Origin of the sequence: Citrobacter sp. CK189 (genome assembly GCF_030333505.1) — a bacterium.
Classification (GTDB): domain Bacteria; phylum Pseudomonadota; class Gammaproteobacteria; order Enterobacterales; family Enterobacteriaceae; genus Citrobacter_B; species Citrobacter_B koseri.
In genome coordinates this window covers 115,344-173,014 of sequence record NZ_JAOWFV010000038.1, presented here as the reverse complement: position 1 = coordinate 173,014, position 57,671 = coordinate 115,344, and the positions used below count along the sequence as shown (strand labels likewise).

Genomic DNA, 57,671 nt, shown 5'->3' with positions numbered 1-57,671 from the left:
GATGGCGGAACTCGAGTAAGTTCCCGGGTTCTTTTAAAAATCAGTCACAAGTAAGGTAGGGTTATGATTTCAGGCATTTTAGCATCCCCGGGTATCGCTTTCGGCAAAGCACTGCTGCTGAAAGAAGACGAAATCGTCATTGACCGGAAAAAAATTTCTGCCGACAAGGTTGATCAGGAAGTTGAACGTTTTCTGAGCGGTCGTGCCAAGGCATCTGCGCAACTGGAAGCGATCAAAACGAAAGCTGGTGAAACGTTCGGTGAAGAAAAAGAAGCCATCTTTGAAGGGCATATCATGCTGCTCGAAGATGAGGAGCTGGAGCAGGAAATCATAGCCCTGATTAAAGATAAGAACATGACAGCTGACGCAGCTGCGCATGAAGTTATCGAAGGTCAGGCCACTGCCCTGGAAGAACTGGATGATGAATACCTGAAAGAACGTGCGGCTGACGTGCGTGACATTGGTAAGCGCCTGCTGCGCAACATCCTGGGTCTGGCAATCATCGACCTGAGCGCAATCAAGGACGAAGTCATCCTGGTTGCCGCTGACCTGACCCCGTCAGAAACCGCACAGCTGAACCTGCAAAAGGTGCTGGGTTTCATCACTGACGCAGGCGGCCGTACCTCCCACACCTCTATCATGGCGCGTTCTCTGGAACTGCCGGCCATCGTGGGCACCGGTAACGTCACCTCTCAGGTGAAAAACGACGACTATCTGATTCTGGATGCCGTAAACAATCAGGTTTACGTCAACCCAACCAACGAAGAAATTGAAAAACTGCGCGCCGTTCAGGAGCAGGTTGCAACCGAGAAAGCGGAACTCGCTAAACTGAAAGATCTGCCGGCTATCACGCTGGACGGTCATCAGGTAGAAGTTTGCGCCAACATCGGTACCGTTCGTGACGTTGAAGGCGCAGAGCGCAATGGCGCGGAAGGCGTTGGTCTGTATCGTACTGAATTCCTGTTCATGGACCGTGACGCGCTGCCGACTGAAGAAGAACAGTTTGCGGCGTACAAAGCCGTCGCTGAAGCCTGCGGCTCTCAGGCGGTTATCGTCCGTACTATGGATATCGGCGGCGACAAAGAACTGCCGTACATGAACTTCCCGAAAGAAGAGAACCCGTTCCTGGGCTGGCGTGCGGTACGTATCGCTATGGATCGCAAAGAGATCCTGCGTGATCAGGTTCGTGCCATTCTGCGCGCCTCTGCGTTCGGTAAACTGCGCATCATGTTCCCGATGATCATCTCTGTTGAAGAAGTTCGCGCGCTGCGCAAAGAGATTGAAATCTACAAACAGGAACTGCGCGACGAAGGTAAAGCATTTGATGAAAGCATTGAGATTGGCGTGATGGTGGAAACACCGGCTGCGGCAACCATTGCTCGTCATTTAGCCAAAGAAGTTGATTTCTTTAGTATCGGCACCAATGATTTAACGCAGTACACCCTGGCAGTTGACCGTGGTAATGATATGATTTCACATCTTTACCAGCCAATGTCACCGTCCGTGCTGAACTTGATCAAGCAAGTTATTGATGCTTCTCATGCTGAAGGTAAATGGACTGGCATGTGTGGTGAGCTTGCAGGCGACGAACGTGCTACACTTCTGTTGCTGGGGATGGGTCTGGACGAATTCTCTATGAGCGCCATTTCTATCCCGCGCATTAAGAAGATTATCCGTAACACGAACTTCGAAGATGCGAAGGTGTTAGCAGAGCAGGCTCTTGCTCAACCGACAACGGACGAGTTAATGACGCTGGTTAACAAGTTCATTGAAGAAAAAACAATCTGCTAATCCACGAGATGCGGCCCAATTTACTGCTTAGGAGAAGATCATGGGTTTGTTCGATAAACTAAAATCTCTGGTTTCTGATGATAAGAAAGACACCGGAACTATTGAGATTGTTGCTCCGCTCTCTGGCGAGATCGTCAACATCGAAGACGTGCCGGATGTAGTTTTTGCCGAGAAAATCGTTGGCGATGGCATTGCTATCAAACCAACCGGTAACAAAATGGTCGCGCCAGTAGACGGCACCATCGGCAAAATCTTTGAAACCAACCATGCGTTCTCTATCGAATCGGATAGCGGCATTGAGCTGTTCGTTCACTTCGGTATCGACACCGTTGAACTGAAAGGCGAAGGCTTCAAGCGTATTGCTGAAGAAGGTCAACGCGTTAAAGTTGGCGATCCGGTAATTGAGTTCGATCTGCCGCTGCTGGAAGAAAAAGCCAAGTCTACCCTGACTCCGGTTGTTATCTCCAACATGGACGAAATCAAAGAACTGATCAAACTGTCCGGTAGCGTGACTGTGGGTGAAACCCCGGTTATCCGCATCAAGAAGTAATTCTTGCCGCAGGGAAAAATGGCGCCGACTGGCGCCATTTTTTTATCCTGGTTACGGTAAAACCGCGCCTGATGGCGCTTCGCTTATCAGGCCTACAACAAAATATCGTAGGCCGGATAAGGCGATGTTTGTTTGATGGCGCTGCGCTTATCAGGCCTACAATAAAAGATCGTAGGCCGGATAAGGCGATGATTGCCTGATGGCGCTGCGCTTATCAGGCCTACAACAAAATATCGTAGGCCGGATAAGGCGATGATTGCCTGATGGCGCTTCGCTTATCAGGCCTACAATAAAATGTCGTATGCCGAATAAGGCGATGTTTGCCTGATGGCGCTGCGCTTATCAGGCCTACAATAAAAGATCGTAGGCCGGATAAGGCGTTTTTCGCCGCCATCCGGCATAGTTACGCACTCACAACAGCGAGGTGACCGGACGATAGCACTTCTCGCGCATCAGGATCTTCATCCCTTCCGGCCCGCTTTCCAGCATCCGCTTCTCCGAGTCCGACACCAGCAATTCACACTGATAGCCGCCCGCAATGCCGAACATCGCGCGCGCCACGCAGATATCCTCCAGCGCATCAAGCCCGCTCGTTTCAAAGTGACCAACCACACGCCCCTGCTGGCGAACCACCAGCCGATAGCTCTTCATCGCGCCTCCCCTGCCGGTGGCAGAATCAACTCATCACACCCGCAGCGCTGCGTCCAGGTCATCACCTCCAGCACACGCTCTGCGGCATGTCGCGTCGCCGCCGTCAGCGCTTTCCCCTGCACAATACCGCTCACCAGTTCGGCGCAGAACAGATCGCCCGTCCCTTTTAAATCGGTTTCCACACGCGGGTGTTCAATCACATCCACGCCGCCGCTCGTCACCACCGCCACATTGATGGTATCCGCCGTCTGGCCTGGCGCACTGGTGATCACAATCCACTTCAGCGTGTCGGAGAGCAGCGATTTCGCCGCTGCAACCGCTTCATCCAGCGTGCCGCACGGTTTGCCGCTGAGCATCTCCAGCTCGAACACATTCGGCGTCAGCCCCTGCGCCAGCGGCAGCAGATAATGACGATACGCCTGCGGGATTTCCGCTTTCACATACATTCCGCTGTCCGTATCGCCAATCACCGGATCAACCAGAATACACACCTCAGGATGCGCGATCCGCACCGTTTCCAGCCATTTCGCCAGCAGAACGATTTGTTCCGCACTGCCCATATAGCCTGTCGTGACCGCTTTAAGCTCACGCAGCGCATCCCGCTCATTTAAGGCCTGAAGATAACCGCTGAACCAGTCGGCAGGAATAATGCCACCGTAAAACGTTTCATAATGCGGCGTATTGCTGAACAGCACCGTGGGCACCGCCGTCACCCGCAAGCCCTGCGCTTTAATCGCCGGTACGGCAATACTGTTGCCTACGCTGCCGTACACCACCTGTGACTGAACGGCGACAATGTCGGTCTGTAAAGCCCGATGCTTATCGTCGAAGAGCACTGACTGTATTTCACTATCCTGCCCCATTTACCTCTCCTCTCACTGGACAGCGGGCTAACGCCTCACTATTATCGTCATATGCTAAAATTCATTTTGTCATAGGTCAATAATGATCGACGGAAAAACCGCCAGCGAAATCTTTGACAGTATTCGTCAGCATGTCACCACCGGCGCACTGGCGCCAGGGGAAACGCTGCCGCCAGTGCGGGAACTGGCATCGGAATTAAACGTGAACCGCAATACTGTCGCGGCGGCTTACAAACGGCTGGTGACATCCGGCCTGGCCCTGAGCCAGGGACGTAACGGTACGGTCATTAAAGGTGCGCCTTCTCCGCTCGCGCTGGAAGGAAGCAGCCCCAATACGCCGCTGACCGATCTTTCCGGCGGCAATCCCGATCCCCAACGGCTGCCCGATCTCAGCAGTTATTTTTCGACAATAAATAAGTTACCGCGTCTTTACGGCGATGCGGCCGTTTCTCCCGCCCTTCACGCGTGGGCGAAGCAGTGGATGCAGGATGCCGTACCTGACGAAGGCGAGATTGATATCACCAGTGGGGCGATTGACGCCATCGAGCGTCTGCTGTGCGCCCATTTACTGCCGGGTGACAGCGTGGCGGTGGAAGATCCCTGCTTTTTAAGCAGCATCAGTATGCTGCGCTACGCCGGTTTTTCCGCCATCCCCGTCGGCGTCGATAGCGAAGGTATGCAGCCTGAGATGCTGGAACAGGCGCTGAAAAATGGCGCCCGCGCCGTCATTTTAACCCCGCGCGCCCACAATCCTACGGGGTGCAGTTTGAGCGCCTCCCGCGCCGCCGCGCTACAGAACATTGTGGCGAAATACCCGCAAGCGCTGGTTATTATCGACGACCACTTTGCCCTGCTCTCTTCATCTCCCTGGCACCCGGTGATCGCCCCGGAGACGCTACACTGGTCAGTGGTTCGCTCGATGTCAAAGACGCTGGGGCCGGATCTGCGCCTCGCCATTGTCGCCAGCGATCCCGCCACCTCAGCCAGACTGCGCCTGCGCCTTAATTCCGGCAGTCAGTGGGTCAGCCATCTGTTGCAAGATTTAGTGCATGCCTGTCTGAGTGACAAAAACTATCAGCGAACGCTGGCGCAGACCCGGCAATTTTATGCTTCGCAGCAGCAGAAGCTGGCCTGCGCGCTCCAGCGAACCGGGCTTACACACGCCCCCGGCGATGGGCTGAATGCGTGGTTGCCGTTGAAAAGCCACAGCCAGGGCATCGCGTTTATGCTGGCGAAAGCGGGCTGGCTGGTACGGGAAGGCGAAGCATTTGGCGTCAACGCGCCCGCCCACGGCCTGCGCATTACGCTGTCGACGCTGGGCGACGGCGATATCAACAAACTGGCGGCTGATATCCATCAGGCGTTAAAACGTTAACAGGAGAGAAAAAGTGCGAGTTCATTTTGTCGTTCATGAGTCTTTCGAATCTGCCGGAGCCTATCTGCAATGGGCTGAGGATCGCGGTTATCCCCTCTCCTGGTCCCGCGTGTATGCCGGTGAACCTGTCCCCGCCAATGCGGATGGTTTCGATATGCTGGTGGTGTTTGGCGGCCCGCAGTCACCGCGTACTACGCTCGAAGAGTGCCCATATTTTGACTCTTTAGCGGAGCAGCGGCTTATTAATCAGGCGATCTCTGCGCGTCGTATTGTGATCGGCATCTGTCTTGGTTCCCAGTTGATTGGTGAGGCGCTGGGCGCAAAAGTACGCCAGAGCCCGGAAAAGGAGATCGGCCACTACCCGATTACGCTAACGGAAGCCGGGAAACAGAATCCGCTGCTCGCTCATTTCGGCTCTCCGCTTGTGGTCGGGCACTGGCACAACGATATGCCAGGGTTAACCGATCAGTCGGTCGTTCTCGCGACAAGCGAAGGATGTCCGCGCCAGATCGTGCAATACGGTAACGCCGTTTACGGTTTTCAGTGCCATATGGAGTTTACCGCCGAGGCGGTAGAAGGGCTGATCCAGCATTCAGAACAGGAACTGGCTGCGGCAAAAGGGAAGCGCTTTATTCGCTCGAACGCCGAAATGCGCGAGTGGAATTATCAGGAGATGAACGAGAAACTGTGGCGCTTCCTCGACCTGCTGGTTGAGAAACGTAACGCTTGACGTTGCAGGCCGGATAAGACGCTTTGCGTCGTCATCCGGCGATCGTACTTTACGGTTGCCGGATGGCGCTACGCTTATCAGGCCTACAGGCTAAATCCCTGCCCCCTGGCTGAAGTGTTCTTCGCCAAAGACGCCGGTAGAAAGATAACGATCGCCGCGATCGCAGATGATCGCCACCACCACGGCCCCCGGCGTCGCGTGGGCAACGCGTAACGCACCGGCAACCGCGCCGCCGGAACTCACGCCGCAGAAAATACCTTCGCGTACCGCCAGTTCGCGCATGGTGTTTTCCGCCTCGCTCTGGTGAATATCCAGCACCTGATCCACAAGCTGAGCATTAAAAATACCCGGCATATATTCTGCGGGCCAGCGACGAATCCCCGGAATGCTGCTGCCCTCTTCCGGTTGCAGGCCAACAATCGTTACCGGTTTTTCCTGTTCGCGCAGGAAGCGCGACACACCGGTAATCGTACCGGTTGTTCCCATACTAGAGACAAAGTGGGTGATGCGACCTGAGGTTTGCTGCCAGATTTCCGGCCCGGTCGTGGTGTAGTGCGCGTAAGGGTTGTCGGGATTGTTAAACTGATCGAGCAGCTTACCTTCGCCGCGTTCGGCCATTTCCAGCGCCAAATCGCGCGCGCCTTCCATCCCTTGCTCTTTAGACACCAGAATCAGATCCGCGCCATAGGCGCGCATCGCCGCGCGGCGCTCCTGGCTCATGTTGTCCGGCATCAGCAGTTTCATGCGATAGCCTTTCAGTGCGGCAATCATCGCCAGCGCAATACCGGTATTGCCGCTGGTCGCTTCAATCAGCACATCGCCGGGCTTAATTTCCCCGCGCTTTTCCGCCTGGACGATCATCGATAGCGCCGCCCGGTCTTTCACTGACCCGGCAGGGTTATTGCCTTCCAGCTTGACCCAAATTTCACTGCCGTTATCCGGCGCCATCCGCTGCAATTTCACCAGAGGCGTATTGCCAATTGTTTGTTCTAATGTGTTCACTTCTCTGTCCAGTAAAAAGCCCGGTGGCGCTTCGCTTACCGGGCCTACGCAGATCATATTTGTAGGCCGGGTCAGCGCAGCGCCACCCGGCAAAACTACGTGATATTAACCTATCAGGCCGATTCTGCCAGAGCAAGCTCCTCTTCGCGCGTCTCAATGCGCTGGTTGCCGTTGTACAACCGCGCATTTTGCAGCCCGACAAACAGCCGCTCGCCGCGCTGTGGGGGATTATCCCCCTGCATCACCACCGTCAGCGGTTCGTTATACCACCCCAGAGGCTGCACGACTAATTGGGTGTAGTGACCTTTCGGACTGGCCTCCAGCACCTGTACCGGCAGCGGGGAATCCAGACTGGTGCGGCGGCTGACATCCACCTCCCACGGACGCAGGAACAGATCGACCGCCCCCTGGTACGCTGGCGTATACCCCAGCGGCCAGCGATGCGCGCCAACGTGGAACTGACCGCCGCGAATCGTTCCCTGCAAACGGTTCACTTCGCCCATAAACTCCAGCACAAAGCGGGTGGCGGGTTCACGCCACACCTGATCCGGCGCATCGGCCTGTTCAATGTTGCCCTGGCTCATCACCACCACGCGATCCGCCACTTCCGTAGCCTCTTCCTGATCGTGGGTGACAAACACGCTGGTGAATTTCAACTCTTCATGCAGCTGACGCAGCCAGCGGCGCAGCTCTTTACGCACCTGCGCATCAAGCGCGCCAAACGGTTCATCCAGCAGCAGGATCTGCGGCTCAACCGCTAACGCGCGCGCCAGCGCCACGCGCTGTTTCTGCCCGCCGGAAAGCTGTGCCGGAAAACGCTCCGCCAGATGGGCCAGTTGCACCATTTCCAGCAGTTTCGTCACTTTCGCTTTAATGGCCGCCGCATTCGGACGTTCGCGACGCGGCAGCACCGTCAGGCCAAAGGCGATATTGTCGAACACCGTCATATGACGAAACAGCGCATAGTGCTGAAAAACAAAGCCGACTTTACGATCGCGCGCGTGCAGACGGCTTACGTCTGTACCGTGAAAACGAATGTGCCCGCTGGTCTGATGCTCCAGCCCGGCAATAATACGCAGCAGCGTGGTTTTACCGGAACCGGACGGCCCCAGCAAGGCAACCATCTGACCTGAAGGAATATCCAGCGAGATATCGTTCAGCACCTGGGTGCGACCAAAAGACTTCTTAATATTGGCAATCTCAATGCTCATGATTTTCCTCCTGTTGCGCGCGTTTCTCCTGATTTTCCAGGCGCCATTGCAACATACTCTTCAAAAACAGGGTAATAATCGCCATCAACGTCAGCAGCGCGGCGGCGGTAAAGGAGCCGACGGTGTTGTAGTCCTGCTCCAGTAATTCAATCTGTAACGGCAGCGACAGGGTTTCGCCGCGAATCGAGCCGGAAACCACCGACACCGCGCCGAACTCGCCAATGGCGCGCGCGTTGGTCAGCACCACGCCGTACAGCAGCGCCCAGCGAATATTAGGCAACGTAACGCGACGGAACATTTGCCAGCCGGAAGCGCCAAGCAGAATCGCCGCTTCATCTTCCTGACTGCCCTGGCTCAGCATAACCGGCACCAGTTCACGCACCACAAACGGACAGGTGACGAAAATAGTGACCAGCACCATCCCCGGCCAGGCGAACATAATTTGCAGGTTGTGCTCATCCAGCCAGTCGCCCAACGGGCCGTTCGAGCCGTAAAACAGCAGGTAGACCAGACCGGCCACCACCGGCGAGACGGCAAACGGAATATCCAGCAGCGTCAGCAGCAGCTGGCGACCGGGAAAATTAAAGCGCGTCACCAGCCACGCCAGCAGAACGCCAAACACCAGGTTTACCGGTACGGCAATCAGCGCAATCAACACCGTCAGCCAGATCGCGTGCAGCATGTCCGGGTCGGCCAGGTTCTGTAAGACCGGCATCAGCCCTTTGCTGAAGGCCTGTACGAAGATATAAATCATCGGCACCAGCAAAATAAACGCCGAAACCAGCATCCCGGTGCCAATCAGAAACCATTTTCCCCAGTTAATGCGGGGAGCGTCATAACGCTTCAATTGGGTAACTTCCGCCATTAGTGACCTACCACACGTCGACCAAAGCGACTTTGCAGGGTGTTAATCGAGAACAGCAGCAACAGCGACGCCGCGAGGATCACCGACGCAATCGCGCTGGCCGCCGGATAGTCAAACTCCTGCAAACGAACAAAAATCATCAGCGAGGTCACTTCGGTTTTCCACGCGATGTTCCCGGCAATAAAAATCACCGCGCCAAACTCGCCGAGGCTTCGGGTAAACGAGAGCGCAATACCCGCCACCAGCGCAGGAGACAGCTCCGGCAACACCACTTTGCGGAAACTTTGCAGGCGCGTTGCGCCGAGCGTTTCCGCCGCTTCTTCATATTCCGGGCCTAACTCTTCCAGTACCGGCTGCACCGTGCGCACCACAAACGGGATGCTGGTAAAAGCCATCGCTACCGCGATGCCAAGCCAGGTGTAAGTCACTTTGATATCAAACTTCGCCAGCCATTCGCCGTAAAAACCGTTCACGGAAAATAATGACGCCAGCGTCAGACCCGCCACCGCCGTCGGCAGGGCAAACGGCAGATCCATCAGCGCATCCAGCAGAGTACGTCCTGGAAAGCGATAGCGGGTTAAGATCCACGCCATCAGCAGGCCAAATACGCCGTTGAAGATTGATGCCACAAACGCCGACAACAGCGTGACTTTGTAGGCCGCTACCACCTGCGGGTTGGTGATAACCTCCCAGTATTGCGCCCAGCTCATTTGCGCCAGCTGCATCACCAGCGCGCTCAACGGAAGCAGCAATATCAGGCAGACGAACAACAGGCTGGTTCCGAGGCTTAAGGTAAAGCCGGGCAGCACACGTCTTGTCGATACTGCGAACATTACTTACGCCCCGCCGCCAACAGTTTGTCCAGCTCGCCGCCGCTGCCGAAGTGGGTTTTCATCACTTCCGGCCAAGAGCCAAACTGGTCTTCCACGCGGAACAGTTCGGTCTGCGGGAATTTATCTTTCAGTTTGTCCATCACTTCCGGGTTATTCACGCGGTAGTAGAAGTCGGTGATGATGGTCTGCGCCTGCGGGCTGTAGAGCCAGTTCAGGTAAGCCTTCGCCGCTTTTTCAGTACCGTTGGCCTGTACGTTTTTATCCACCCATGCCACCGGGAATTCGGCCAGAATATTGGTTTTCGGGATAACGACTTCAAATCCCTGCGCTTCATACTGTTTACGGATGTTATTCACTTCCGATTCAAAGCTAATCAGCACATCGCCCAGGCCGCGTTCCGCAAAGGTGGTGGTCGCGCCGCGACCGCCGGTGTCAAACACTTCGACGTTCTTCAGGAACTGGGTCATAAACTGCTCGGTTTTGGCTTTATCGCCACCGTCAGCTTTATCCGCCGCGCCCCATGCAGCCAGATAGGTGTAACGGGCGTTGCCTGAGGTTTTCGGGTTCGGGAAAATCAGTTTTACATCGGAACGCACAAGGTCATTCCAGTCATGGATATTTTTCGGATTCCCTTTGCGCACCAGGAATCCCATCGTGGAATAGAACGGTGAACTGTTATTCGGCAAACGGCTTTGCCAGTCGGCAGGGATCAGCTTGCCTTTGTCATGCAGGATCTGCACATCCGTGACCTGGTTATAGGTCACTACGTCAGCTTTCAGCCCTTGCAGGATCGCCAGCGCTTGTTTTGACGAACCGGCGTGAGACTGTTTGATGGTCAGCTTATCGCCGCCGTTATCTTTCGCCCACTGCTGTTCAAACGGCGGATTAAGGGCGGCAAACAGTTCGCGAGAAACGTCGTATGAGCTGTTCAGCAGCTCTGTTGCCTGCGCCTGCGTGGCCAACAACAGCATCGCGCTCAGCGCCAGGTATCTTTTTTTCAGTAAGTTAACAGCCATTGCGCACCCTTATAAATTTGATGACTTTCTTATGGTCATAATATTTATAACGGGTACGAAAGGAGTAACGGTTTTATATACCGTTTGATGATTTGAAAGTCGAAAAGGGAATAAGAGAATCCCTCCCCACATGCGTGAGGAGGAAAGCGGCGTTAATCAGACGCCCACGCTCACGCTTTCAGGCAGCGTGCTGCCGCCATCAATCACGTTTTGCGTCCCGGTCAAATAGCTGGACTCATCCGACGCCAGGAAGGCCGCCAGTTCACCCACTTCGAGCGGACAGGCCAGACGGCGCATCGGGATCGCTTTCGCCATTTCGGTGAGTACCGATTCAGGATCGTCAGGATTAGACTGACGGGCAATATTTTCCGCCATCGGCGTGCGGACATAACCCGGACAGATTGCGTTCACACGAACGCCGGACTGCGCATACTCCACGGCCAGGGACTTGGTGAGTCCGATAATCGCCGCTTTAGACAGGGCATAAGCCGTTTCGCCTGGATCGGCCACCATATCCCCGGTCACGGAGGACATCATGACGATACGCCCATCTTTGCGTTCAACCATTTCCGGCAGAACGGCTTTTGTGACGTTCCAGACGCCTTTGATATTAATATCGATATGGAAATCGCGATCTTCTTCGCTCATGTCGAGGAAGTTGCCCAACCGGCAAACACCCGCATTGTTGACCAGAATATCAATTTTACCTTCTATCTTTTTCGCGCGCGCCACTGCCGCCGCGACCGATGCAAAATCCCTGACATCCGCTTTGATGGCGGTACAACGATGACCGCGTCCGCCCAGCTCATCCGCCAGTTTTTCCGCCTCATCGGAGATATCCAGCAAAATTAAATTCGCGCCGTGGCGAGCAAACACTCTGGCGATCCCCTCGCCAATGCCCTGTGACGCGCCGGTAATCAATGCCGTTTTGCCCGTGAGTTTACCCATTTCAATGTTCTCCTTTTCAGTCTGTTGCAGCGCATAAGCGGTGCGTCTTATGCGCTACTCTCGTCTCCAGCGAAACTACGATGAAGCCTTACACTCCATTAACATTGAAAATACAGAAAAAACAAATAAGTGCTGCGGAACAGCTCACTAATTAGGGTAAATCTTACGTAAAAGTCCCTAGCTCTTGCCTAAAAGATTAATCAGTTCGCTGCTGCGCTCAATCATACGAAGCGACTCAACATCATTGAGCTGCACCATGCCAACAAACAGCAGATCGGTCACCGAGTTCTGCGCGGTTCGGGTGGACATAGACGAACTGCGCCATTCGGTCTCACCGGATACGGTATCCAGCGTGTAATCGGCCAGCCGCCGCAGCGGAGAGTCCGTCAAAGAGGTGATCGCAATCACCGTCGCCCCCTGCTTACGCGCCGCTTCAGCGCAAAGCACGATCTCCTTTTTCGACCCGCTATAGGAAATGGCTATTTGCACATCCCCTTCCTGCAAGGCCTGAGCAATGGTTGCCTGCACATGGGTATCGACCTCGCAGGCCACGCGATAACCAATTTTCATCAGTTTGAAGGATAAATCCCGTCCTACCAGCGCCGAACCGCCGACGCCCGTAATCTGAATAAGCCGGGCATTGCTGATCAGGTTAATCACCTGCTTCAGGCGATCGAAATCCATCAGACTACAGGTTTCCTCCAGCGCGAACATTTTTTCTCTGTTCAGCTTACGGGCAATCACCTCCAGGCTGTCTTCACTGGTAATCGTACTGTGCAGATGCAGCGCCGTGTCATGTTTCTTTTCCCGGTTGACGCTGTACTCCTCAATGAGCGCCATTCTGAGCTCGGTGAATCCCTTCGCGCCAAGTTTCTGGGCAAATTTCACAATACTGGACTGGCTGACTTCCAGCTGCTTCGCCAGATTGCGGGAAGAAACGGTTTTTAGCTCGCTGACATGGGCCAAAAGAAAGCTGGCAATTTTCTGTTCATTTTCCGTTAACTCTCCCTCTGCATTACGCATTTTCGCCAGATACAACATCGCTCTTCCGCTCCCGTCATCATGGAATCATTAATTCCAACGCACTGTTCGCAGGATAACACAACGCGGGTGAGAATTTGATAGCCCTCACAATATTTGTATTACGATTCAATGATTCTATTGTAAATATTTTTATGGAATATATGATTCCTTGCGTCTTTCATAGCAACAAAAAACTACACACAGAAAAGGATAATCATAATGAAACGTACTCTGAAGTCCCTGGCAATCTTTACTCTCCTCGCAACCAGCGCCAGCCATGCCGCCGTGATCTACCAGGCCAATGACGGATCGAATATCGATCTCTACGGGCGTCTCGGATTCAATATCTCTGACAAGAAATCAGGCGACACCTCGGGCGATTTTGACGCGCGTATCGGTTTCTCCGCCCGCCAGGCGATTAATGACAAGCTGGCCGTTATTGGTTTTACGCAGTATCAGGTAAATGCCGCAGAGTACGCGAACAACATCAGCGCGGAAAACCCGAATGACTTCACCGCGCGTTACGTCTGGGCAGGGATTGATTTTGCCGAATACGGCAAGCTGACCGGCGGGCGCGTGTCATCCGGCCTGATCATGTTCACGGATATCGGCGATGTGTTCGCCAGCTCCGATGTCGCAATGGCCCGCCAGGCAAACTTTGTTGACCCGACGGCGGTACAGGTTTTCCGTCAGGACGGCACCATTCAGTACCAGAACACATTCGGCAATTTTGATTTCTCTACCGCCTATATTCTGGGCAACAACACCTCCGATCTGGATTACGGTTATAATGCCGCCCTTCGCTATACGCTCGATATGGGCGATTTTGGCCGCCTCCAGCCGGTGATTGCCGGTCAGACAGAGAAAGCGAGCCATGACGATACATCCACGCTGTCGGATAATAATGTCGATAAGTACACCTTTTATGGCATCGGCACCCGCTACTACCTGGGCGATTTCATGTTCGGCCTGCTCTATGCCCAGGATAAAGTGACCTACCTCGACGGTTCTGCGGACAGCACCGATAAAGATTACGAAGCAACGCTGGTCTGGAACGTCAGCCCGGACTGGGCGTTACGTACCGGCTATCGCCATCTGAAAAATGAGGACGGCGACGGGCTGAAACTTCGCGACACCACCTTTGAAGCGCAGTACAAACTCACCGTTCGCAGTTCCATATTTGCGTCTTACTCCTGGCGTAATGGTGAAGAAGGGAAAAAACGGACGAACGGCAATGATGTCTCCTTTGGCGGCAGCAACCCGGCTGATGACTATTTCCACCTTGGCTTACGTTACGAATTCTGATTCCCCTTTTCCGGGAGAGTAAAAATGAAGAAATATTTTGTGTCCGCCGCAGCACTGTTGTTTTGCAGCCAGGCTTTTGCCGCTCCGCATCTCTTTATTGGCGATAACGTCAGCGTGCTGGCGGCCCGTTCGGCAAAAGTCAGTATTTTTAGTAAAGACGTGGCGCTGCCAGACGGCGCTCAAAAAATGGTAGTGAAGTTCGACAGTCCGGCAAATCCTGAATCGGTGAACAATAACCGGGGTCGCGTAACGTCTAACCCGTATATCATCTCGTTTAACGCTTCCGGCAATGTGGATCTGCAACTGTCTGCGGGAAAACCGCTGGACGAAAAAGAAGCCAGTCAGATGGCGCAAAAACCGGTATTCACCCTGACGGCGGCCGGGAAACCCGTACCGTTTGATATCAAAATTCTCGACCGTGACAGCATCACCGTGTTCACCGACCTGAGCGCCATCGTCAACGATGACAGCACGATGATACCTTCTCCGGCGCGCTCCGCTTCCCCGGCGGCGCCAGCCACTTCGCATGACCAGCTCTCCCAGCTACAGCAACTGTATCTGAAAGCTGACGACACCCAGAAAAAAGCATTCCTGAAATGGGCGCTAAACCTGTAAGGCTGTAAGTAATATGCAACTTGAAAATATGATTACCGAAGGTGTTAACCGCGCCTCTTTTGAGATTGACCGGGCTTCCACCCTCGATATGTGCCGCATCATTAATGATGAAGATAAAACGGTTCCACTCGCCGTGGAGCAGGTTCTGCCCGAGATCGCCGCGGCTATCGACATCATTTATGCGCAGGTCAGCGCTGGCGGGCGGCTGATTTATACCGGCGCCGGAACGTCCGGTCGCCTGGGTATCCTTGACGCCAGCGAATGCCCCCCGACCTATGGCGTGGAATCAGGCCTGGTTATCGGTTTGATCGCCGGTGGCGAGCGCGCGATACAGCATGCGATTGAAGGCGCGGAAGACAACCGCGAGCTTGGGGTCAACGACCTGAAGACCCTCGCACTCAATGAAAAAGATGTGGTTGTGGGCATTGCGGCCAGCGGTCGCACGCCGTATGTGATTGCCGGTCTGGAATATGCCCGTACGCTCGGCTGCCGGACGGTCGGGATCTCCTGCAATCCGGGGAGCGCCGTAGCAAAGGCGGCGGAGCTTACCATCACGCCCGTTGTCGGCGCCGAAGTGGTGAGCGGTTCTTCCCGTATGAAGGCGGGCACCGCGCAGAAGCTGATTCTCAACATGCTGTCCACCGGCCTGATGATTAAATCCGGCAAGGTGTTTGGCAACCTGATGGTGGATGTTGTCGCCACGAACGAAAAACTCAACGTGCGTCAGGTAAATATTGTGAAAAATGCGACAGGCTGCACCGGGCAACAGGCTGAAGCCGCGCTGATGGCCTGTGGCCGTCACTGCAAAACCGCTATCGTCATGCTACTGAAAAACCTCAACGCAACAGAAGCCAGTCTGCGTCTTGAGCAACATGGCGGCTTCATTCGCCAGGTACTGGAAGAGGAATAAAGCGAATGGCAAAAGAAATCAGTAATGATCTCCTGAATACGATTATCTCCCGGGTCGGTGGCCCGGGTAATATTGCCACCTGCGGGAACTGCATGACCCGTTTACGCCTGGCGGTACATGACAGCGATCGGGTCGATCCGGCGATTAAAACGCTCGAAGGCGTGAAAGGCGTGGTCCTCTCGAATAACCAGGTGCAGGTCATTTTTGGCCCCGGTAAAGCGCAGCGGGCGGCAGATGCCATGAATGCGCTACTGAGCGATAACAGCGGCACCGTCACGCAGGCGGCAGATATCGCCGCCAAAACCAAAAGCCAGCTAAAAGCGAAACAAACCTCAGGCATTCAGCAATTCCTGTCGAAGTTCGCCACTATTTTTACGCCGCTCATTCCCGGTTTTATTGCTGCGGGTCTGCTGCTGGGGATTGCCACGCTGCTGGGTACCGTATTGCACGTTCCGGCCGATGCGCAAGGTATGCTTCCCGACGCCCTGAACTTTATGAAAGTGTTCAGTAAAGGGCTGTTTACCTTTCTGGTCATTCTTATTGGCTATAACGCCGCGCAGGCTTTCGGCGGCACCGGCGTTAACGGGGCGATCATCGCCTCGCTGTTCCTGTTGGGATACAACCCTGCCGCCACCACGGGCTATTTCTCCGGTATTGAGGACTTCTTTGGCCTGCCGATCGACCCGCGCGGCAACATTATCGGCGTACTGATCGCCGCCTGGGCCAGCGCGCGTATTGAGGGCTTTATCCGACGCTTTATGCCCGACGATCTGGACATGCTGTTGACCTCCATGTTAACCCTGCTGGTCACCGCCGCACTGGCCTACCTGATCATCATGCCGCTGGGCGGCTGGCTGTTCGAAGGGATGTCATGGCTCTTTATCCACCTCAACAGCAACCCGCTGGGCTGCGCCGTTCTGGCGGGTCTGTTTCTTGTTTCGGTGGTGTTTGGCGTCCATCAGGGCTTCATTCCCGTCTATCTGGCATTAATGAGTAGCCAGGGATTCAACAGCCTGTTCCCTATTCTTTCTATGGCGGGCGCGGGTCAGGTCGGCGCCGCACTGGCGCTCTACTGGCGAGCAGAAAAACACAGTGTGTTACGCAGCCAGGTTCGCGGGGCGATTATTCCCGGCTTACTCGGTGTTGGCGAACCGCTGATTTACGGCGTTACGCTGCCACGAATGAAACCGTTTATCACCGCCTGCCTCGGCGGCGCTGCCGGGGGGCTATTCATCGGCTTAGTGGCCTGGTCGGGTCTGCCGATGGGCTTAAACAGCGCCTTTGGTCCATCCGGTCTGGTGGCGCTGCCGTTAATGACGTCCGCGCAAGGTATTCTGCCCGCAATGGCGGTATATGCCGGAGGAATGCTGATTGCGTATCTTGGCGGATTTATTTTTACCGCTCTCTTTGGCTGCCGTAATGTGAATCTGGACTAATACCATGAAAATGACATTACTTTTTGCTTCCCTGCTGGCGCTCAGTTGCACTGCCAGCGCCGCGCCATTTCCGGTATTGACTGACGCCGCGCCGGAAAAAGCAGGATTTAATATTGAACGGCTTAACGCGCTGGATAACTGGATAGCGCAACAGGTTGATGCCGGTTATCCGAGCGTTAACCTGCTCATTATTAAAGACAGTCATATTGTTTATCGTAAGGCCTGGGGTCAGGCTAAAAAATATGACGGCAGCGTCCTGATGTCTCATCCCGTCAAGGCAACCACTGACACCCTGTACGACCTGGCATCAAATACAAAAATGTATGCCACGAACTTTGCCCTGCAAAAACTGATGTCAGAGGGCAAATTACAGCCGGACGATCTTATCTCGAAATATATTCCCGATTTTGGCGATCGTCCGGGGGATGCGATTAAAGGGAAAAGCACGTTACGCATTGCGGATTTGCTGCATCATTCCGGCGGTTTCCCTGCTGACCCGCAATACCCGAACCAGGCCGTCGCGGGCGAGTTGTATTCGCAGGATAAAGCCACCACGCTGGAGATGATCAAACGCACGCCGCTGGCGTACCGCCCCGGCACGAAACACATCTACAGCGATGTGGATTATATGCTGCTTGGGTTTATCGTGGAGTCCGTGACGGGCCAGCCGCTCGATCGTTATGTTGAAGAGAACCTCTATCGCCCGCTCGGTTTAACGCATACGGTCTTTAACCCGCTACAGAAAGGCTTCCGCCAACAGCAGATCGCCGCGACGGAACTGAACGGCAATACCCGGGATGGCGTGATTCATTTCCCCAATATCCGCACGACCACCCTATGGGGCCAGGTGCATGATGAAAAAGCATTCTACTCGATGGGCGGTGTTTCAGGACATGCGGGACTGTTTTCGAATACCGGCGATATTGCGGTACTGATGCAGACCATGCTGAATGGCGGAGGGTACGGTAACGTGACGCTGTTCAGCCCGGAAACCGTGAAAATGTTCACGCAATCCTCGCCGGAGGATGCCACGTTTGGTCTCGGCTGGCGCGTTAACGGCAATGCGTCCATGACGCCGACATTCGGCACGCTGGCCAGCGCGCAGGCATACGGCCATACCGGATGGACAGGGACGCTGACCGTTATCGACCCGGCCAATCAGATGGCGATTGTGATGCTGAGCAACAAGCCGCACTCGCCCGTCGCCGACCCGCAAAAGAACCCGAATATGTTTAACAGCGGGCTGATGCCGATAGCCACATACGGTTGGGTGGTGGATCAGATATACGCGGCGTTAAAACATGAGTAACCGATAAGGCAGGACTGCCGGGGGCGCTTCGCTTGCCCGGCCTACAAAAAGGCTCTGTAGGCCGGGTAAAACGACGCCGCCATCCGGCAAAAGGAAATTACAGCGCCATCAATCTGTCCAGAGACGGTGCGAAGTAATAGCCGCCCGTCACTGGCTTCGTAAAGCGCAGCATGGCGTCACGCTTCCCGTCGGTATCGCCAAACATGCTCAGCAACTGCTGCTCAATATTGTACAGACGCGCGCAGTAAGCGCAGAAATAGAGGCCGTGGGTGCCGCTGGCCGTACCGTATGGCAGGCTCTGGCGCACAATTTTCAGCCCTTTGCCGTCCTCTTTCAGATCCACGCGGGTCAGGTGAGACGTGACCGGACGGTCATCGCCATCGATCTCTTCGTTGGCTTCTTTAGTACGACCAATCATCATCTCCTGGTCGTGAACGCTCATGCGGTTGAGTTGCGTCAGGTTGTGTTCCCAACGCTGAACGAACACGTAGCTGCCGCCCGCATCCACGCCGTCTTTGATGACCGCCACGTCGCGGCGAACCTCTTCTCCCGCCGGGTTTTCCGTCCCGTCAACGAAGCCGCTGAGATCGCGTTCTTCCACCCAGCGGAAACCGTGGATTTCTTCCTGCACCTCGATGCACTCGCCAAAAGCCGCCATTGCCGCCTGCGCGACAGAGAAGTTCACGTCGTGACGCAGTGAAAGAATGTGGATCAGCACATCGTACTGGGTTGCTGGCGCCAGACCTTTACCGTAAGGGATAAAATCTTTCAGCTCTTCAGCCCCAACGCCGCCGCTCAGGGCGCGCCAGGTGTTGTTGCCAAATGCGACAACCGCGCCCAGATGCGCGTCAGGGAATTTCGCTTCGAAGGTTGCCAGTTTATCGGCAAACGCTTTGCTGGCCGCACGCAGGGCATCGATATCCCCTTTTACATTGGCTTCAATCCAAATCGCCGCGCGGCAGTGTTCTGGCAAAATGCCACTTTGAACCTGAGACATTGTTCCTCCTGAAAAATAAGAATGCCACGGCTGCGTGGCATTGATGGGCGTATTGTACCCGTTTTTTCAGCGAGGCGGTTTGTTCAGACGCAAATTAACGGCGCCAGATGATTTTGCTCACTTTCCAGTTCTTCAGCGTGTCGTCAGGAGGCATTAACCCTTCCGGGCCGTTCCACTCGCCGGAGAACAGATAGCTAATATGTTGACTGTCTTGTGCTTTACACTCGACCGACGCGCTGTCATCGCCCGTCGCTTTCTGGCAGTTACCAAAGGCTTTGCTGTAAAGGTCGCTAAACGGCGTACCGATTTCAACGCCTGCCTGCGATGGAATATCGCTGTCCAGCACATCAATACGGCTGATGGTTCCCTGGTCGCCATTGATAACCAGCGCAACCTTGTCCTCTTTCATCGCTTCAAAAAAACGCACCACGTTGCCGTTCTGGGTTTTCATTCCGCTACGCAGGCGATAGTCGCCATCCAGCGCGTCAGTAATCGCTTTTTCATCCAGCGGCGTGGAGGCAGTTAATGCCCCAACGCCCTGCTCAGTGACCTCTGTCGACGAGCCAAACCAGTTCCACGGATTCGCAGCAGACCAGTTCACCGACGAGAGGGTTGAACAGCCGCTCAGCACCAGCGGCATTGCGCATAAAATCAAACGCAGCGATTTCATCTCACTTCCTTTCTTTATTAATCAACGTTGTTTGGAGTCCGGTTTCGCCAAAAAGTGCCGTTATTCTTTTACCGGTGCAAAGCAGGCGCGTAAACGACGGTTAGAGAGCAACCAGATAAGCGCGACAATATCGGCCACCACCAGCGCCAGCCCGATGCCGTTTACCGGTTCACCGTACAGCCACAGCACCGGTTGCCAGCAGAGCAGAACGCCCTGCGCCAGAATCAACAAACCGCGCAGCCCGCGCCACAGCACCGGGAAAGCGTCGCGCCGCCCGCTCAGTAAAAACGCCAGTACCGCCGGGACGCCGGGCAACAACCCCAGCCAGAACGTATCGTGATCGGGATAAAACAGATTCAGCAGCGTATCGCCCTGCTCGCGGGAGGAGCCAGCAATCACAAACAGCACCCAGGTACGCGCCTGAAGCAGCAGCACGCACCAGAACAGAAAAGGCAGGCGCAAGCGCCCATGACCGTCGTAGTCAGCAGGATGAAACTCAGTACTCTTCATCTTCAATCAGACGCTTGCCCAGACTTAACGCGTCCGAATGTTCATAACCCAGGCGCTCGTACATGCCCAGTACAATGTCGTTGTCTTCCCGCACCATGATTTGGATTTTCGGGCAGCCGCGAGCAATGAGCTTTTTCTCCAGCCGGTTCAACAGCGCATTGGCGATGCCACGACCGCGAAACTCCGGGTGTACGCCAAGATAATAGGCAGAACCCCGATGGCCGTCATAGCCGCCCATGACCGTGCCGACCACCTCGCCATTCACCTCAGCGACCAGAAACAAGCTGACGTCATGGTTCAGCTTACGTTCGATATCCATTTCAGGATCGTTCCACGGACGCAGCAAATCGCAGCGCTCCCAGAGGGTGATCACCTCTTCGAAATCTTCCTGGCGAAAAACGCGTATCTCCATGGTATTGAGACCCTTTTCAAGGTTAAAACTCCGATTATGGCGCGAACGACTGATTTAGCCAATATCTGACGCGAAACGGCGAAAAAAATGGCATAATGACGGATTGTCACGTATTGAAATGAAAAGTAAAACAATTCTCATCACGAACAGTCGTAACGGATTACGCGATACGATATAACATCTGGAACTCAATTTTCACAACTCAGGCTGTATGAGCACTTTTAAACCCTTAAAAACTCTCACATCGCGCCGCCAGGTGCTGAAAGCCGGGCTGGCGGCTCTGACGCTGTCGGGCATGTCGCACGCCATCGCTAAAGAAGAAGCGCTAAAGACCGGTAATGGTCACAGCAAACCGAAGGCCAAAAAAGCAGGCGCCAGACGCATTGTTGTTCTCGACCCCGGCCACGGCGGTATCGACACCGGCGCGATTGGTCGCAACGGTTCGAAGGAAAAACACGTCGTGCTGGAGATCGCCAAAAACGTGCGCGCGATTTTGCGCAACCAGGGGATTGATGCGCGCCTGACACGCACGGGCGACACCTTTATTCCCCTGTACGATCGCGTGGAAATCGCCCACAAGCACGGCGCGGATCTGTTTATGTCCATCCACGCAGATGGCTTTACCAACCCCAGCGCCGCAGGGGCCTCAGTCTTTGCGCTTTCTAATCGCGGCGCCAGTAGCGCCATGGCGAAATACCTCTCCGACCGTGAAAACCGCGCCGATGAAGTCGCGGGGAAAAAAGCGACCGATAAAGATCATCTGTTGCAGCAGGTATTGTTCGATCTGGTGCAAACCGACACCATCAAAAACAGCCTGACGCTGGGATCGCATATTCTTAAGAAGATCAAGCCAGTGCATCGTCTGCACAGTCGCAATACGGAACAGGCGGCGTTTGTGGTGCTAAAATCACCGTCAATTCCCTCCGTACTGGTAGAAACCTCATTTATCACCAACCCGGAAGAGGAGCGTCTGTTAGGCACCACCGCATTCCGGCAGAAAATCGCCACCGCGATAGCCAATGGCGTGATCAGTTATTTCCACTGGTTTGATAACCAGAAAGCACACTCGAAGAAACGGTAATCATGAAACCCGATGCACAACGCGTAAAACAGTTCCTGCTCAGCCTTCAGGATGATATTTGCCAGCAGTTAGCCGCCGTTGATGGCGCTGATTTTGTTGAAGACAGCTGGCAGCGCGACGCGGGTGGCGGCGGGCGCAGCCGGGTACTGCGTAACGGCGGTGTCTTTGAGCAGGCTGGGGTAAATTTCTCCCATGTTCACGGCGACGCGATGCCCGCCTCCGCGACGGCACACCGCCCGGAGCTGGCAGGGCGCAGTTTTGAAGCGATGGGCGTGTCGCTGGTGGTGCATCCGTTGAATCCGTACATTCCAACCAGCCATGCCAATGTTCGCTTTTTTATTGCGGAGAAGCCCGGCGCGGAGCCGGTCTGGTGGTTTGGCGGCGGTTTCGACCTGACGCCCTATTACGCGTTTGAAGAGGATGCCATTCACTGGCACCGCACGGCGCGGGATCTGTGCCAGCCCTACGGCGAGGACGTCTATCCGCGCTATAAAAAATGGTGCGACGATTACTTTTTCCTGAAGCATCGCGATGAGCAGCGCGGCATTGGCGGGCTTTTCTTCGACGATCTGAACACGCCGGATTTCGACAGCTGCTTTCGCTTTATGCAGGCGGTAGGCAAAGGCTATACCGATGCTTTTCTGCCAATTGTCGGGCGGCGTAAAGCAATGGCCTGGGGCGAGCGCGAGCGTCATTTCCAGCTTTATCGCCGGGGCCGCTATGTGGAGTTTAATCTGGTGTGGGATCGCGGCACGCTGTTTGGCCTGCAAACGGGCGGACGCACCGAGTCCATTTTGATGTCGATGCCGCCGCTGGTGCGCTGGGAGTACGACTGGCAGCCGGAAGAAGGCAGCCCGGAAGCGGCGCTGAGCGAATTTATCAAAGTCCGCGACTGGGTGTAATTTACCTGGCCGCGTTTTTGCCTGATGACGGCTAACGCCTTATCCGGCCTACAACTACAACGGTAGCGCCCCGTAGGCCGGATAAGACGCAAAGCGTCGCATCCGGCACAATAATGTCATCACATCCACTGGCGCATACGCTGATGCAGCGTCAGCGACGGTTTTTCGGCAAACAGTTGCTGGTAATCGGTCGCGAACTGCCCCAGATGCCAGAACCCCCACTGCATTGCCGCCTCTTTGACCGTCGAACTTTGCGACCACGGACTGATCAGCTCCCGCCGCACCGCGTTTAATCGAATCCGCTTCAGCCACGCGTTCGGGCCAATCCCCAGAATCGCGTGAAACGCGTTTTGCAACGTGCGGCGGCTGACGTGCAGCTGATTGCACAGATCGAGCACCGTCAGCGGCTCCGACATATTCTCCAGCACGTATTCCCGCGCGCGGGACAGCAATTTTCGATAGCTCTGATGGCTGACGCTTTCTGCCGTTATAATCGGCTGCGCTTCTTCCAGCATCGTCCCCATCGCCAGCAGCAGGTTGTCCCCCAGCACTTTACGCACCGCGTGCTGATGCAGGTTTTCCGGGTTCTCGCTGAACGTCGCCAGCGCCTGCTGGACAAAGCCCCACAGCGCCGCTTTATGCTGCTCTTTCACCTCCAGCGCAGACTGGTTACGCAGCATATGCAGCACCCTTTCCGGGTGATGCAGGAAATTGGCCTGCCGGGTAAGCACCTCCTCCGAGATAACCACGCCAAGGATGGTGTAATCATCCGGCGTGCTCAGCTCAAACTCCGTCCCGCCAGGACGGGTAGCGATCTCCGCGCTGCCAATGCACTGCGTGCCGATAAAACCTTGCTCGCCGCGCGTTGCCGGAATACCGAACCAGAAGGAGTTCGGCCAGACCAGGCAAGACTGACGCAGCGCCAGACCGGTGTACTCACGGAACACCTGAATTTCATCCAGCAGGATTTCCGTGAATTCCCCATGAAATTTACCGGGATGCAGCTGATCGTAAATCTGCTGCCAGGCGGTTATCGTCAGGGCGTGTTCATAGACGTCCGTTGTCAGCCGCTGGTGAACATTATCCACCTCAACCAGAGGCGTAAGTTTAACGTCTTCGGGTAACGCTTCATGATAAAGATGGTGCAAGTTTGCTGTACGAGTCTTTTTCATGATCTTCAAAGCCGGGGCGCAACGTCCCCGGCACCTCCGACAGGTTATACTTTCTTCAGACGATAGCGACTACTGCGTTTACGCAACGCCCCGTCAGAAAAGAGTTGCTCCAGCGCATTTCTGGCGCGCTCCAGTGACCAGCCAAAATGCGCGGCCACCTCCCCTGCCGTCATTCCCTGACGTACTGATGCTAATAACGCCAACAGCGCTTCTGAGGATTCAGAGGTAACAGGCGCATCTGGCGTCTTTCCGACTTTCGTTGGCTGGCGCTTAAAGCCGCCGATCAGCCACTGGGTGTCGTCTTCCGGCCGCCCAATTTCTTTGCGGCTGATAACACGGCCCGTGCGTTGTGCTGCGGCGCTTCCGGCATCCAGCGCCGCGCGACACGCCGCCAGATCGCCCTCCACCACCAGCGTCAGCCGGCCGGGATCGAGCACTTCGTGGCTGAGCAATCGCACATTGGCGGCTTTCAACATGGCGTCCGCCGCATCAACGGCGGCAACCATGCCATCCACTTCCAGTAATCCCAGTGCATTGATCATCGCTACCTCTCTTACGCGCGCTGGACGGGATTACGGGCAATATCCAGAACGGCATCGGTAAAGGCGTTGCAGGCGGCTTTACAGGCGGCCTGGCTCCCCGTTAAAAACGCCGCAGAGTAGTTGGTTTCTGACGGCGGCGGCACGTAGGTCACCAGTTGGACATCGGCGGATTTCATCGCCGCATCAATGCCAAACGTCGCTTCCAGCGGCGGCGCCACCAGATAGGCGATAGGATCGCCCAGCGCGATGCCTGAGGTTGATGAGAGATAAGACCCGGTACGCGAAACCACATGCGCCAGGAATGCTGTATCTTCCGCATCGTTGGCCCACTGGAACGCTGCGCCGCCTTCAATATGCGCCACCATCGCATCCAGACCCGCCCGCACTTCCGCCGGGTTCGGGCCGCCCAACATAATCAAGACTTCACCGGCCGTCGGCGACGGCCCGTGGGCCGCTCCGGCATACAGTGAACGGCCATACACCACTTCCACCATCGCCTGTTTTGTCGCTTCGTCTGCCGCAATATACGTTACGTCATCAGAGTCTGCCGTGATGAGACCGAGGCTACGTATATGTGACGGTAATTTAAGCTCACGCGCGAAACCGTCATTCACCGAGGCAATCACGCGCATTGCGGTGACCGACGGTCGAATCAAATCTAATGCTGGCATGTTGCCTCCTTAACGGGTCATATTGATGCCGGATGCTTTCTGCTCCAGCATACGTTTCGCCAAATCCACAATTACCGCTGCGGCTTCAACCGGCGGCGTGCCGCCCTGGTGAATATTCGAAATACAGGTACGATCCGCTTCAACGGTGGTTGCCACCCGTGGTGAGTAAACCGCATAGCAGGAGAGGCTTTCCGACTGACCTAAGCCAGGACGCTCACCCACCAGCAGAATCACCACTTTCGCGCCAAGAATTTCGCCGATCTGATCTTCAATCTTCACGCGGCCATAGCGTACAAAGAACGGCGTCCCGACTTTCAGCCCCGCCTGTTTCAGGCCAGAGAGCAGCGGCGGCAGGATCTCTTCGTAGTTGGCGGTAATCGCATCCGTCGATAAACCATCGGAAATCACCACCTGGACATCCGGGCTGGCGACACACTGCGCTTTCAGCGCGTCAATGGCCTCCTGGCTCAGACGACGCCCCATATCCGGGCGGGTCAGGTAGAGGTTTTTGTCGCTGATTTCCGAACGCACTTCCAGCAGCCCCTGTGCTTTCACCCACTCTTCCGGCACCTCTTTCAGGACGGTATCTTTCGAACGCGAGTGATCCGCCAGGAAGCGCAACAGCGCCAGGGTGCGCGGACGTGGGCCGGCGCGACCGGTACACACGCGCGCAGCGGTGCTGCGGCGCAGTTCGGCCAACACATCCGCGCGATGCGGATTCTCCACGCCTACCCAGGCTTTCGCCTCAGCCGAACCTAAATCCAGCGCGCAGCTTTCCGCCGCTAAAGGCGCTGAAGGTGCGGCACATTGTTTAGCGCTACAGGCTGGCGCGGATTCTGCGGGGGCCTGCGGCTGCGACTCGCCCATTGACGCCATTACACTGCGTACAATTTCTTCAATCTGTTTTTGATCCATCGTATGTCATCCCCGCGTCATCAGAAGAACAGTGACGGATCGCCCGCCCGCTTGGTCAGGCGACCGTTTTCCATAATGCCCATCGTTTCCAGCCAGCGCTCAAACTCCGGCGACGGACGCAGGTTGAGTAACTGACGTACCGTTGCAGTATCGTGGAATGCGGTGGTCTGGTAGTTGAGCATGATGTCGTCACCGAGCGGCATGCCCATAATGTAGTTACAGCCTGCGGTGGCGAGCAGAATCATCAGGTTTTCGTTGAGGTTCTGATCGGCGTCGGCGTGGTTGGTGTAGCAGCAGTCGCAGCCCATTGAGATGCCGCTCAGCTTGCCCATGAAGTGATCTTCCAGACCGGCGCGAATAATCTGCCGGTCATTGTAGAGATACTCCGGCCCGATAAAACCGACCACCGTATTCACCAGGAACGGATCGTAGTGCCGCGCCAGGCCGTAGTTACGCGCTTCCATCGTCACCTGGTCGGCGCCGAAGTTGGCTCCAGCCGAAAGCGCAGAACCCTGCCCGGTTTCAAAGTACAGGCAGTTTTCCCCGGCGATACGGTTGAACTCCGCGCCGACCGCACGCGCTTCATCCAGCATCGCCAGCTCCACGCCGAACTCTTTTAATCCTTTTTCGCTGCCGCAAATACTCTGGAAAATCAGCCCGCCCGGCGCGCCGCGACGAATGGCTTCAATCTGAGTGGTGACGTGCGCCAGTACGCAGCCCTGCGTCGGAATATTGAACTTGTCGATCACCCCGTACACGGTATCCAGCACGCGACTTAAGTTTTCCACGTCGTCCGTTACCGGGTTAACGCCAATCACCGCATCGCCCGCCCCGAAAGAGAGCCCTTCATAGATTTGCGCGGCGATACTCTGTACATCGTCACGGGTATCGTTCGGCTGCAAACGGCAGCTAAAGGTGCCCGGAATACCGATGGTGGTATTGGCCTTTTTGATCACCGGCATCTTCTTACCACCGTAGATCAGGTCGGCGTTGGAGCAGATCTTCGCGACCGCCGCCACCACTTCCGAAGTCAGCCCTTTACGCGTAAACGCAATGTCATCCACGGAAGTTTCATCACTCAGCACATATTCGCGCAGCTCACTGATGCTCCAGTTTTTAATGCGGTTATAGGCCGTTTCATTGACGTCGTCCTGAATCAGACGCGTCACGCAGTCCTCTTCATAGGAAATCACCGGGTTGTTGCGAATATCCGCCACCGACATTTCCGACAACACCTGTTTCGCGGCAACGCGCTCCTGTGAGCTTTCAGCCGCAACACCTGCCAGCACATCCCCCGAACGCAGTTCGTTGGCTTTTGCCAGCACCTCTTTTACATCCTTAAACTGATAAACATTGCCGAACAATGTGGTCTTTAGTTTCATAAGTCGTTCCCTCAGGAAGGAAATGCGAGTGATTTCACCGTCACCGGCACAACCGATCCGCCAAAAAGAGGCGTACCAATGTCGATATAGTCCCCCGCCCGGACGCTCACTTCGTCAATGACCGCCAGCGGGTGTTGCTGTAACTGTGGGCGCAATAACATGCCCAGGGCTTTGCCAAAGTCCTGCTCGGCCACCACCAGCAGGGGATGCGGATTGGGAAAACGCGCGGTAAACGCCAGCAGCGCGTCGATGACCGTGAGTAATGCCGCGTAGCGCACCGGAAGCCGGGCGGGAAGCGCCAGCACGTATGCGTCAGTGCCAGGGTCGAGATCGAGCTGAGTCAGCGCCTGTTCCCAGGCGGCCACCAGTTCACTTTCATCTTGTGGAATCGCCACCGGCAGGTTGCGCAGCGGAAGCGCCACCCCCTCCAGCCAGATGGTGCTGCCGGACAGCGACAGCGTGTGCGCCCCCGCGCCAATCACCGTGGCGCGCACGGTTTGCGTCGGAAACTGCACGTTCATCTCACGCAGGCGCGGGTGCTCATGCAGCGCCGTCGCCAGCAGCGGGCCGACATCAGAAAAGCAGAACGGATCGGCAGGCTGATTGCGGTAGCACTCCCCGACTCCGCCGGAAAGGGTGATCACTTCCGGTTTCACCCCTGCGGGCAGTAATCCGGTTTGCATCAGCGCCTGCGCCAGCGGCGAAGGCTCGCCGTCAATGATTTCGACGATCAAATCCGCCATCCTCCGCACGACCTGCGCCAGCTGTGTGGCATTGAGCGAGCGGGCGTCAGTGCCCGCGCCGAACACCGCCTCAACGATCATCTGCCCCGGTTTATGCGCATGCACCACCCGCCCCTGACCGTCCGTTTCCAGCAATCTGCCGCCCACGTTCAGACAGGCGGAGCCGCTCACTTTTCCGGCGTCAAACAGAACATAGTTCGAAGTGCCGCCGCCGATGTCGATGTTGAGCACGCGACACAAACGCTGTTCAGACAGGGTCTGCGCCCCCGCGCCGTGCCCGGCAATCACCGATTCCAGATGCGGCCCGGCGCTGGCGACGACAAAATCGCCGAGAGACTGCGACAGCGCCATCACTGCCGGACGCGCATTGCGGGTTTTCGCGCTTTCGCCGGTAATGATGATCGCCCCGGAATCCACCGTCTCCGGCGCAATCCCCGCCGCCTGATACTGATCCAGAATCAGCGCCTTAAGTTCGGCCTCTTTCAATCCGCCCTGCTTATCCACAGGGGTAAAAAAGACCGGGCTTTGCCAGCTAATTTCACGTTTGATAAATTCGTAGCGCGGCACCTGCGACACTGCCGCACGGTTAACCAGCTCAAGGCGTGAGAAGATCACCTGAGTGGTGGTGGTGCCGATATCGATACCGACGCTCAGTAGCTGGCGAGTGTTCACGACTGCGCCTCCACTTCCGTTTCTGCCGGAACATCTTCATCTTTGGGCACCAGCATCATCGCCACGCCAATCGCCGTCACGCCGCCGATCAGCTTGCCGACAATCATCGGGAAGATCATCGCGTTCATGTTGGCGGCCGCAAAGCCTAAGTGGTCGCCCAGCGCAAAGGCAGCGGAGACCGCGAAGGCGCAGTTGATCACTTTGCCGCGGGTATCCATCTGTTTCATCATGCCGAACATCGGAATATTGTTCGCCAGCGTCGCGACCATGCCGCCTGCCGCCATATTGTTGATTTTTAACAGGCCGCCAACGCGCATCAGCGGTTTTTCAAACCAGCGGGTCAGCAGAAGCACCATCGGATAGGCGCCGAGCAGAACGCAGGAGATGGAGCCGATCACTTCAATGGCGCGCATCACTTCGCCAGGCTGGTCGCCAGGGGACATGAAGATCGGGTCAAGACCTGGGATCAGCTCCCATCCCAGCAGGAATTTAATCACCGCAGCCGCCAGGCCAATAGTGATCAACGCCACCAGGAATTTAGCGAAGATCTGGAAACCGCTGATCATTTTCTCCGGGATAAATTTCAGCCCCAGCGCAACCAACACCGCGACGATGATCACCGGGATCATGTTCATCAGGATCAGCGCGAAGGTAAACTCCACCGGTTGCCCGTTGATCTCCACGCCGGAGTACATCGCCACTAAACCACCGGCGATACAGCCAATGGGAATGGTGACAATCCCCGCCAGCACGCCCAGCGCCAGGTAGCGGCGGTCAGACGGCTCGATAATGCCGAGCGCCACCGGAATGGAGAAGACGATCGTCGGCCCCATCATCGCCCCCAGGATCAGGCCGGAGTACAGCCATGCCGCCACATCGCCGCCCGCCAGTTCTTTGGCGAGGAAGAAGCCGCCCATATCGCAGGCCAGCAGCGTTCCGGCGAACATCGACGGGTTCGCGCCGAGCATTTCATACAGCGGGATAATCACCGGCCCGAGCAGCTTCGCCAGCACCGGCGCCAGGGCGGTCATACCGACCATCGCCAGCCCCAGCGCGCCCATCGCCATAAAACCTTCTTCAAACTGACCGCCCGACCCCTCGATGCTCTTACCGAATTTACCGAGAAAACGCGCCGAACCGCCAAACTGCGACAGGATCCTGTCCACGGCGGCAATCAGCATAAAGAACATCATGATGTACATGATGATTTCATTAATTCCCATAGCCCTATCTCCATTTGCCAGGTGTTTCATAGGCCTGATAAGCGCAGCGCCATCAGGCAATAGTGCCGCGTTTTTGCCGGATGGCGGCGCGAACGCCTTATCGGGCCTACATCCTGGTATGCTTTATTGTGCCGCCGCGTACAGGTCGATAATCTGTTCCTGTGTGGCGGTTCGTGGGTTACTGCGAATACAAATATCTTCCAGCGCGCCTTGCGCCCACGCGCTGTAATGCGCGGACGTCGCGCCAACATCGGCGAGGCGTTTTGTCAGCCCGGTTTCAATAATCAGTTCGCTAACTGCGCCGATCGCGTCGCGATCGTCCGCTTTCTTGTTGAGTAACGCCCGGCCGATGTGGCTGAACCGTTCGCGACACACCATGCGGTTAAATCCCATCACCGTCGGCAGCAACATACTGTTCGCCTGGCCATGCGGAATATGCAGCGTCGCGCCCGGCTGGTGCGCCATCGCATGACACAGCCCCAGCCCCGCGCTGGAAAAGGCCATCCCCGCCATGCAGGACGCCAGCAGCATGTTTTCCCGCGCCGCCATGTCGTGCCCGTTCCCCACCGCTTTCGGCAGCGACTTGCCGATCATCGCAATAGCGCCAATCGCCAGGCTGTCGGTAAACGGCGTGGCATTCAGAGCGCTATACGCCTCAACCGCATGGGTCAGCGCGTCAATCCCGGTCATCGCCGTTACGTGAGAAGGCACCCCTTCCGTCAGCGCCGCATCCAGAATGGCGACATCCGGCATCAGCGAGGCATGCGCCAGAACCTGCTTGCGTCCGCTTACCGCATCAATAATCACCGTCACGTTGGTGGTTTCCGACCCCGTACCCGCCGTTGTCGGCACGGCAATCAGCGGCAGACGCGGGCGCAGTACGCTCTGCGCCGTCATATCCGCCAGCGTCTGCCCTGGGTTGGTAAAGAGCAGCGCTACGGCTTTTGCCGCATCCAGCACCGAGCCGCCGCCAAACGCCACCACGCCGTCACATTTTGATTCGCGCAGCTGCGCGACCGCCGCGCAAACGTCAGTGATGGAAGGTTCTCCCACCGGGCAGGGCCAGATGCTCATCGCCACGCCTTTCATCGCCAGACTCCGTTCAAGCCCGGCGGTCATCCCTGCCTGATGCAGAAAACTGTCAACCATGACAAACAGATGCGTCAGCCCGCGCGTTTGCGCTTCCTGCCCGCAGGCGCTAAGCGCCCCCAGGCCGCACAGCGTGACGGGCGGAACGCTGAACGTTTTTATCCGTTGCAGATTCAGGGTATCGAATGCCTGAAAGAGCGCGGTCTGCAATTCACTTTGCATAGATCCCCTCCGCTTTTTCTTTCCCGCTGTTGGCAATTGCCAACGGCGTCATAAACAGGCTGTGTTCAGGTAAATGCACCCGCAGTTCCGGGAAGCGTTTACGGAATAGTTCATCCACGCCCGGTTGCATACAGGAGCCGCCCGCCAGCCACAGATCGGCTATACCTTGCCCTTCGATATGCCGGGCAACAATCTCCGCCATCTTTTCGTACACCGGTTTTACCACCGGCCAAATCTCTCGGGCGTTGCTGCGCTTGAACTGCTCAGCGTCTTCCAGTTCGATGCGGCGGTTTCCGGCCAGCGTCAGGGAAATATGGTGTCCGCCGGTCGCTTCATCAGCGGAGTAAGTCACCTTGCCCTGCTTCACAATGGCGATCCCCGTCGTACCGCCGCCGATATCCACCACGCCCGCGTTATCCAGTCGCAGCAGATCCGCCACGGCGGTCGGCTCATCCAGCACATGACTGACCTCCAGCCCGGCGGATTCCAGAACATTGATGGAGATACGCGGGTCGGTGCCTGGCGGAAATGAGGTCGCCGCGTGGGTGAACTGGCAGCCAAGCTGGCGTTCGAGCGTGTCGAGATGGCGACGCACGATGGTGACGGCGCCGAAGAAGTCCCAGACGATGCCGTCACGCACGACGTCAGCCCAGTCCAGACAAACGGCGACTGGCTGCGCGTCGCGGTCGACAACCATCGACACCACATCGCACGTCCCTAAATCAATACCCAGCCACAGCGGCGAATCGCTGGCGACGGGATGCTGATTACACAGCTCAGCGGCTTTCTGGAGTCTCGGCGTCAGCCAACGTTGTTCATCGTGCGCCATCTCTTTTCTCCTTATAGACAGTCTGCGGGGCCGGTATCAGACGATGCGAAACGCATCCACCAACACGCAGCGACGCAGACGCACGAAGGTGCGCGCACTGGTCACCCCTTCCCCGGTTGGCGTAGTAATGGTCATGGTGGTCCAGCCTTCGCCGCCCAGACCCAGCCCGGCGATGCACGGCCCGTTCTTGACGAAGATGCTGGTATCAATGGCGTTTGCCATCCGGTTCATGTTGTCGATGTTGCGCGAGTGCATCGCCGCCGTATGGTGGCAACCGCCTTCCAGCGTGACCGCCAGCTCAATGGCCTCTTCTACGTTGGCAACCCGCACCACCGGCAGTACCGGCATCATCAGTTCCGTGACCGCGAACGGGTGCGTGGCAGGCGTTTCCACAAACAGCAAGCGCGTTTGCTCCGGCACCGTCAGCCCAATCGCGGCGGCGATTTTGGCGGCGTCACGCCCAACCCAGTCGCGGCTGACCGTTCCTTTGCCACGCTCGTCGATATTTTTCAGCAATACCGGCTGAAGCTGTTCGGCCTGTGCGTCGGTGAGTTTCACCGCATGCTGCCCTTCCATCAGGCGCATCAGTTCATCGGCAACGCTATCGACAACAATTAGCACCTTCTCGTCGGCGCAAATGATGTTGTTATCGAAGGATGCGCCTTTGACGATGGACTGCGCGGCGCGCGCCAGGTCAGCGGTTTCATCCACCACCACCGGCGGGTTCCCGGCGCCTGCGGCAATCAGACGTTTGTTGGTGTGTTTACGGGCAGCTTCAACGACCGCTTCGCCGCCGGTCACCACCAGCAGACCGATACCGGGATATTTAAAGAGGCGCTGGGCGGTTTCGATATCCGGGTTCGCAACGGTCACCAGCAGGTTAGCCGGGCCACCTGCGGCAACAACCGCCTGGTTAAGCAGCGTAATGGCGCGCTGAGAAACCTTTTTCGCCGCCGGATGCGGCGCAAAGACCACGCTGTTGCCTGCGGCAATCAGGCTGATGGCGTTGTTAATCACGGTTGCCGCCGGATTGGTGGACGGCGTGACCGACGCCACAACCCCCCACGGCGCATTTTCAATTAAGGTCAGACCGTTATCACCGGTCAGTACCTGCGGCGAGAGGCATTCCACGCCCGGCGTACCGCGCGCCTGCGCCACGTTTTTCGCTAATTTATCTTCGACGCGTCCCATGCCGGTTTCTGACACAGCAAGTTCCGCCAGTTCTCTGGCGTGCTTTTCACCCGCCTCACGTATCGCATGAATAGCGAGCTGGCGCATGGCCACGCTCTTCAGCCCCTGCTGAGCCACTTTCGCTGCGGCAACGGCGTCATCCAGGGAGGCAAAGACGCCCATTTCATGAACGGCGGCGGCAGGTTGACTGCTGTCTTTCATTTTCAGCAATACCGCTTTTACCACCTGTTCAATATCCTGTTGATTCATGATGTTCAGTCCTATTTATGGAAAACGACTTTCCCGCCAGCCACCACTTCATCGACAATACCAATCACGCACAGATCGACAGGTGAGGATTCGCTCCGATGCGCCTGGCGGGCAGAACTGCCGCTAACCAGCAGCACCCACTCCCCGGTTCCCGCCCCAATGCTGTCGATTGCAACGGCGCACTGCCCGTCGGGATTCCCTTCGGCATCAATCATTTTCACCATCAGCAATTTGTCATGCGCGAGTCCTTCATGGCGCACCGTACAAACAATTTGTCCTGTGACGACTGCCAGCTTCATACCCGCCTCCATGTGTTGTGTGTTGCGTGCCGAAACTGTAGGCCGGATAAGCGAGGCGCCATCCGGCATCGATGCCATCTCATTGCCGGATGGCGACGCGTTTGCGTCTTCTCCGGCCTACACGATCAGACGTAGCCATCCAGCTTAGATATTGCTGTCACCTTTGAAGCTGATCGGGAACACCTCTTCCAGATCGCCGTGCGGGCGCGGAATGACGTGTACGGAAACCAGTTCGCCAATGCGCTGCGCCGCTGCGGCGCCGGCATCAGTAGCGGCTTTGCACGCTGCCACATCGCCACGCACCATCGCGGTGACCAGACCGCCGCCAATCTGCTTCACGCCAACCAGTTTCACGCGTGCTGCTTTAACCATCGCATCAGAGGCCTCAATCAGTGCAACCAGGCCCCGGGTTTCAATCATTCCTAATGCTTCCATTGTGTTTTCCTCTTCGGTAAGGGGGTCCAGACGGGACCTTTATACAACCAGTGTTTGCGAGTCGAGTTCACGACTCACGTCAGTCTGGCGCGGCACTGCTGCCACCAACGCCAGTTCGATAATTTCCTGTACGCTACAGCCTCGGGAGAGATCGTGAAGCGGTGCGGTAAGCCCCTGAATCAGCGGCCCAACGGCGCGATATCCTCCCAGACGCTGGGCGATTTTGTAGCCAATGTTGCCCGCTTCCAGTGACGGAAAGACCATCACATTGGCTTTGCCCTGTAACGGACTGGCAGGCGCTTTTTGCGCGGCGACGTCCGGGACAAAAGCGGCGTCGAACTGCAACTCGCCGTCAACAATCAAATCCGGCGCGCGCTCACGAACGATCTCTGTCGCCTGCTGCACATTGGCGACATTGGGGTGACGCGCGCTGCCATGACTGGAGAACGACAGCATGGCGACCCGAGGCTCCTCTCCGGTAATGGTTCTCCAGGTCTGCGCGCTGGCGATGGCGATATCCGCCAGTTGCGCCGCTGTGGGTTGCGGCACCACGCTGCAATCGGCGAATCCCAGCGCCTGCCCGGTGTACTGCGGCAGCATCAGGAAGATCGACGACAGCGTTTTGCAGCCCGGCTGCAAACCGATCAGGCGTAGCCCTGCCCGCAGCACGTTCGCTGTCGAAGAGAGGTTGCCGGCAATGCACACATCGGCATGACCGGCGCTCACCATCGCGGCGGCGAACATCAGCGGGTCGTTCAGTTTTTCCAGCGCATCCGGCGGTGTTTTCTCTCCCGTCCGCGCCAGCCAGCGCCCGGCGAACACCTCGCGCATAGACAGATTGCTCTGTGGGTCAATCACCTGAATGCCATCCATCGCGATACGGTGAGTGAGCGCAAACTGGCGTAGCGCAAACGGGCTGGTGACAAGAACCGGTCGCGCCAGACCATGCCGTTGCAGATAGTGCGCCGCCTTCAGAACACGGACATCCAGCGCATCCGGGAAGACCACCCTGGCGGGCGCGCGTAAGGCCTGTTCGCGGCAACGTTCAATGATCATTGCTCCCCTCCCAGTCGCTGTTGAATCTGGCTGACGGTGAGCGGATGCTTCGTCACGCACAAAATCATCATCACGTAGACCGTACTGGAGAGGCGGTTCAACGCCTGTAGAAGATCCGGGCGCAGCACGTCAAAATTGCGGGTGATAAAGACCTGAGCGGCCACGACTTCCGTCTCACGCACTTTGGTACGCAGCAAATTCAGCAGCGCGGCATCGCGGCCGTGGCTGGCTTCCGGCACCAGATGATCGTGATCGAGATAGCGCAGCGGCTGATGGGACAGACGATGCAATTCGTCTTCGTTTAGCCCCACAATGGCCTGCGCGGCCAGCGGTTCATCCATCGCATCGGCACGCATGATGTTGCCCAGGCGGGACCGAATGTCGGCAAGCCAGGGCTGCCACTGCTCCGGTAACTCAATTTGCAGCCACACCACCAGCGCGATGGTGCTGTCCAGCGCGGCGCGAAATCCCAGGCGCGGATCGCTTTTCGCAACCATTTTGTCGGCGGTCAGGTGGGTCAGCGTATCGGGCTTTTTCGCCACCGGCTGGCGACACAGTTCGCAGCACGCCTTAGGGTGCGTATCGCTGCTGGTCAAACCGTGCACCGGCTGTAATTGCTGCTCATCGTCATCGACAAAAAGACGACCTTGCTCATCCAGAAACTTGATGCGCAAATGGCGGCTTTCCAGCAATTCCCGGGCAGATGGCGTCAGGCGAGCGTCAGCGGGAAGATGGATCTCCGCTCCTTCGCTGAGCGTATGATTCGCTCTGAGCCATGCTTCGGTAATGAAATCCTTCATACATCCGCCTTAGCAGGACTGCCAGTTCGCAGGCCAGGCAACGTACAAGAAGCGCACGGTCGACGGTGTGCCAAACTCAATGCTGGAGCCTTTCGGGATAAACATCACGTCCCCGGCTTTCGCGATCATGGTTTCGCCTTCATGACGCACATGCAGTTCGCCCTCCAGTACCATATCGATCTCGTCGTAATTCAGCGTCCACGGGAAAAACGCGTTATCCCACTGCATGAACCCGGCGGCCATGCTGCTGCCGTCCTTGTCGGTGACCAAATCCGTTAAGCCGACGCAGTGGGGCTGCGCGCCGTCGAAGCGACCAAACTTCACGCTGCTGCCGTCGATCACTTTTACGCCGCCCTTGCCAGTGACCGACTTAAAGCCCGGCTGCATGTCAGCCTGCTCCAGCGACTGTTTTTCCTTCATCACTTTGTCCATCAGTTGCGCGACCAGGCTTTCGGTAAACTGCCCTTCCGGCAGTTGTGCGATGATGGTTTCACGAATGCGCTGACTTTCGGTTTTCGCGTCTTCCACCGGCGCGACAGCCGGTGCCGATTCGTCGCATTCCACGATCGTGAAGTCCAGCAGTTCCGCAACTTCGCGGGCTTCCGGGGTAATGATGCTGGCGCGCAGAACAACCGACATTTCCTGTTCGCCGCGTGCGTGAGCCGCACGAATATCGTTAGCTGTGATGAGTTTCTTCACCTGCGCCTTCCTCCTGTTCGGTGAGTGCTGCCAGATAATCCACCAGGTGCTGCACACTTTGCGGGTCATGGCTGTTGAGCTCGAAAATCGGCTCCTGAAATCCCAGCCCGCTCAGTAGCTGTCGCGCGGCGGCGACGTCGGCATCCGGCATGTCCGTTTTGCTGATGACGGCGATGTGTCGTTTACTGGCGCCAATATCCAATAACCCGGCGGGTAAGCGACTTTCGCGGTCATTTGCCGCATGTACATAAATCAGCGTATCCACATCCTGTAGCGTGGTAATTAAGGCGTGATACCAGCGAGGATGGCTAAAATATTCTCCCGGCGTATCGATATCGCCGTTGTCATTAAATTCCACGGCTTGTGTTTTTCGGGCGAGGGAATAATTTCCCTGCAAGGCGTTAAAAAGCGTTGTTTTCCCCGCGCCAACGGTGCCGACAAACGCAATACGTTTCATTGCCGCCCCCCAATTAACTTTTTGTTAATTCGCACAACGTGAAATTTAATAAGCGTCCCAGCCCGCTGACCGTTTGCAATAAGGCTTCCTCGACGGCGCCAACGGAGCCATAAATCACCAGCGCGCCGCTGAATCTATCGAGAAAACCGATATGAACATCGGCGGCTTTCATGGCTAAATCGCCCGCGATCATCGCCGTTTCCCCTGGCGTTAGCGTCATGATGCCGATGGCGCCCGCTTCGGGAACGCCGATCTTTTTCGCCAGTTCTTCACCCGGGTGGGCAATCAGATGCGCCAGCGTGACCTGTTTCCCCGGCACAAATTCCTGAATAATGCGTTCTTTATCCATTGCTCACCGCCTCCGCTGAAACTGACCTCATCGTGGCAATTTTTTGTCAGAGTAAATAACAAAATTCGGCAAGCAGATTTAAAAGGTGAAGTAGATCACTAAGAAAGGAGGAAATAAAAAAGCGCGGGGAACCCCGCGCCGGAATGAATTAAAGTGAAATTACAGTGGCTGTGTTTGCGCTTCGACCACCGCCAGCGCCACCATATTAACGATACGGCGAACAGAAGCGATCGGCGTTAATACATGCACCGGTTTGGCAACGCCCATCAATACCGGCCCTACCGTCACGCCTTCCGAGCTGGAGACACGCAGTAAGTTGTAACTAATACGCGCGGCCTCCACGTTAGGCATAATTAAAATATTCGCCGCCCCTTTCAGCGGGCTGTCCGGCATCCTGTCGTTGCGAATACTTTCGACCAGCGCGGCATCACCGTGCATTTCGCCGTCAATCATCAGCTCAGGCGCGCGTTCGCGTACTAACTCCAGCGTCTGACGCATTTTGCAAGCGGCGACCGACTTAGATGAACCAAAGTTGGAGTGCGACAACAGCGCCACCTTCGGCTCAATACCAAAGCGGCGCACCGTTTCCGCAGCCATTAACGTAATTTCCGCCAGTTGCTCCGGCGTCGGATCGTCATTGACATAGGTGTCGGCGATAAAGGTGTTGCCGCTCGGCAACAGCAAGGCGTTCATCGCCCCCGCCGCGTGGACGCCCTCACGGTAGCCAAACAGTTCCTGCACCACGCTGAAGTGTTCGTGGTATTCGCCGATGGTGCCGCAGATCATCGCATCCGCTTCACCGCGCAGAACCATGATCGCGCCAATCACCGTGGTATTGCTGATCACCGCCCGCTGCGCCTGTTCCTGCGTCACGCCACGGCGTTTCATGATCTTATAGTATTCACCCCAGTACTCTTTGAAGCGCGGATCGGATTCATTGTTGACGATCTCGAAATCCACACCCGATTTGATCTGTAGCCCCAGCTTCTGAATACGCATTTCGATCACGCTCGGGCGACCAATCAGGATCGGTTTCGCCAGACCTAACGTAATCAGCTCCTGCGTCGCATGCAGGACACGCGCCTCTTCCCCTTCCGCCAGCACCACGCGCTTCGGCGCTTTACGGGCCAGAGAGAAGATTGGCTTCATGAACAGGTTGGTTTTGTAGACAAATTCGGTCAGCTTATCGATGTAGGCATCGAAATCAGCGATCGGCCGCGTCGCCACGCCGGAGTCCATCGCCGCTTTCGCCACGGCAGGCGCAATCTTCACAATCAGGCGCGGGTCGAACGGTTTTGGAATGATGTATTCCGGGCCGAAGCTCAAATCCTGATCGCCATAGGCGGAAGCGACCACTTCACTTTGTTCGGCGTGCGCCAGTTCGGCAATGGCGTGTACCGCCGCCAGTTTCATCTCTTCGTTGATCGCGGTTGCGCCGACATCCAGCGCGCCACGGAAGATGAACGGGAAACAGAGCACATTGTTGACCTGGTTCGGATAGTCGGAACGTCCGGTACAAATGATGGCGTCTGAACGCACCTCTTTCGCCAGCGGCGGCAGAATTTCCGGCTCCGGGTTCGCCAGCGCCAGGATCATCGGCGCACGCGCCATTTTTTTCACCATCTCCTGGGTCAGCACTTTCGGGCCGGAACAGCCCAGGAAAATGTCCGCCCCGTCGATCACGTCATCCAGCGTGCGTTTGCCGTCATCCACCACCGCATAGGCCGCTTTGGTCTCCACCATGTTGGGTTCACGATCTTTATAGATAACGCCTTTCGAGTCACAGACCACGATATTGTGTTTCTGCATCCCCAACGCCACCAGCAGGTTCATACAGGCGATTGCCGCCGCCCCTGCACCGGAAACCACCATCCGCACGTCAGAGATATTTTTTTCCACCACGCGCAGGCCGTTAAGAATAGCGGCGGTGCTGATAATCGCCGTTCCGTGCTGGTCATCATGGAATACCGGAATATTCATGCGCTCACGCAGTTTCTGCTCGATATAGAAACATTCAGGCGCTTTAATATCTTCGAGGTTAATCCCGCCGAACGTCGGCTCCAGCGCGGCAACGACATCAATGAATTTATCCGGGTTATGTTCATCGACTTCAATATCAAACACGTCGATGCCCGCGAATTTCTTAAACAGAACGCCCTTACCTTCCATTACCGGTTTACCGGCCAGCGCGCCGATGTTGCCCAGGCCGAGCACCGCTGTTCCGTTAGAGACCACCGCGACCAGATTGCCGCGAGCGGTGTATTTGTAAGCCGCCAGCGGGTCTTTTTCAATTTCAAGACACGGCGCCGCTACGCCAGGCGAATAGGCCAGCGCCAGATCGCGCTGTGTGGCAAGGGGCTTGGTCGGGGAAACCTGGATTTTACCTGGAACGGGAAATTCGTGGAAATCGAGGGCGCTTTGTTTTAATTGGTCATCCATCTTGTTGTTCCTTTCACGTATCGATCAAAAAAGTGGCGCGGGTAACCTCTGGTGCGCCGCACATTATCACCTCCCTGCGCGGCATAAACTTTGAAGGTAGCCATACTCTCACTACTCAAAGAAAGAATTTGTTATCAATTTATAGCATCCATGTTACCCGCTTAAACCCGCATTACCATGCCTGTCTGCTATGCTTTTTTGTTGTGTACTGCATGAATTTCTCAGAAGTGTGAATCAACGCACTCACCTAACGCTTTACTTTTCAAGGAGTATTTCCTATGAACCAGTTAGACGGCATCAAACAATTCACCACTGTCGTGGCAGACAGCGGCGATATCGAATCCATTCGCCATTATCAGCCTCAGGACGCCACCACCAATCCCTCGCTGCTGCTAAAAGCGGCTGGCCTTGCGCAATACAGCCATTTGATTGATGACGCGATCGCCTGGGGCAAAAAACGCGGTAAAACCCAGGAGCAGCAGGTCGCCGAGGCCAGCGATAAACTGGCCGTCAATTTCGGTGCGGAAATTCTGAAAATCGTCCCCGGACGGGTCTCTACGGAAGTGGACGCGCGCTTATCCTTCGATAAAGAAAAAAGTATGCAGAAGGCCCGCCACCTGGTTGACCTCTACCAGCAGCAGGGCGTGGAAAAATCGCGCATTTTAATTAAGCTCGCGTCAACCTGGGAAGGGATACGGGCGGCGGAAGAGCTGGAGAAAGAAGGCATCAACTGTAACCTGACGCTGCTGTTCTCTTTTGCACAGGCGCGCGCCTGCGCGGAAGCGGGCGTTTTTCTGGTTTCGCCGTTTGTCGGGCGTATCTATGACTGGTATCAGGCGCACAGCCCGATGGACCCCTACGTCGTGGAAGAAGATCCGGGGGTGAAATCGGTACGTAATATCTATGACTACTTCAAACGTCACCGCTACGAAACCATCGTCATGGGAGCCAGTTTCCGTCGCACCGAGCAAATCCTGGCGCTGACAGGCTGCGACCGCCTGACCATTTCTCCCAACCTACTGAAAGCGCTACAAGAAAAAGAAGAGCTGGTGATCCGCAAACTGGTGCCGTCATCGCAGACGTTCCATCGCCCGACCCCGATGACCGAAGCGGAATTCCGCTGGGAACATAATCAGGACGCGATGGCCGTTGAGAAACTGTCGGAAGGTATCCGCCTGTTCGCCGTTGACCAACGCAAACTGGAAGACCTGCTCGCCGCCAAACTGTAAACCTTGCCACGGAGTGATTTATGTCCCGAAAAGACCTTGCCAATGCCATTCGTGCGCTCAGTATGGATGCCGTACAAAAAGCCAATTCCGGTCATCCCGGCGCGCCGATGGGCATGGCGGATATTGCTGAAGTGCTGTGGAATGATTTTCTCCGCCACAACCCAACCGACCCCACCTGGTATGACCGCGATCGCTTTATTCTTTCCAACGGCCACGCGTCAATGCTGCTCTACAGCCTGCTGCACCTGACCGGCTACGATCTGCCAATCGAGGAGCTGAAAAACTTCCGTCAGCTCCATTCAAAAACGCCGGGACACCCGGAAATCGGCTATACGCCAGGCGTTGAAACCACCACCGGGCCATTGGGTCAGGGACTGGCGAACGCCGTCGGTCTGGCGATTGCCGAACGCACGCTGGCCGCGCAGTTTAATCAGCCCGATCATGACATCGTCGATCACTACACGTATGTCTTTATGGGCGATGGCTGCCTGATGGAGGGGATTTCGCACGAAGTCTGCTCGCTGGCGGGTACGCTGGGGCTGGGCAAGCTAATCGGCTTCTACGATCACAACGGCATCTCAATTGATGGCGAAACCGAAGGCTGGTTTACCGACGATACCGCCAAACGGTTCGAAGCGTATCACTGGCATGTAGTGCATGAAATCGACGGACACGATCCCGAAGCCGTGAAGAAAGCGATTCTTGAAGCGCAGAGTGTGAAAGACAAACCGTCGTTGATTATTTGCCGGACGGTAATCGGCTTCGGCTCACCGAATAAAGCCGGGAAAGAGGAGTCTCACGGCGCGGCGCTGGGAGAAGAAGAAGTGGCGCTGACCCGCCAGAAACTGGGCTGGCATCACCCTGCTTTTGAGATCCCGAAAGAGATTTACCGAGCCTGGGATGCGCGTGAAAAAGGTGAAAAAGCGCAGCAGGCATGGCAGGAGAGGTTCACGGCGTATCAGAAAGCGTATCCCGATCTGGCAAGAACGTTTACCCGACGAATGCGCGGCGAGTTGCCAGAGTCCTGGGAAACCACGACGCGAAAATACATTGCTGAATTGCAGGCCAACCCGGCCAAAATCGCCACCCGCAAGGCATCGCAAAATACGCTGAACGCCTACGGCCCAATACTGCCGGAACTGCTCGGCGGCTCGGCGGATCTCGCGCCCAGTAACCTGACTATCTGGAAAGGTTCGACGTCGCTGAAAGAAGATCCGGCCGGGAATTACATTCACTACGGCGTGCGCGAATTTGGTATGACGGCCATTGCTAACGGCATTGCCCACCACGGCGGATTCGTGCCATACACCGCGACCTTCCTGATGTTTGTGGAATACGCCCGTAACGCGGCGCGAATGGCGGCGTTGATGAAAGCCCGGCAGATCATGGTTTATACCCACGACTCCATCGGGCTGGGTGAAGATGGGCCGACGCACCAGGCCGTGGAGCAACTGGCCAGCCTGCGTCTGACGCCAAATTTCAGCACCTGGCGTCCGTGCGATCAGGTTGAGGCGGCAGTCGGCTGGAAGCTGGCGGTTGAGCGCCATACCGGCCCGACGGCGCTGATTCTCTCAAGGCAGAATCTGGCGCAGGTGGAGCGTACCCCGGAGCAGGTGAAGGAGATCGCCCGTGGTGGTTATGTGCTGAAAGACAGCGGCGGTAAGCCGGATGTGATCCTGATTGCCACCGGGTCTGAAATGGAAATCACCCTGCTGGCGGCAGAAAAGCTGACCGGAGAAGGCCATAACGTCCGGGTGGTGTCCCTGCCTTCGACGGATATTTTTGATGCTCAGGATGAGGCGTATCGCGAATCCGTGCTGCCGTCGAACGTTGCCGCTCGCGTGGCGATTGAGGCGGGTATTGCCGACTACTGGTACAAATATGTCGGGCTGAAAGGCGCGATTGTCGGGATGACGGGATATGGCGAATCGGCCCCGGCCGAAAAACTGTTCCCTTATTTCGGCTTTACGGTCGAGAATATCGTCGAAAAAGCGCATAAGGTGCTTAAAGCGTAAAAATGGATGAGTGGGTCGGAAGCCGGATGGCGACGCAATGCGTCTTATCCGGCCTACAAAACGGCCCGTAGGCCCGGTAAGCGTTAGCGCCACCGGGCGCCCCTAACGTGTGATCCACAACGTGGGCCAGGCATCTGGCCCATGCCAGTTATCGCAGCTTGGCTCTTCGGCATAACGCACCAGACGAAAACGCTGGCCGTCAAAACGCCAGCGCGTCTGGATACCGCAATCGGCCAACCCACGCCCTTTTGCCAGCGTGATTAATTCCCGGGATTTCTCGTCAAAAACCGCGTTCATCAGCTCCATATCATTGCTTTCAGCCCCGGAGTTAAAGGGCAAACGCAACCGTACAGCGCGGGAGGCGAATGGTTTTTTGCGTGAGACAATCCACGCGAGATCGACCGTATTATAGGCTCCGGCTTCGCAACCGATCATCAGCAGGGCTTTGTCATCGGTCAGGGCCGCGACGCGCACTTCCCGGCGCATCGGGTCAAGCGAGCAGTGAATACTGTTCATCCGCCAGTTACCGTAATCCAGCAGATCGTTGCGTTCATCATAAGAGAGCGGCGTCGGCGTTGGGTTGACGATAGCCACGCCTTTCAGCGCTGGCGCGGGCGGCACGCTGAGCGGCGGATCATTCCCTTTATCAATCCACGCCGTTTCGCTGCCAACGCGTTTTTGCTGTGCGTCGATAAACAACAGCGCAGCTTTAAGCCCCACCAGAGAAATCGTCTGTTTTCCCTTTTTCAGGGTAATCGCCTGGGCTTCCTGAATGGTCTGTAAAAACGCGGCAATGGTGGCGGTGTCGTCCGTCATCAGATGCCAGGGCGTGATACGCCATTGCCCGGCATTTAGCGGCAGCGGTTTTTCATCCAGCAGCAGACGCGGCGCAATCTCCGCCTCTTTCGCACCGGGCGAGGTCAGCCCCCCCAAATCAATGCGAAGTACCGCATCGGTATGCGCCCCGGCGCTGCGGCTTAAGGTCATCACCAGCCCGCGATGTTCGCCGGTATTACGCGCCACGCAAAAGTTCTGATTGTTACAGGTGACCTGCCAGTCAGAAAAAGTCTGCTGCGCTGGCGCCGCCCACGTCAGCGACGTCGGCAGCAGGCCGAGCAGGAAAACGAAAATAACGCGATTGCGCATGGACGGTACAACCCCAGAAGAAAAACGAAACGGCTTTAGGCGGTATCTTCCTTGCGCGACTCCTGTGGCTCAATCAGATTTGTCGGATAGCGGCATCATTATGTAAAGAAATATAAACCTTATTTATCAATCCATTAGCGAGGAAGAATGCAAATAATTGAGCAATAACACGGTCTTACCGTCTCGTATCTCACCGGTTTTGATCATCGCCAGCGCCTGTGTTAATGGCAGTTCCAGTACCTCAATATCTTCATCTTCCACACCGCCGCCTGCGTTTGCCCGCTGGCTGTCGCTGTATTCTGCAATGAAGAAGTGAATCAGTTCCGTCACGCCGCCAGGCGACATGTATAACTCAAACAGTTTACGCACCTCACCCACTTCATAGCCGGTCTCTTCAATCGCTTCTTTGCGAATGCACGCTTCCGGCTCGTCGTTATCCAGCAGCCCGGCGCAGGTTTCTATCAACTGGCCGCTTTCATTGCCGTTCACCCAGGTGGCAACGCGAAACTGGCGGATGAGCACCACGGTCTGTTTTTCGCGGTTATACAGCAGGATCGTTGCGCCATTACCGCGATCGTAAACCTCGCGCTTATGGCGAATCACATCGCCATTTTTACGGGTCAGATCGTAGGTAATATTGCGCAGGATAAAGTAGTTATCAGAGAGAACTTTGTCTTTGATGAGAGTAATTTTTTGCGACATACCGGCTCCACAGCATAAGAAGACAGGTAATCTTACGCCGCAAGGCCGGTTTTGTCTGCGCGCTATCATGCTGCTCGCGCCGAATGGAGACTTATCCGGTTTGCATGATCCCCAGCCACTGAATAATCCCCTGCGCGGCGTGACGCCCTTCCGCCATCGCCGTCACCACCAGATCGGCGCCGCGCACGGCGTCACCGCCCGCGAAGATTTTAGGATTACTGGTCTGGTAACGGAACGCGCTTTCGACATTTGCCGCAATGCGCCCCCAGTCGTCCACTTTCACACCGTGCGCCTCCAGCCACGGCATACCATGCGGATGAAAACCAAACGCCATAATTACCGCATCGGCGGGCATGACAAACTCGCTGCCCGCGATGGGCATCGGACGGCGACGCCCCTGCGCATCGGGTTCGCCAAGCTGAGTACGTAAAAAACGCACGCCGCTGACGCAACCGTCGGCATTCAGCACCAGCTCAACCGGCTGTACGTTAAATTCAAAGTTCGCCCCCTCTTCCCGCGCGTTTTTTACCTCTTTTTTCGACCCCGGCATATTCGCCTCGTCGCGACGATATGCGCAGGTCACCTGGCTTGCGCCATGACGCAGCGCGGTACGCACGCAGTCCATCGCGGTATCGCCGCCGCCCAGCACCACAACATTAAGCCCAGCGGTGTCGATAAAAGGTTCGTCAGGCAATTCATCCAGCCCCATAACCTGTTTCGTGTTGGCAATCAGGAACGGCAGCGCATCATATACGCCCGGCGCATCTTCGTTTGGCAGGTCGGCCTTCATGGAACGGTATGTGCCGACGCCGACAAAAACCGCATCGTACTCATCCAGCAGCGACGCCAGCCTGACGTCTTTGCCGACTTCGCAGTTCAGTTCAAAATGAATTCCCATCGCGCTGAAGATTTCGCGACGGCGCGCCAGCAGTGATTTATCCAGCTTAAAAGAGGGAATGCCGAAAGTCAGCAGGCCGCCAATTTCAGGGTGGCGATCGAACACGGTCGTGCTCACACCATGACGCGCCAGCACATCCGCGCAGGCCAGCCCGGCCGGACCCGCGCCAATAATCGCCACGCGTTTATCCTGCTGCTGCACGCCGCTCAGGTCTGGCCGCCAGCCTTTGTCCAGCGCCCGGTCGGAAATGTAGCGTTCAATATTGCCGATCGTCACCGCGCCATACTCATCGCGCACCGTACAGGCGCCTTCGCACAGCCTGTCCTGCGGGCATACGCGCCCGGTAATTTCCGGCAGGCAGTTAGTCTGGTGCGACAGTGCCACCGCATCGTCAATGTTTCCTGCTTTTACCAGCTCAATCCACTGCGGAATATGGTTGTGCAGCGGGCACGTCCACTCGCAGATACTGTGTTCACCGCACTTCAGGCAGCGGGCCGCTTCGCGTTCAGCCTGCGCGGTACGAAACGGCAGGTAGATTTCATCAAAGCTGGTTTTTCGCGCGTCAATCGCCAGCTTATCCGGCTCGCCGCGTGGGGGCGTCGCCCGCATCTGTTCGACTTTATTGAGCTCACCAGGAGTGACTCCCGTCGCACAGGCATGCCAGGGCTGATTTTCCTGACGCGCGGTGCGCAGACGCCGCGCTTTCGACAGCCGGGTCAACGACGCCTCCGTTACCAATTGCAACGCATCTGCCGGGCAGTTTTCAACACAGGCCGGGCCGCCTTCGCGATCCAGACACAAATCGCATTTGTGCGCCGTGGCTTTGACCTGATCCTGGCCTGTTGGCGTGAGGATTATCTGCATTGTGCCGAAGGGACAGGCAACCACGCAGGATTTACAGCCGATACATTTTTGCTGGTTGACCTGAACGCTGTCTTTGACATGACGGATTGCGCCATTTGGGCAACTCCGGGCGCAAGGCGCATCCTCGCAGTGGTGGCAGGTTACCGCGCTGCGCTGATGCTGATGTTTGATCACCGTAATTCGGGGCTGAAAATGCCGCTGGTGCAGTACGTGTTGCTCATCATTGTGGGCCATTACGCAAGCGACCTCACAGGCATGGCATCCCAGGCACTGTTGGCTATTGGCCATAATAAAACGATTCATGGCGTCCTTCTGTTTTGGTGGCAAAAACCTTATTCTTTATATGAATGTTATTAACCGACGCCGAAGGGGTCGGCAATGTTCATTTGCCCAGGACGCACAACTATTTATCCAGAACCTGTGGCAGATCAATTTATTTCATCGCTGGTGAAATTGCGTTTCAGTTACACTTGCCAATGCCAATATTTATCCGTTCACTGTGAGCATATTTTTCGGGGATTACGCGCGTGGTCGTCAAACGCCCTGTCTCGGCCAGCCTGGCCCGGGCCTTTTTTTACATTGTGCTGCTGTCGATTCTCTCAACCGGTATCGCCCTGCTGACGCTGGCGAGCAGTTTGCGGGATGCCGAGGCCATTAACGTGGCCGGTTCACTGCGTATGCAGAGCTACCGACTGGGTTACGATCTGCAAAGCGGCAGTCCGCAATTGAACGCGCACCGTCAGCTTTTTCAGCAAGCGCTCAACTCTCCCGCGTTAAGTAACCTGAACGCCTGGTACGTCCCGCAGGCGGTTAAAAGCCGTTACGGGCAACTGCATGCGAACTGGCTGGAGATGAACACGAGACTGGTGGATGCGGATATAAAGTGGTATCGCGCCAATATCAATAACTATGTCGATCAGATCGATCTCTTCGTTCTGGCGCTGCAACACTATGCCGAGCGCAAGGTGATGCTGGTGGTCGGCATATCGCTGGCGGGCGGCATCGGGATCTTCACGCTGGTCTTTTTCACCCTGCGGCGCATTCGCCAGCAGGTAGTCCAGCCGCTTAACCAACTGGTCGCCGCCAGCCAGCACATTGAACATGGTCAGTTCGACATCCCGCCGCTGAATACCCACTTGCCGAATGAGCTGGGGCTGCTGGCCAAAACGTTTAGCCAGATGTCGAGCGAGTTGCATAAGCTGTACCGCTCTCTCGAAGCTTCGGTAGAAGAAAAAACCCACGATCTGCACGAAGCCAACCGCCGTCTGGAAGTGCTGTACCAGTGCTCACAGGCGCTCAATACCAGCCAAATCGACGTTCACTGTTTCCGCCATATTTTACAGATCGTCCGCGAACATGACGCCGCGTACTATCTGGAATTAACCGTGGGCGATAACTGGCGGATCAGCGAAGGAGCGGAAAGCGCTGATTTGCCCATGCAGATTCTGCCGGTCACGATGCAGGAAACGGTTTACGGCGAACTGCACTGGCAAAGCCCCAACGTCAACGCCTCCACCCCGCTGCTGCACAGCGTATCGACCATGCTGGGGCGCGGTTTGTACTTTAATCAGGCGCAAAAACATTTCCAGCAACTGCTGCTGATGGAAGAGCGCGCGACTATCGCCCGCGAGCTGCATGACTCACTGGCGCAGGTGCTCTCCTATTTGCGCATTCAGTTGACGCTGCTGAAGCGCTCAATTCCAGAAGATAACCTCCCCGCGCAAAGCATCATGGCGGATTTCTCCCGGGCGCTGAACGACGCTTATCGTCAGTTGCGCGAGCTGCTGACCACCTTCCGCCTGACGTTACAGCAGGCCGACTTACCTTCTGCGCTGCATGAAATGCTGGATACCCTGCAAAGCCAGACCTCTGCGAAACTGACGCTGGATTGCCGTTTACCAACGCTGGCGCTGGATGCGCAAATGCAGGTGCACCTGTTACAAATCGTTCGCGAGGCGGTGCTGAATGCGATTAAACACGCCAGCGCCACGGAGATCGCCGTTAGCTGCGTCACCGCCCCCGATGGCAACCATACGGTCTATATTCGGGATAACGGCGTCGGCATTGGCGAACCGAACGAACCAACGGGACACTACGGTCTGAACATTATGCGCGAGCGTGCGGAAAGACTTAGCGGCACGCTGAATTTCTCGCAACCGTCAGGGGGCGGGACGCTGGTCAGCATCAGTTTTCGCTCATCGGAAGATGAAGAGGGTCAATTAGCGTAAAGAACGGCAAAGCACCGCACGGCGGGAATACAGACAGGGCGGCACTGGCACAAAATGTATGCTGTAAACGTGCATGATAATTTACATTATCTTCTTTTTTTCTCCACGTTTGACACGTACCTTGCCGCTACAGTGAAGCAGGTCATACCCAATAATTATACGCAGAAACACGAGGTCCTCCTTTAATGGCGAATTTCTTTATCGATCGCCCCATTTTTGCCTGGGTGCTGGCAATCCTGTTGTGTCTGACGGGAACCCTGGCCATTCTCTCTTTGCCCGTAGAGCAATATCCCGACCTGGCGCCGCCAAACGTCCGCATTACCGCGAATTATCCGGGGGCATCCGCGCAGACGCTGGAGAATACCGTCACTCAGGTTATCGAACAGAATATGACCGGCCTCGATAATCTGATGTATATGTCGTCGCAAAGCAGTGGGACGGGCCAGGCAACGGTGACGCTCAGTTTTGTGGCCGGAACCGACCCCGATGAAGCCGTCCAGCAGGTACAAAACCAGCTGCAATCGGCAATGCGTAAATTGCCGCAGGCGGTACAGAACCAGGGCGTCACGGTCCGTAAAACCGGGGACACCAACATCCTGACCATTGCGTTTGTCTCCACCGACGGTTCAATGGATAAACAGGACATCGCCGACTATGTCGCCAGTAATATCCAGGACCCGCTCAGCCGCGTAAACGGCGTGGGGGATATCGACGCCTACGGTTCGCAATATTCGATGCGTATCTGGCTGGACCCGGCCAAACTCAACAGCTACCAGATGACCGCGAAAGATGTCACGGATGCCATCGAATCACAGAACGCGCAAATTGCCGTCGGGCAGCTTGGCGGCACGCCTTCGGTCGACAGGCAGGCGCTCAATGCGACAATCAACGCCCAGTCGCTGCTGCAAACGCCCGAGCAGTTCCGTGATATCACGCTGCGCGTCAACCAGGATGGTTCAGAGGTCAAGCTGGGCGATGTGGCGACCGTCGAAATGGGCGCTGAAAAATATGATTATCTCAGCCGCTTCAACGGTAATCCGGCCTCCGGTCTGGGGGTAAAACTGGCCTCTGGCGCCAACGAAATGGAAACCGCCAAACTGGTGCTTAACCGCCTGGACGAGCTGGCCGAATACTTCCCGCACGGTCTGGAGTATAAGGTGGCGTATGAAACCACCTCCTTCGTCAAAGCCTCGATTATCGATGTGGTGAAAACCCTGCTGGAAGCCATCGCGCTGGTGTTCCTGGTGATGTACCTGTTCCTGCAAAACTTCCGCGCCACGTTGATCCCCACTATCGCCGTACCGGTGGTATTGATGGGGACGTTCTCCGTCCTGTATGCCTTCGACTACAGCATTAACACGCTGACGATGTTCGCGATGGTGCTGGCGATCGGCCTGCTGGTCGATGACGCCATCGTGGTGGTGGAAAACGTCGAGCGCATCATGAGCGAGGAAGGTCTTTCGCCGCGCGAAGCCACCAGAAAATCGATGGGGCAGATACAAGGGGCGCTGGTTGGTATCGCGATGGTGCTGTCAGCCGTATTTGTGCCGATGGCTTTCTTTGGCGGTACGACCGGGGCTATCTATCGCCAGTTCTCCATCACGATTGTCGCCGCGATGGTGCTCTCCGTGCTGGTGGCGATGATCCTGACGCCCGCCCTGTGCGCCACGCTGCTAAAACCCCTGCACAAAGGCGAGCATCACGGACAGAAAGGCTTCTTCGGCTGGTTTAACCGGACGTTCAACCGCAACGCTGAACGCTACGAGAAAGGCGTTGCGAAGATCCTGCATCGCAGCCTGCGCTGGATACTGATCTACGTTCTGTTGCTCGGCGCGATGGTGGTGCTGTTCCTGCGTCTGCCGACCTCCTTCTTGCCGCAGGAAGACCGTGGGATGTTTATTACCTCGGTACAGTTGCCAAGCGGCTCCACGCAGCAGCAGACCTTAAAAGTGGTGCAGGAAGTTGAAAAATATTACTTCACCCAGGAGAAAGACAACGTCATGTCCGTCTTCTCGACGGTGGGATCGGGGCCTGGCGGGAACGGTCAAAACGTGGCGCGCATGTTTGTCCGCTTAAAAGACTGGGACGAACGCAATGCCACGACCGGCACCTCGTTTGCCATTATTGAACGCGCCACGAAAGCCTTTAACAAGATTAAAGAAGCGCGCGTTTACGCCAGCAGTCCACCGGCAATCAGCGGTCTGGGCAGTTCCGCAGGGTTTGATATGGAACTTCAGGACCATGCGGGCGCCGGTCACGATGCCTTAATGGCCGCGCGCGATCGGTTGATTGAGCTGGCGGCGCAGGACAGTTCGCTGACCCGCGTGCGTCACAATGGTCTGGACGACAGTCCACAGTTGCAAATTGATATCGACCAGCGCAAAGCCCAGGCGCTGGGCGTCTCTATCGACGACATCAACGACACGCTGCAAACCGCATGGGGCTCCAGTTACGTCAATGACTTTATGGACCGGGGCCGCGTGAAGAAGGTCTATGTACAGGCGGCGGCGAAATACCGCATGCTGCCGGACGATATCAATCTCTGGTATGTGCGTAATAAAGACGGCGGCATGGTGCCTTTCTCCGCCTTTGCGACGTCACGCTGGGAAACGGGCTCTCCGCGTCTGGAGCGCTATAACGGCTACTCGGCGGTCGAGATTGTCGGCGAAGCGGCGCCTGGCGTCAGTACCGGTACGGCAATGGATGTAATGGAGTCGCTGGTTCGCCAGTTGCCAACGGGGTTTGGGCTTGAATGGACGGCGATGTCTTATCAGGAACGCCTCTCTGGCGCGCAGGCGCCTGCGCTGTACGCCATTTCGCTGCTGGTCGTTTTCTTGTGCCTGGCCGCGCTGTATGAAAGCTGGTCGGTTCCGTTCTCGGTCATGCTGGTGGTGCCGCTGGGCGTTATTGGCGCGCTGCTCGCCACCTGGATGCGCGGACTGGAAAATGACGTTTACTTCCAGGTCGGGTTGCTAACGGTGATCGGCCTTTCCGCGAAAAACGCGATCCTGATTGTCGAATTCGCCAATGAGATGAACGAGAAAGGCCACGATCTGCTGGATGCCACGCTGCATGCCTGCCGCCAGCGTTTACGCCCAATTCTGATGACCTCTCTGGCCTTTATTTTCGGGGTGCTGCCGATGGCGATTAGCAACGGGGCGGGTTCCGGGAGCCAGCATGCCGTCGGGACAGGCGTCATGGGCGGGATGATCTCAGCCACCATTCTGGCGATTTACTTCGTACCGCTGTTCTTTGTGCTGGTACGTCGCCGCTTCCCGCTGAAACCGAAGCCGGAATAAGACACAAAAAAGGCGACTTACTTTGAGTCGCCTTTTTCTTATCCTTTTCAGGATCAGGATATCTTCCAGAAATTTATTTGCGAAGCATAACTTCGATAAAATCTTTCCAGTTCCCCAGTTCACGTTCAATCATAACAACCTCTCTTATTATTATGGCTATTCTACGAAAACATTATCCTCAAGAGAAGATAATTTAACCGATTGCAGTGATTACATCCTCCGGTGAATGGGGTTCATGGCATTACTATGACCCTGTAACCATAAATTTTATGTGACTTACTGCAATATTTTGAAACATTAATCCACTTCTGAAAACCGCGCTCATTTCAGTTAAGAAACAGCCTATTGCAGCTCGCTGGATTTATACTTCCCGATGGGATGCTTATTAAGCAACATTTCAGAATTATTATTCACAAGAGTTCAACAATGTTATATTTACCGTTTATTATGTCATGATAAATAACCGATATATGGCAGTTCCGCACTGACGGATACCACGATAATATTGCTTAATTATTCGTAATTCGCGTAAAAGGATTCAACATGATCACCGTCTACGGCATCAAAAATTGTGACACGATTAAAAAGGCGCGGCGCTGGCTGGAGGCTCACGGTATTGACTACCGCTTTCACGATTACCGCGCAGACGGAATCGATGCCGCGTTATTGAATACGTTTATTGCGGAGTCAGGCTGGCAGCCCTTGCTGAATACACGCGGAACGACATGGCGTAAACTTGATGAAGCCACGCGTAACGGCATCACGGATGCGGCGTCCGCCGCAGCATTAATGACTGAAATGCCAGCAATTATCAAACGCCCATTGCTCTGCGCGACCGGGAAGCCTATGCTGCTGGGTTTTAGCGAATCCAGTTATCAGCAGTTTTTTGATGAGGTGTAGTCTATGTCGTGCCCGGTTATTGAGCTGACACAGCAGCTTATTCGCCGCCCTTCCCTGAGTCCAGATGACGCAGGATGCCAGGCGTTAATGATTGAACGCCTGCGTGCAATCGGTTTTACCGTTGAGCATATGGATTTTGGCGATACACAGAATTTTTGGGCATGGCGCGGACAAGGCGAAACGCTGGCTTTTGCCGGGCATACCGATGTCGTACCTGCGGGTGATGTCGATCGCTGGATCAACCCGCCTTTTGAACCGACAATCCGCGACGGAATGCTGTTTGGCCGTGGTGCGGCAGACATGAAAGGCTCTCTGGCGGCGATGGTCGTTGCGGCTGAACGTTTTGTCGCCCAGCATCCAGATCATCAGGGGCGTCTGGCGTTCCTTATCACCTCGGATGAAGAAGCCAGCGCGAAAAACGGCACCGTGAAGGTGGTCGAAACGCTGATGGCGCGTAACGAACGTCTGGATTATTGCCTGGTCGGCGAACCGTCCAGCACTGAAATCGTCGGTGATGTGGTCAAGAATGGCCGTCGCGGGTCGCTGACCTGTAACCTGACGATCCACGGTGTGCAGGGGCACGTCGCTTATCCCCATCTGGCGGATAACCCGGTGCATCGCGCAGCGCCGATGTTGAATGAACTGGTGGCGATCGAGTGGGATCAGGGAAATGAATTTTTCCCGGCGACCAGTATGCAGATTGCCAACATTCAGGCTGGCACCGGCAGCAATAACGTCATTCCGGGCGAGCTGTTTATTCAGTTCAATTTCCGCTTCAGCACCGAACTGACCGATGAGACTCTCAAAGAGCGCGTTCACGCGCTGCTGGATAAACATCAATTACGCTACACGGTGGACTGGTGGCTTTCCGGCCAGCCGTTCCTGACGGCGCGCGGCAAGCTGGTGGATGCGGTGGTGAACGCCATTGAGCACTATAATGAGATAAAACCGCAGTTACTCACTACGGGTGGAACGTCCGACGGGCGCTTTATTGCGCGTATGGGGGCGCAGGTAGTCGAACTCGGGCCGGTCAACGCCACCATTCATAAAATTAATGAATGTGTTAATGCAGCCGATCTGCAACTGCTTGCCCGCATGTATCAACGTATCATGGAACAACTCGTCGCCTGACGCGTGTTCCTGTAAGAGGAAATAAGCATGGACTGGCTGGCAAAATATTGGTGGATTCTGGTGCTGGTGTTTTTGGTGGGCGTACTGATCAATGTGATCAAAGACCTCAAGCGGGTCGATCACAAAAAATTCCTCGCCAATAAACCGGAGCTGCCCCCGCATCGTGATTTTAACGATAAGTGGGACGATGACGACGACTGGCCGAAGAAAGATCAGCCAAAGAAATAGTCAGATAAACCTGTAGGCCTGATAAGCGTGTCGCCATCAGGCAACATACCGTCTGAATGCCGGATGGCGGCTTCGCCCCTATCCGGCCTACGGTTCAGTTCCGGCTTATATCATTTCGATAATATCATCATCATTCGGCTTACCGCCGCTCAACGCTTCATCAAAGTAGTGTTTCGGCACGGTATAGCGCAAATGGTCGAGCGCAAACTGCATACTGCGATCGTCAATCGCATGGCCTAAATCCTCGACGATATCCAGCGTCACATCGCCTCCGGCACGGACTAACGCTTCCTGTGCGGCAACCGCATGAGATAACTCAATCACCCGGTCTTCACCGCCGTGAATCAAATGTACCGTTGTGGCGGTCGTGGCGATTTCCGGCAAGCTGGCGTAGCGTCCGTTGAAAGCAATCACGCGCGATGCCAGACTCGGCTCGGCTTTGATGCTCTCAAGAGACATAATCGCCCCCTGCGAAAACCCAATCAGCGCGGTAGCCTCCGGCCCAACGCCGCTCTGTTTCTGCCAGTAGCGAACCGTCTCGATAAACACCGGCATAATCGCATCGACCCGCGCCTGGCGGTTCTCTTCCGTCACATTCTGAACCGAAAACCACTGACGCCCAGGCGCCGGGCCACAAGGTTCCGCGCCGCCAATGCTGACCACCAGCGCCTCTGGAAATAACGGTGCGAACCAGGAGCCAATTTCTCCCATTGAGACCGGGTTATCGCCCACGCCATGAAACAGCAACAGCAGTTGTTTCGCGGGTTTATCGGGGCTTTGAACAACAAAATGGTCATGTTTCATGGCGATCTCCTTAACTGATAAAACAGATTCTACGCCGCTTAATCACAATGACCATGCCAGGAAATTGAAGGAGTTAGTGAAAAAATTGCCATTGCAAAACGCGTTCGCGTAACCGCTGCGCCCGTTCGTCATCCAGTGCGGTAAGCGCATGGGCGACTTCCCGGCGCTGGGCGACAAGCAGCGCTTTACGCCCAGGCAAACCCAGCCGGATACACAGATTCGCGTCGCTGCACTTCTCCTCCAGGCGTCCACGCAGCGCGGGGAGCGCCAGCTCGCAGCGCTCAAGCAATCGACTCAGACAGCCTAACGACGTGAGCAACGGTCGATGGGCAAACGCAAAGCCCGCCAGTTCATCCCAGTCATCATCATTAAGCGTAGACGCTTTCAGCGGGATAACCGGGATCGCTTCTCCGTTCCAGCGAGCCAGTATCTCCGCATCCCGGCGCAGACGCTGGTGCTCGCGGTGCGCCAGCCGCGCGCCGGCCTCGCTGATGGGCAGCAAAGCCATCGCCGTATAACAGCCGCTGCTCGCCTCCTTGTGGTTCCCCATCCGCACCAGTACAAAACCGCAACGCTGCCAGAATCGCCAGAGTTCGGCGGTATAACCAAAACTGACGGAGAGATAGTCGCATCGGCTGGCGCCGCCGTATGCCTCAGCGATTAGCTGCTGCCCAATCCCTTCCCGCTGGCGGGCCGGGTGGACGGCAATACGGCTCACCCGACGCCCGGTCAGCGTCGCCGCCAGCGGATCGCCGCCATGAGCGGCCAACGACTGCGCGACAAGATTTCCGCGCGGGCGACGATAGCCCACCCACACGGCCTGGCTCAGCGCGGCCGATAATCCGCCCTCTTCCACCAGCCAGGCGGCCCCCGCTACCCGCTCAGCCGTAAAAGCGCCGAGAAAATGCTGCCCCGGCGCATCCATCATGCGACGCAGATCGAGTGGAGAGGTGCGGTAATGCGCGCCGGAAAGCAGCTGATACACCGCCAGCGGCTGCGCCGGCCCGGTATGCCAGAGCGCCTGTGTAAAAGCAGAGAACCGAATCGCCCCCTGCGGCGCATGGGCAAACGTCTCGTCGTCGAATATCAGCGCTTCGCCGACCCATTGTTCCAGCGGGCACCCCTGCGCCCAGCGAACAGGCTGTCGCAGTTCAAAACGCCGGAGATGAGGAAAACGGGCGCAGAACTTCAGCAAAAAACCGCGTCCCGTCCCTTCATAGCCCTGAACGGTGGTGGTCAACAATATGCGTGAAAAACGCGACGCCAGGCGATGCAGCAGCGGCGCGGGGATTGCCGCCGCTTCATCGACAATCAGCCAGTCGGCCGTCTCCGTGCCCGCCAGCAGCGCATCAGGAGCGAGAAAGCGAAATTTCTCACCGGCAAACTGCGCCAGTACGTCCGTCGCCGCTTTCGACGGCGCAGTTACAATAGCCGTCCCGCTCATCCGCGAAATTAACTGCCCGGCCAGCGCCGATTTACCCCGACCTCGCGCTGCCGTAACGGCGGCCACGCCAGGCGGCATCCGCAGCAGATGCCGCAAAATCGCGGCCTGCTCAGGCTGTGGTTCACCCGTAGCGGGTCGCCAGTGGGGACGGGCAGGAAAGCGCGGCCATGAAAACGGTTGAGACTGCTGCCAGTGCAACGCCTGCTCGTCACGGGACATCACGCGTTTGAGGTGCTGGATAAAATGTGGCGTTGCAACAGGCTGCGGGCAGTCGCTCCAGCGCAGCGAGTCCGCATCGGGACGGGATTCCCATGCAGAATACGGCGGCGTCAGCAGCACCAGCC

Annotated in this window: 56 protein-coding genes (2 of these 56 cut by a window edge); 19 read left to right on the top strand and 37 right to left on the bottom strand. The window is 56.3% G+C overall.

The genetic code is table 11. The features are described 5' to 3' along the window. The 3 genes in view from ptsH to crr are tightly spaced (at most 44 nt apart) and all read left to right on the top strand, a layout consistent with a single transcriptional unit that may run on beyond the window. Nucleotides 1-19 carry the 3' portion of a phosphocarrier protein Hpr gene (ptsH, locus tag OGV83_RS10790; protein WP_005971891.1) on the top strand. The gene continues 239 nt to the left of window position 1, outside the view, so 19 of the gene's 258 nt are visible here — the last part of the coding sequence; its start codon lies beyond the left edge, outside the window; its stop codon occupies nt 17-19. Between the two features lie 44 nt (nt 20-63). Continuing rightward, nucleotides 64-1,791 (top strand): phosphoenolpyruvate-protein phosphotransferase PtsI, encoded by a 1,728-nt coding sequence (gene ptsI / locus OGV83_RS10785; protein ID WP_047462162.1) that lies wholly within the window; start codon nt 64-66, stop codon nt 1,789-1,791. 40 nt (nt 1,792-1,831) lie between these two features. Continuing rightward, nucleotides 1,832-2,341, top strand: a complete 510-nt coding sequence (gene crr, locus OGV83_RS10780) for a PTS glucose transporter subunit IIA (protein WP_000522253.1) — start codon at nt 1,832-1,834, stop codon at nt 2,339-2,341. 411 nt (nt 2,342-2,752) lie between these two features. Here the strand turns inward: crr and OGV83_RS10775 are convergent, their stop codons facing one another. Both OGV83_RS10775 and pdxK read right to left on the bottom strand, forming a co-directional pair. Further along, a complete protein-coding gene (locus OGV83_RS10775; RefSeq protein WP_012131365.1) occupies nt 2,753-2,992 on the bottom strand; it encodes a hypothetical protein in 240 nt (79 codons plus the stop codon). Then, nucleotides 2,989-3,855 (bottom strand): pyridoxine/pyridoxal/pyridoxamine kinase, encoded by an 867-nt coding sequence (pdxK, locus tag OGV83_RS10770; RefSeq protein WP_047462159.1) that lies wholly within the window; start codon nt 3,853-3,855, stop codon nt 2,989-2,991. The genes OGV83_RS10775 and pdxK overlap by 4 nt, the downstream gene beginning before the upstream one ends. Before the next feature lie 82 nt (nt 3,856-3,937). Between pdxK and ptsJ the strand changes: the two genes are divergently transcribed. Further along, nucleotides 3,938-5,230: a MocR-like B6 salvage transcription factor PtsJ gene (gene ptsJ, locus OGV83_RS10765; RefSeq protein ID WP_286463565.1), complete on the top strand. Its 1,293-nt coding sequence runs from the start codon at nt 3,938-3,940 to the stop codon at nt 5,228-5,230. A 13-nt stretch (nt 5,231-5,243) separates the two neighbouring features. After that, nucleotides 5,244-5,960: a type 1 glutamine amidotransferase gene (locus OGV83_RS10760; protein ID WP_012131362.1), complete on the top strand. Its 717-nt coding sequence runs from the start codon at nt 5,244-5,246 to the stop codon at nt 5,958-5,960. A 90-nt stretch (nt 5,961-6,050) separates the two neighbouring features. Here OGV83_RS10760 and cysM read toward each other — a convergent pair whose 3' ends face one another. The 7 genes from cysM to murR form a co-directional block, all read right to left on the bottom strand. Next, a complete protein-coding gene (cysM, locus tag OGV83_RS10755) occupies nt 6,051-6,962 on the bottom strand; it encodes a cysteine synthase CysM (RefSeq protein ID WP_110494894.1) in 912 nt (303 codons plus the stop codon). 113 nt (nt 6,963-7,075) lie between these two features. Next, the gene (gene cysA, locus OGV83_RS10750) at nt 7,076-8,173 is read right to left on the bottom strand and encodes a sulfate/thiosulfate ABC transporter ATP-binding protein CysA (protein ID WP_012131360.1); all 1,098 of its coding nucleotides are present in this window, start codon (nt 8,171-8,173) and stop codon (nt 7,076-7,078) included. Then, nucleotides 8,163-9,038, bottom strand: coding sequence for a sulfate/thiosulfate ABC transporter permease CysW (cysW, locus tag OGV83_RS10745; RefSeq protein WP_012131359.1), 876 nt, complete (start codon nt 9,036-9,038; stop codon nt 8,163-8,165). Before cysW ends, cysA begins: the two co-directional genes overlap by 11 nt. Beyond that, a complete protein-coding gene (gene cysT, locus OGV83_RS10740; RefSeq protein WP_012131358.1) occupies nt 9,038-9,871 on the bottom strand; it encodes a sulfate/thiosulfate ABC transporter permease CysT in 834 nt (277 codons plus the stop codon). Before cysT ends, cysW begins: the two co-directional genes overlap by 1 nt. Continuing rightward, complete coding sequence (gene cysP / locus OGV83_RS10735; RefSeq protein WP_049009733.1) at nt 9,871-10,887, bottom strand: thiosulfate/sulfate ABC transporter substrate-binding protein CysP; 1,017 nt, start codon at nt 10,885-10,887, stop codon at nt 9,871-9,873. Before cysP ends, cysT begins: the two co-directional genes overlap by 1 nt. Before the next feature lie 156 nt (nt 10,888-11,043). Continuing rightward, nucleotides 11,044-11,835: an SDR family oxidoreductase UcpA gene (gene ucpA, locus OGV83_RS10730; protein WP_012131356.1), complete on the bottom strand. Its 792-nt coding sequence runs from the start codon at nt 11,833-11,835 to the stop codon at nt 11,044-11,046. A 177-nt stretch (nt 11,836-12,012) separates the two neighbouring features. After that, nucleotides 12,013-12,876, bottom strand: coding sequence for an HTH-type transcriptional regulator MurR (gene murR / locus OGV83_RS10725; protein WP_286463563.1), 864 nt, complete (start codon nt 12,874-12,876; stop codon nt 12,013-12,015). A 201-nt stretch (nt 12,877-13,077) separates the two neighbouring features. Here murR and OGV83_RS10720 point away from each other — a divergent pair, with 201 nt between their 5' ends. From OGV83_RS10720 to pbp4b, 5 genes are read left to right on the top strand one after another with little or no spacing between them, the layout of a single operon-like run. Then, nucleotides 13,078-14,163, top strand: coding sequence for a porin (locus OGV83_RS10720; protein WP_012131354.1), 1,086 nt, complete (start codon nt 13,078-13,080; stop codon nt 14,161-14,163). A gap of 24 nt (nt 14,164-14,187) precedes the next feature. Continuing rightward, complete coding sequence (locus tag OGV83_RS10715; RefSeq protein ID WP_012131352.1) at nt 14,188-14,778, top strand: DUF2057 family protein; 591 nt, start codon at nt 14,188-14,190, stop codon at nt 14,776-14,778. A gap of 13 nt (nt 14,779-14,791) precedes the next feature. Beyond that, on the top strand, nt 14,792-15,688 hold the full coding sequence (gene murQ / locus OGV83_RS10710) for an N-acetylmuramic acid 6-phosphate etherase (RefSeq protein WP_286463561.1): 897 nt from the start codon (nt 14,792-14,794) through the stop codon (nt 15,686-15,688). Nucleotides 15,689-15,693: 5 nt separating this feature from the next. Further along, nucleotides 15,694-17,124 (top strand): PTS N-acetylmuramic acid transporter subunit IIBC, encoded by a 1,431-nt coding sequence (gene murP / locus OGV83_RS10705; RefSeq protein WP_012131350.1) that lies wholly within the window; start codon nt 15,694-15,696, stop codon nt 17,122-17,124. Nucleotides 17,125-17,128: 4 nt separating this feature from the next. Then, nucleotides 17,129-18,433: a penicillin binding protein PBP4B gene (gene pbp4b / locus OGV83_RS10700; protein WP_047462148.1), complete on the top strand. Its 1,305-nt coding sequence runs from the start codon at nt 17,129-17,131 to the stop codon at nt 18,431-18,433. 97 nt (nt 18,434-18,530) lie between these two features. Here pbp4b and OGV83_RS10695 read toward each other — a convergent pair whose 3' ends face one another. From OGV83_RS10695 to OGV83_RS10680, 4 genes are all read right to left on the bottom strand, one after another. Continuing rightward, nucleotides 18,531-19,430: a Dyp-type peroxidase gene (locus OGV83_RS10695; protein ID WP_200053412.1), complete on the bottom strand. Its 900-nt coding sequence runs from the start codon at nt 19,428-19,430 to the stop codon at nt 18,531-18,533. A 94-nt stretch (nt 19,431-19,524) separates the two neighbouring features. Beyond that, nucleotides 19,525-20,100 (bottom strand): RpoE-regulated lipoprotein, encoded by a 576-nt coding sequence (locus OGV83_RS10690; protein ID WP_024130133.1) that lies wholly within the window; start codon nt 20,098-20,100, stop codon nt 19,525-19,527. Nucleotides 20,101-20,160: 60 nt separating this feature from the next. Next, the gene (locus OGV83_RS10685) at nt 20,161-20,610 is read right to left on the bottom strand and encodes a DUF2919 domain-containing protein (RefSeq protein ID WP_049009818.1); all 450 of its coding nucleotides are present in this window, start codon (nt 20,608-20,610) and stop codon (nt 20,161-20,163) included. After that, entirely contained in the window at nt 20,597-21,022 is a 426-nt protein-coding gene (locus tag OGV83_RS10680; protein WP_012131345.1) for a GNAT family acetyltransferase, read from the bottom strand. The genes OGV83_RS10685 and OGV83_RS10680 overlap by 14 nt, the downstream gene beginning before the upstream one ends. Before the next feature lie 211 nt (nt 21,023-21,233). Here OGV83_RS10680 and amiA point away from each other — a divergent pair, with 211 nt between their 5' ends. Together amiA and hemF are read left to right on the top strand one after the other, a co-directional pair. Further along, complete coding sequence (gene amiA / locus OGV83_RS10675; protein ID WP_012131343.1) at nt 21,234-22,103, top strand: N-acetylmuramoyl-L-alanine amidase AmiA; 870 nt, start codon at nt 21,234-21,236, stop codon at nt 22,101-22,103. Nucleotides 22,104-22,105: 2 nt separating this feature from the next. After that, nucleotides 22,106-23,005, top strand: coding sequence for an oxygen-dependent coproporphyrinogen oxidase (gene hemF, locus OGV83_RS10670; RefSeq protein ID WP_134769173.1), 900 nt, complete (start codon nt 22,106-22,108; stop codon nt 23,003-23,005). 119 nt (nt 23,006-23,124) lie between these two features. Here hemF and eutR read toward each other — a convergent pair whose 3' ends face one another. The 18 genes from eutR to maeB all read right to left on the bottom strand — a co-directional run bounded on the left by eutR (nt 23,125) and on the right by maeB (nt 40,439). After that, nucleotides 23,125-24,177: an HTH-type transcriptional regulator EutR gene (gene eutR, locus OGV83_RS10665; protein WP_012131341.1), complete on the bottom strand. Its 1,053-nt coding sequence runs from the start codon at nt 24,175-24,177 to the stop codon at nt 23,125-23,127. Nucleotides 24,178-24,221: 44 nt separating this feature from the next. Then, the gene (eutK, locus tag OGV83_RS10660) at nt 24,222-24,719 is read right to left on the bottom strand and encodes an ethanolamine utilization microcompartment protein EutK (RefSeq protein WP_012131340.1); all 498 of its coding nucleotides are present in this window, start codon (nt 24,717-24,719) and stop codon (nt 24,222-24,224) included. 11 nt (nt 24,720-24,730) lie between these two features. Further along, nucleotides 24,731-25,390 (bottom strand): ethanolamine utilization microcompartment protein EutL, encoded by a 660-nt coding sequence (eutL, locus tag OGV83_RS10655; RefSeq protein WP_047462132.1) that lies wholly within the window; start codon nt 25,388-25,390, stop codon nt 24,731-24,733. A 9-nt stretch (nt 25,391-25,399) separates the two neighbouring features. Then, entirely contained in the window at nt 25,400-26,305 is a 906-nt protein-coding gene (gene eutC / locus OGV83_RS10650) for an ethanolamine ammonia-lyase subunit EutC (RefSeq protein WP_047462128.1), read from the bottom strand. A 20-nt stretch (nt 26,306-26,325) separates the two neighbouring features. Further along, entirely contained in the window at nt 26,326-27,687 is a 1,362-nt protein-coding gene (eutB, locus tag OGV83_RS10645; RefSeq protein WP_012131337.1) for an ethanolamine ammonia-lyase subunit alpha, read from the bottom strand. Between the two features lie 11 nt (nt 27,688-27,698). Further along, nucleotides 27,699-29,102 carry an ethanolamine ammonia-lyase reactivating factor EutA gene (gene eutA / locus OGV83_RS10640; protein WP_115608981.1) on the bottom strand — a complete coding sequence of 468 codons (1,404 nt, stop codon included), beginning with the start codon at nt 29,100-29,102 and terminating at the stop codon, nt 27,699-27,701. After that, nucleotides 29,099-30,325 (bottom strand): ethanolamine utilization protein EutH, encoded by a 1,227-nt coding sequence (gene eutH / locus OGV83_RS10635; protein WP_047462122.1) that lies wholly within the window; start codon nt 30,323-30,325, stop codon nt 29,099-29,101. Before eutH ends, eutA begins: the two co-directional genes overlap by 4 nt. A 123-nt stretch (nt 30,326-30,448) precedes the next feature. Then, on the bottom strand, nt 30,449-31,636 hold the full coding sequence (gene eutG / locus OGV83_RS10630; RefSeq protein WP_012131334.1) for an ethanolamine utilization ethanol dehydrogenase EutG: 1,188 nt from the start codon (nt 31,634-31,636) through the stop codon (nt 30,449-30,451). Further along, nucleotides 31,626-32,465, bottom strand: a complete 840-nt coding sequence (gene eutJ, locus OGV83_RS10625) for an ethanolamine utilization protein EutJ (protein ID WP_012131333.1) — start codon at nt 32,463-32,465, stop codon at nt 31,626-31,628. The genes eutG and eutJ overlap by 11 nt, the downstream gene beginning before the upstream one ends. Before the next feature lie 36 nt (nt 32,466-32,501). Continuing rightward, entirely contained in the window at nt 32,502-33,905 is a 1,404-nt protein-coding gene (locus OGV83_RS10620; protein WP_230010312.1) for an aldehyde dehydrogenase family protein, read from the bottom strand. A gap of 11 nt (nt 33,906-33,916) precedes the next feature. Beyond that, nucleotides 33,917-34,204, bottom strand: coding sequence for an ethanolamine utilization microcompartment protein EutN (gene eutN / locus OGV83_RS10615; RefSeq protein WP_024130131.1), 288 nt, complete (start codon nt 34,202-34,204; stop codon nt 33,917-33,919). A gap of 144 nt (nt 34,205-34,348) precedes the next feature. After that, complete coding sequence (gene eutM, locus OGV83_RS10610; protein WP_000387720.1) at nt 34,349-34,639, bottom strand: ethanolamine utilization microcompartment protein EutM; 291 nt, start codon at nt 34,637-34,639, stop codon at nt 34,349-34,351. A 39-nt stretch (nt 34,640-34,678) separates the two neighbouring features. Continuing rightward, nucleotides 34,679-35,695 carry a phosphate acetyltransferase gene (pta, locus tag OGV83_RS10605; RefSeq protein WP_286463559.1) on the bottom strand — a complete coding sequence of 339 codons (1,017 nt, stop codon included), beginning with the start codon at nt 35,693-35,695 and terminating at the stop codon, nt 34,679-34,681. Beyond that, complete coding sequence (gene eutT, locus OGV83_RS10600) at nt 35,692-36,495, bottom strand: ethanolamine utilization cob(I)yrinic acid a,c-diamide adenosyltransferase EutT (RefSeq protein ID WP_012131329.1); 804 nt, start codon at nt 36,493-36,495, stop codon at nt 35,692-35,694. Before eutT ends, pta begins: the two co-directional genes overlap by 4 nt. Nucleotides 36,496-36,504: 9 nt before the next feature. Continuing rightward, nucleotides 36,505-37,194: an ethanolamine utilization acetate kinase EutQ gene (eutQ, locus tag OGV83_RS10595; protein ID WP_012131328.1), complete on the bottom strand. Its 690-nt coding sequence runs from the start codon at nt 37,192-37,194 to the stop codon at nt 36,505-36,507. Continuing rightward, nucleotides 37,172-37,651 carry an ethanolamine utilization acetate kinase EutP gene (gene eutP, locus OGV83_RS10590; RefSeq protein WP_012131327.1) on the bottom strand — a complete coding sequence of 160 codons (480 nt, stop codon included), beginning with the start codon at nt 37,649-37,651 and terminating at the stop codon, nt 37,172-37,174. Before eutP ends, eutQ begins: the two co-directional genes overlap by 23 nt. Nucleotides 37,652-37,664: 13 nt before the next feature. Next, nucleotides 37,665-38,000, bottom strand: coding sequence for an ethanolamine utilization microcompartment protein EutS (gene eutS, locus OGV83_RS10585; protein ID WP_012131326.1), 336 nt, complete (start codon nt 37,998-38,000; stop codon nt 37,665-37,667). Nucleotides 38,001-38,159: 159 nt separating this feature from the next. Next, a complete protein-coding gene (maeB, locus tag OGV83_RS10580; RefSeq protein ID WP_012131325.1) occupies nt 38,160-40,439 on the bottom strand; it encodes an NADP-dependent oxaloacetate-decarboxylating malate dehydrogenase in 2,280 nt (759 codons plus the stop codon). Between the two features lie 278 nt (nt 40,440-40,717). On the opposite strand from maeB, the gene tal reads away from it, so the two are divergent. Together tal and tkt are read left to right on the top strand one after the other, a co-directional pair. Continuing rightward, nucleotides 40,718-41,668 carry a transaldolase gene (gene tal, locus OGV83_RS10575; RefSeq protein ID WP_047462108.1) on the top strand — a complete coding sequence of 317 codons (951 nt, stop codon included), beginning with the start codon at nt 40,718-40,720 and terminating at the stop codon, nt 41,666-41,668. Nucleotides 41,669-41,688: 20 nt separating this feature from the next. Then, nucleotides 41,689-43,683: a transketolase gene (gene tkt / locus OGV83_RS10570; RefSeq protein WP_286463558.1), complete on the top strand. Its 1,995-nt coding sequence runs from the start codon at nt 41,689-41,691 to the stop codon at nt 43,681-43,683. A 102-nt stretch (nt 43,684-43,785) separates the two neighbouring features. Here the strand turns inward: tkt and OGV83_RS10565 are convergent, their stop codons facing one another. The 3 genes from OGV83_RS10565 to aegA form a co-directional block, all read right to left on the bottom strand. After that, complete coding sequence (locus OGV83_RS10565) at nt 43,786-44,829, bottom strand: DUF1176 domain-containing protein (protein WP_047462103.1); 1,044 nt, start codon at nt 44,827-44,829, stop codon at nt 43,786-43,788. 126 nt (nt 44,830-44,955) lie between these two features. Further along, nucleotides 44,956-45,531: a GDP-mannose pyrophosphatase NudK gene (gene nudK, locus OGV83_RS10560; protein WP_049009707.1), complete on the bottom strand. Its 576-nt coding sequence runs from the start codon at nt 45,529-45,531 to the stop codon at nt 44,956-44,958. A gap of 91 nt (nt 45,532-45,622) precedes the next feature. Further along, entirely contained in the window at nt 45,623-47,596 is a 1,974-nt protein-coding gene (gene aegA / locus OGV83_RS10555) for a formate-dependent uric acid utilization protein AegA (RefSeq protein ID WP_286463556.1), read from the bottom strand. A gap of 224 nt (nt 47,597-47,820) precedes the next feature. On the opposite strand from aegA, the gene narQ reads away from it, so the two are divergent. Beyond that, a complete protein-coding gene (narQ, locus tag OGV83_RS10550; protein WP_286463554.1) occupies nt 47,821-49,521 on the top strand; it encodes a nitrate/nitrite two-component system sensor histidine kinase NarQ in 1,701 nt (566 codons plus the stop codon). 185 nt (nt 49,522-49,706) lie between these two features. Then, nucleotides 49,707-52,820, top strand: coding sequence for a multidrug efflux RND transporter permease AcrD (gene acrD, locus OGV83_RS10545; protein WP_047462093.1), 3,114 nt, complete (start codon nt 49,707-49,709; stop codon nt 52,818-52,820). Nucleotides 52,821-52,893: 73 nt separating this feature from the next. On the opposite strand, the gene ypfM is transcribed toward acrD, so the two are convergent. Beyond that, a complete protein-coding gene (gene ypfM / locus OGV83_RS10540) occupies nt 52,894-52,953 on the bottom strand; it encodes a protein YpfM (RefSeq protein ID WP_001386977.1) in 60 nt (19 codons plus the stop codon). 410 nt (nt 52,954-53,363) lie between these two features. Between ypfM and OGV83_RS10535 the strand changes: the two genes are divergently transcribed. From OGV83_RS10535 to OGV83_RS10525, 3 genes are read left to right on the top strand one after another with little or no spacing between them, the layout of a single operon-like run. Next, entirely contained in the window at nt 53,364-53,720 is a 357-nt protein-coding gene (locus tag OGV83_RS10535) for an ArsC family reductase (protein WP_012131310.1), read from the top strand. Between the two features lie 3 nt (nt 53,721-53,723). After that, on the top strand, nt 53,724-54,851 hold the full coding sequence (gene dapE / locus OGV83_RS10530) for a succinyl-diaminopimelate desuccinylase (protein ID WP_012131309.1): 1,128 nt from the start codon (nt 53,724-53,726) through the stop codon (nt 54,849-54,851). A 27-nt stretch (nt 54,852-54,878) separates the two neighbouring features. Further along, on the top strand, nt 54,879-55,079 hold the full coding sequence (locus tag OGV83_RS10525; RefSeq protein ID WP_012131308.1) for a YpfN family protein: 201 nt from the start codon (nt 54,879-54,881) through the stop codon (nt 55,077-55,079). A 105-nt stretch (nt 55,080-55,184) separates the two neighbouring features. On the opposite strand, the gene ypfH is transcribed toward OGV83_RS10525, so the two are convergent. Continuing rightward, nucleotides 55,185-55,883: an esterase gene (gene ypfH, locus OGV83_RS10520; protein ID WP_286463553.1), complete on the bottom strand. Its 699-nt coding sequence runs from the start codon at nt 55,881-55,883 to the stop codon at nt 55,185-55,187. 73 nt (nt 55,884-55,956) lie between these two features. Next, a protein-coding gene (locus OGV83_RS10515; protein WP_286463551.1) for a tRNA(Met) cytidine acetyltransferase TmcA crosses the window boundary here: on the bottom strand, nt 55,957-57,671 show its 3' portion. 301 nt of this gene lie beyond the right edge of the window; 1,715 of the gene's 2,016 nt are visible here — the last part of the coding sequence; the start codon falls outside the window, past its right edge; its stop codon occupies nt 55,957-55,959.

Bases quoted from the DNA above. Each gene is read 5' to 3' on its own strand.
- ptsI (WP_047462162.1), top strand. From the start codon at position 64: ATGATTTCAGGCATTTTAGCATCCCCGGGTATCGCTTTCGGCAAAGCA.
- crr (WP_000522253.1), top strand. From the start codon at position 1,832: ATGGGTTTGTTCGATAAACTAAAATCTCTGGTTTCTGATGATAAGAAA.
- OGV83_RS10775 (WP_012131365.1), bottom strand. From the start codon at position 2,992: ATGAAGAGCTATCGGCTGGTGGTTCGCCAGCAGGGGCGTGTGGTTGGT.
- pdxK (WP_047462159.1), bottom strand. From the start codon at position 3,855: ATGGGGCAGGATAGTGAAATACAGTCAGTGCTCTTCGACGATAAGCAT.
- ptsJ (WP_286463565.1), top strand. From the start codon at position 3,938: ATGATCGACGGAAAAACCGCCAGCGAAATCTTTGACAGTATTCGTCAG.
- cysA (WP_012131360.1), bottom strand. From the start codon at position 8,173: ATGAGCATTGAGATTGCCAATATTAAGAAGTCTTTTGGTCGCACCCAG.
- cysW (WP_012131359.1), bottom strand. From the start codon at position 9,038: ATGGCGGAAGTTACCCAATTGAAGCGTTATGACGCTCCCCGCATTAAC.
- cysT (WP_012131358.1), bottom strand. From the start codon at position 9,871: ATGTTCGCAGTATCGACAAGACGTGTGCTGCCCGGCTTTACCTTAAGC.
- cysP (WP_049009733.1), bottom strand. From the start codon at position 10,887: ATGGCTGTTAACTTACTGAAAAAAAGATACCTGGCGCTGAGCGCGATG.
- ucpA (WP_012131356.1), bottom strand. From the start codon at position 11,835: ATGGGTAAACTCACGGGCAAAACGGCATTGATTACCGGCGCGTCACAG.
- murR (WP_286463563.1), bottom strand. From the start codon at position 12,876: ATGTTGTATCTGGCGAAAATGCGTAATGCAGAGGGAGAGTTAACGGAA.
- OGV83_RS10720 (WP_012131354.1), top strand. From the start codon at position 13,078: ATGAAACGTACTCTGAAGTCCCTGGCAATCTTTACTCTCCTCGCAACC.
- OGV83_RS10715 (WP_012131352.1), top strand. From the start codon at position 14,188: ATGAAGAAATATTTTGTGTCCGCCGCAGCACTGTTGTTTTGCAGCCAG.
- murQ (WP_286463561.1), top strand. From the start codon at position 14,792: ATGCAACTTGAAAATATGATTACCGAAGGTGTTAACCGCGCCTCTTTT.
- murP (WP_012131350.1), top strand. From the start codon at position 15,694: ATGGCAAAAGAAATCAGTAATGATCTCCTGAATACGATTATCTCCCGG.
- pbp4b (WP_047462148.1), top strand. From the start codon at position 17,129: ATGAAAATGACATTACTTTTTGCTTCCCTGCTGGCGCTCAGTTGCACT.
- OGV83_RS10695 (WP_200053412.1), bottom strand. From the start codon at position 19,430: ATGTCTCAGGTTCAAAGTGGCATTTTGCCAGAACACTGCCGCGCGGCG.
- OGV83_RS10690 (WP_024130133.1), bottom strand. From the start codon at position 20,100: ATGAAATCGCTGCGTTTGATTTTATGCGCAATGCCGCTGGTGCTGAGC.
- OGV83_RS10685 (WP_049009818.1), bottom strand. From the start codon at position 20,610: ATGAAGAGTACTGAGTTTCATCCTGCTGACTACGACGGTCATGGGCGC.
- OGV83_RS10680 (WP_012131345.1), bottom strand. From the start codon at position 21,022: ATGGAGATACGCGTTTTTCGCCAGGAAGATTTCGAAGAGGTGATCACC.
- amiA (WP_012131343.1), top strand. From the start codon at position 21,234: ATGAGCACTTTTAAACCCTTAAAAACTCTCACATCGCGCCGCCAGGTG.
- hemF (WP_134769173.1), top strand. From the start codon at position 22,106: ATGAAACCCGATGCACAACGCGTAAAACAGTTCCTGCTCAGCCTTCAG.
- eutR (WP_012131341.1), bottom strand. From the start codon at position 24,177: ATGAAAAAGACTCGTACAGCAAACTTGCACCATCTTTATCATGAAGCG.
- eutK (WP_012131340.1), bottom strand. From the start codon at position 24,719: ATGATCAATGCACTGGGATTACTGGAAGTGGATGGCATGGTTGCCGCC.
- eutL (WP_047462132.1), bottom strand. From the start codon at position 25,390: ATGCCAGCATTAGATTTGATTCGACCGTCGGTCACCGCAATGCGCGTG.
- eutC (WP_047462128.1), bottom strand. From the start codon at position 26,305: ATGGATCAAAAACAGATTGAAGAAATTGTACGCAGTGTAATGGCGTCA.
- eutB (WP_012131337.1), bottom strand. From the start codon at position 27,687: ATGAAACTAAAGACCACATTGTTCGGCAATGTTTATCAGTTTAAGGAT.
- eutH (WP_047462122.1), bottom strand. From the start codon at position 30,325: ATGGGAATTAATGAAATCATCATGTACATCATGATGTTCTTTATGCTG.
- eutG (WP_012131334.1), bottom strand. From the start codon at position 31,636: ATGCAAAGTGAATTGCAGACCGCGCTCTTTCAGGCATTCGATACCCTG.
- eutJ (WP_012131333.1), bottom strand. From the start codon at position 32,465: ATGGCGCACGATGAACAACGTTGGCTGACGCCGAGACTCCAGAAAGCC.
- OGV83_RS10620 (WP_230010312.1), bottom strand. From the start codon at position 33,905: ATGAATCAACAGGATATTGAACAGGTGGTAAAAGCGGTATTGCTGAAA.
- eutN (WP_024130131.1), bottom strand. From the start codon at position 34,204: ATGAAGCTGGCAGTCGTCACAGGACAAATTGTTTGTACGGTGCGCCAT.
- eutM (WP_000387720.1), bottom strand. From the start codon at position 34,639: ATGGAAGCATTAGGAATGATTGAAACCCGGGGCCTGGTTGCACTGATT.
- pta (WP_286463559.1), bottom strand. From the start codon at position 35,695: ATGATCATTGAACGTTGCCGCGAACAGGCCTTACGCGCGCCCGCCAGG.
- eutT (WP_012131329.1), bottom strand. From the start codon at position 36,495: ATGAAGGATTTCATTACCGAAGCATGGCTCAGAGCGAATCATACGCTC.
- eutP (WP_012131327.1), bottom strand. From the start codon at position 37,651: ATGAAACGTATTGCGTTTGTCGGCACCGTTGGCGCGGGGAAAACAACG.
- eutS (WP_012131326.1), bottom strand. From the start codon at position 38,000: ATGGATAAAGAACGCATTATTCAGGAATTTGTGCCGGGGAAACAGGTC.
- maeB (WP_012131325.1), bottom strand. From the start codon at position 40,439: ATGGATGACCAATTAAAACAAAGCGCCCTCGATTTCCACGAATTTCCC.
- tal (WP_047462108.1), top strand. From the start codon at position 40,718: ATGAACCAGTTAGACGGCATCAAACAATTCACCACTGTCGTGGCAGAC.
- tkt (WP_286463558.1), top strand. From the start codon at position 41,689: ATGTCCCGAAAAGACCTTGCCAATGCCATTCGTGCGCTCAGTATGGAT.
- OGV83_RS10565 (WP_047462103.1), bottom strand. From the start codon at position 44,829: ATGCGCAATCGCGTTATTTTCGTTTTCCTGCTCGGCCTGCTGCCGACG.
- nudK (WP_049009707.1), bottom strand. From the start codon at position 45,531: ATGTCGCAAAAAATTACTCTCATCAAAGACAAAGTTCTCTCTGATAAC.
- aegA (WP_286463556.1), bottom strand. From the start codon at position 47,596: ATGAATCGTTTTATTATGGCCAATAGCCAACAGTGCCTGGGATGCCAT.
- acrD (WP_047462093.1), top strand. From the start codon at position 49,707: ATGGCGAATTTCTTTATCGATCGCCCCATTTTTGCCTGGGTGCTGGCA.
- OGV83_RS10535 (WP_012131310.1), top strand. From the start codon at position 53,364: ATGATCACCGTCTACGGCATCAAAAATTGTGACACGATTAAAAAGGCG.
- dapE (WP_012131309.1), top strand. From the start codon at position 53,724: ATGTCGTGCCCGGTTATTGAGCTGACACAGCAGCTTATTCGCCGCCCT.
- OGV83_RS10525 (WP_012131308.1), top strand. From the start codon at position 54,879: ATGGACTGGCTGGCAAAATATTGGTGGATTCTGGTGCTGGTGTTTTTG.
- ypfH (WP_286463553.1), bottom strand. From the start codon at position 55,883: ATGAAACATGACCATTTTGTTGTTCAAAGCCCCGATAAACCCGCGAAA.